This is a genomic window from Thermophilibacter provencensis, assembly GCF_030372065.1.
GTDB classification, from domain to species: domain Bacteria; phylum Actinomycetota; class Coriobacteriia; order Coriobacteriales; family Atopobiaceae; genus Thermophilibacter; species Thermophilibacter provencensis_A.
This window is the reverse complement of record NZ_JAUDEA010000002.1, coordinates 57,672-115,342: the sequence shown is the minus strand read 5'-3', so window position 1 is coordinate 115,342 and position 57,671 is coordinate 57,672. Positions and strand designations below refer to the sequence as shown.

The 57,671-nt window shown below is 64.1% G+C and carries 44 protein-coding genes and 1 riboswitch (2 of these 45 cut by a window edge); of the genes, 36 read left to right on the top strand and 8 right to left on the bottom strand.

From position 1 onward, the window contains the following. The 4 genes from QUW25_RS02025 to QUW25_RS02010 all read right to left on the bottom strand — a co-directional run. Window positions 1-1,865, bottom strand: the 5' portion of a protein-coding gene (locus QUW25_RS02025) for a DUF6541 family protein (protein ID WP_354003617.1). 184 nt of this gene lie to the left of the window's left edge; 1,865 of the gene's 2,049 nt are visible here — the first part of the coding sequence; it begins with the start codon at window positions 1,863-1,865; the stop codon falls past the left edge of the window. A 169-nt stretch (window positions 1,866-2,034) separates the two neighbouring features. After that, window positions 2,035-3,510 carry a glycoside hydrolase family 25 protein gene (locus tag QUW25_RS02020; RefSeq protein WP_289510567.1) on the bottom strand — a complete coding sequence of 492 codons (1,476 nt, stop codon included), beginning with the start codon at window positions 3,508-3,510 and terminating at the stop codon, window positions 2,035-2,037. Between the two features lie 133 nt (window positions 3,511-3,643). After that, the gene (locus QUW25_RS02015) at window positions 3,644-4,939 is read right to left on the bottom strand and encodes a serine hydrolase (protein WP_289510566.1); all 1,296 of its coding nucleotides are present in this window, start codon (window positions 4,937-4,939) and stop codon (window positions 3,644-3,646) included. Window positions 4,940-5,507: 568 nt separating this feature from the next. Then, the gene (locus QUW25_RS02010) at window positions 5,508-6,743 is read right to left on the bottom strand and encodes a serine hydrolase (RefSeq protein WP_289510565.1); all 1,236 of its coding nucleotides are present in this window, start codon (window positions 6,741-6,743) and stop codon (window positions 5,508-5,510) included. A 226-nt stretch (window positions 6,744-6,969) separates the two neighbouring features. On the opposite strand from QUW25_RS02010, the gene QUW25_RS02005 reads away from it, so the two are divergent. The 4 genes from QUW25_RS02005 (at window position 6,970) to QUW25_RS01990 (ending at window position 12,620) form a co-directional block, all read left to right on the top strand. Beyond that, a complete protein-coding gene (locus QUW25_RS02005) occupies window positions 6,970-8,154 on the top strand; it encodes a glycosyltransferase family 2 protein (protein WP_289510564.1) in 1,185 nt (394 codons plus the stop codon). 60 nt (window positions 8,155-8,214) lie between these two features. Further along, window positions 8,215-11,295 carry a DUF4422 domain-containing protein gene (locus QUW25_RS02000; protein ID WP_289510563.1) on the top strand — a complete coding sequence of 1,027 codons (3,081 nt, stop codon included), beginning with the start codon at window positions 8,215-8,217 and terminating at the stop codon, window positions 11,293-11,295. A gap of 72 nt (window positions 11,296-11,367) precedes the next feature. After that, entirely contained in the window at window positions 11,368-11,886 is a 519-nt protein-coding gene (locus tag QUW25_RS01995; RefSeq protein WP_289510562.1) for a hypothetical protein, read from the top strand. Window positions 11,887-11,999: 113 nt separating this feature from the next. Next, window positions 12,000-12,620, top strand: a complete 621-nt coding sequence (locus QUW25_RS01990) for a hypothetical protein (protein WP_289510561.1) — start codon at window positions 12,000-12,002, stop codon at window positions 12,618-12,620. 84 nt (window positions 12,621-12,704) lie between these two features. Here QUW25_RS01990 and QUW25_RS01985 read toward each other — a convergent pair whose 3' ends face one another. Continuing rightward, entirely contained in the window at window positions 12,705-15,137 is a 2,433-nt protein-coding gene (locus tag QUW25_RS01985; protein WP_289510737.1) for a glycosyltransferase family 2 protein, read from the bottom strand. 200 nt (window positions 15,138-15,337) lie between these two features. Here QUW25_RS01985 and QUW25_RS01980 point away from each other — a divergent pair, with 200 nt between their 5' ends. The 9 genes from QUW25_RS01980 to QUW25_RS01940 all read left to right on the top strand — a co-directional run bounded on the left by QUW25_RS01980 (window position 15,338) and on the right by QUW25_RS01940 (window position 29,813). Further along, the gene (locus QUW25_RS01980; RefSeq protein ID WP_289510560.1) at window positions 15,338-17,893 is read left to right on the top strand and encodes an N-acetylmuramoyl-L-alanine amidase; all 2,556 of its coding nucleotides are present in this window, start codon (window positions 15,338-15,340) and stop codon (window positions 17,891-17,893) included. Between the two features lie 105 nt (window positions 17,894-17,998). After that, window positions 17,999-19,876: a DUF4012 domain-containing protein gene (locus tag QUW25_RS01975; RefSeq protein WP_289510559.1), complete on the top strand. Its 1,878-nt coding sequence runs from the start codon at window positions 17,999-18,001 to the stop codon at window positions 19,874-19,876. 169 nt (window positions 19,877-20,045) lie between these two features. Next, window positions 20,046-20,249, top strand: a complete 204-nt coding sequence (locus QUW25_RS01970; RefSeq protein ID WP_072371401.1) for a cold-shock protein — start codon at window positions 20,046-20,048, stop codon at window positions 20,247-20,249. A gap of 117 nt (window positions 20,250-20,366) precedes the next feature. Beyond that, window positions 20,367-21,479, top strand: a complete 1,113-nt coding sequence (locus QUW25_RS01965) for a glycosyltransferase (RefSeq protein ID WP_289510558.1) — start codon at window positions 20,367-20,369, stop codon at window positions 21,477-21,479. Between the two features lie 69 nt (window positions 21,480-21,548). Beyond that, window positions 21,549-22,016 (top strand): MarR family winged helix-turn-helix transcriptional regulator, encoded by a 468-nt coding sequence (locus QUW25_RS01960; protein ID WP_289510557.1) that lies wholly within the window; start codon window positions 21,549-21,551, stop codon window positions 22,014-22,016. Then, entirely contained in the window at window positions 22,017-23,798 is a 1,782-nt protein-coding gene (locus QUW25_RS01955; RefSeq protein ID WP_289510556.1) for an ABC transporter ATP-binding protein, read from the top strand. After that, window positions 23,791-25,668, top strand: coding sequence for an ABC transporter ATP-binding protein (locus tag QUW25_RS01950; protein WP_289510555.1), 1,878 nt, complete (start codon window positions 23,791-23,793; stop codon window positions 25,666-25,668). The genes QUW25_RS01955 and QUW25_RS01950 overlap by 8 nt, the downstream gene beginning before the upstream one ends. A 167-nt stretch (window positions 25,669-25,835) precedes the next feature. Beyond that, a complete protein-coding gene (locus QUW25_RS01945) occupies window positions 25,836-27,356 on the top strand; it encodes a L,D-transpeptidase family protein (RefSeq protein WP_289510554.1) in 1,521 nt (506 codons plus the stop codon). A gap of 105 nt (window positions 27,357-27,461) precedes the next feature. Further along, window positions 27,462-29,813, top strand: a complete 2,352-nt coding sequence (locus QUW25_RS01940; RefSeq protein WP_289510553.1) for an NlpC/P60 family protein — start codon at window positions 27,462-27,464, stop codon at window positions 29,811-29,813. A 59-nt stretch (window positions 29,814-29,872) separates the two neighbouring features. Here the strand turns inward: QUW25_RS01940 and QUW25_RS01935 are convergent, their stop codons facing one another. Next, the gene (locus QUW25_RS01935; protein WP_289510552.1) at window positions 29,873-30,100 is read right to left on the bottom strand and encodes an FmdB family zinc ribbon protein; all 228 of its coding nucleotides are present in this window, start codon (window positions 30,098-30,100) and stop codon (window positions 29,873-29,875) included. A 185-nt stretch (window positions 30,101-30,285) separates the two neighbouring features. Between QUW25_RS01935 and QUW25_RS01930 the strand changes: the two genes are divergently transcribed. The 3 genes from QUW25_RS01930 (at window position 30,286) to QUW25_RS01920 (ending at window position 33,988) form a co-directional block, all read left to right on the top strand. Further along, the gene (locus tag QUW25_RS01930) at window positions 30,286-31,644 is read left to right on the top strand and encodes a thiamine diphosphokinase (protein ID WP_289510551.1); all 1,359 of its coding nucleotides are present in this window, start codon (window positions 30,286-30,288) and stop codon (window positions 31,642-31,644) included. Between the two features lie 99 nt (window positions 31,645-31,743). Then, window positions 31,744-31,932, top strand: a complete 189-nt coding sequence (rpmB, locus tag QUW25_RS01925) for a 50S ribosomal protein L28 (RefSeq protein ID WP_289510550.1) — start codon at window positions 31,744-31,746, stop codon at window positions 31,930-31,932. 274 nt (window positions 31,933-32,206) lie between these two features. Further along, window positions 32,207-33,988: a hypothetical protein gene (locus QUW25_RS01920; RefSeq protein ID WP_289510549.1), complete on the top strand. Its 1,782-nt coding sequence runs from the start codon at window positions 32,207-32,209 to the stop codon at window positions 33,986-33,988. 35 nt (window positions 33,989-34,023) lie between these two features. On the opposite strand, the gene QUW25_RS01915 is transcribed toward QUW25_RS01920, so the two are convergent. After that, a complete protein-coding gene (locus QUW25_RS01915) occupies window positions 34,024-35,175 on the bottom strand; it encodes an amidohydrolase (protein WP_289510548.1) in 1,152 nt (383 codons plus the stop codon). A 68-nt stretch (window positions 35,176-35,243) separates the two neighbouring features. Continuing rightward, a riboswitch (Lysine riboswitch) is annotated at window positions 35,244-35,414 on the top strand. A gap of 7 nt (window positions 35,415-35,421) precedes the next feature. On the opposite strand from QUW25_RS01915, the gene QUW25_RS01910 reads away from it, so the two are divergent. The 20 genes from QUW25_RS01910 to ffh all read left to right on the top strand — a co-directional run bounded on the left by QUW25_RS01910 (window position 35,422) and on the right by ffh (window position 56,880). Next, window positions 35,422-36,711 carry a diaminopimelate decarboxylase family protein gene (locus tag QUW25_RS01910; protein WP_289510547.1) on the top strand — a complete coding sequence of 430 codons (1,290 nt, stop codon included), beginning with the start codon at window positions 35,422-35,424 and terminating at the stop codon, window positions 36,709-36,711. 50 nt (window positions 36,712-36,761) lie between these two features. Next, window positions 36,762-37,652 (top strand): 4-hydroxy-tetrahydrodipicolinate synthase, encoded by an 891-nt coding sequence (dapA, locus tag QUW25_RS01905; RefSeq protein WP_289510546.1) that lies wholly within the window; start codon window positions 36,762-36,764, stop codon window positions 37,650-37,652. After that, window positions 37,645-38,382 (top strand): 4-hydroxy-tetrahydrodipicolinate reductase, encoded by a 738-nt coding sequence (gene dapB, locus QUW25_RS01900; RefSeq protein ID WP_289510545.1) that lies wholly within the window; start codon window positions 37,645-37,647, stop codon window positions 38,380-38,382. The genes dapA and dapB overlap by 8 nt, the downstream gene beginning before the upstream one ends. Before the next feature lie 242 nt (window positions 38,383-38,624). Next, window positions 38,625-39,326 (top strand): 2,3,4,5-tetrahydropyridine-2,6-dicarboxylate N-acetyltransferase, encoded by a 702-nt coding sequence (gene dapD / locus QUW25_RS01895; RefSeq protein WP_289510544.1) that lies wholly within the window; start codon window positions 38,625-38,627, stop codon window positions 39,324-39,326. A gap of 469 nt (window positions 39,327-39,795) precedes the next feature. Beyond that, window positions 39,796-40,143 (top strand): Asp23/Gls24 family envelope stress response protein, encoded by a 348-nt coding sequence (locus QUW25_RS01890; protein WP_289510543.1) that lies wholly within the window; start codon window positions 39,796-39,798, stop codon window positions 40,141-40,143. Between the two features lie 32 nt (window positions 40,144-40,175). Then, window positions 40,176-41,843: a DAK2 domain-containing protein gene (locus QUW25_RS01885; RefSeq protein ID WP_289510542.1), complete on the top strand. Its 1,668-nt coding sequence runs from the start codon at window positions 40,176-40,178 to the stop codon at window positions 41,841-41,843. A 42-nt stretch (window positions 41,844-41,885) separates the two neighbouring features. Further along, on the top strand, window positions 41,886-44,009 hold the full coding sequence (gene recG, locus QUW25_RS01880; protein ID WP_289510541.1) for an ATP-dependent DNA helicase RecG: 2,124 nt from the start codon (window positions 41,886-41,888) through the stop codon (window positions 44,007-44,009). After that, window positions 44,006-44,596 (top strand): RsmD family RNA methyltransferase, encoded by a 591-nt coding sequence (locus tag QUW25_RS01875; RefSeq protein ID WP_289510540.1) that lies wholly within the window; start codon window positions 44,006-44,008, stop codon window positions 44,594-44,596. Before recG ends, QUW25_RS01875 begins: the two co-directional genes overlap by 4 nt. Continuing rightward, window positions 44,593-45,108, top strand: coding sequence for a pantetheine-phosphate adenylyltransferase (gene coaD / locus QUW25_RS01870; RefSeq protein ID WP_289510539.1), 516 nt, complete (start codon window positions 44,593-44,595; stop codon window positions 45,106-45,108). The genes QUW25_RS01875 and coaD overlap by 4 nt, the downstream gene beginning before the upstream one ends. A gap of 126 nt (window positions 45,109-45,234) precedes the next feature. Continuing rightward, complete coding sequence (locus QUW25_RS01865) at window positions 45,235-45,732, top strand: ATPase (protein ID WP_289510538.1); 498 nt, start codon at window positions 45,235-45,237, stop codon at window positions 45,730-45,732. 2 nt (window positions 45,733-45,734) lie between these two features. After that, entirely contained in the window at window positions 45,735-46,310 is a 576-nt protein-coding gene (locus QUW25_RS01860; RefSeq protein WP_289510537.1) for a YceD family protein, read from the top strand. A gap of 123 nt (window positions 46,311-46,433) precedes the next feature. After that, window positions 46,434-46,613 (top strand): 50S ribosomal protein L32, encoded by a 180-nt coding sequence (gene rpmF, locus QUW25_RS01855; RefSeq protein ID WP_289510536.1) that lies wholly within the window; start codon window positions 46,434-46,436, stop codon window positions 46,611-46,613. A gap of 262 nt (window positions 46,614-46,875) precedes the next feature. Next, window positions 46,876-48,198 (top strand): zinc ribbon domain-containing protein, encoded by a 1,323-nt coding sequence (locus QUW25_RS01850; protein WP_289510535.1) that lies wholly within the window; start codon window positions 46,876-46,878, stop codon window positions 48,196-48,198. Between the two features lie 51 nt (window positions 48,199-48,249). Continuing rightward, window positions 48,250-48,759 (top strand): hypothetical protein, encoded by a 510-nt coding sequence (locus QUW25_RS01845; protein ID WP_289510534.1) that lies wholly within the window; start codon window positions 48,250-48,252, stop codon window positions 48,757-48,759. 221 nt (window positions 48,760-48,980) lie between these two features. Continuing rightward, the gene (gene plsX, locus QUW25_RS01840; protein WP_289510533.1) at window positions 48,981-49,967 is read left to right on the top strand and encodes a phosphate acyltransferase PlsX; all 987 of its coding nucleotides are present in this window, start codon (window positions 48,981-48,983) and stop codon (window positions 49,965-49,967) included. 76 nt (window positions 49,968-50,043) lie between these two features. Beyond that, window positions 50,044-50,283 carry an acyl carrier protein gene (locus QUW25_RS01835; RefSeq protein ID WP_289510532.1) on the top strand — a complete coding sequence of 80 codons (240 nt, stop codon included), beginning with the start codon at window positions 50,044-50,046 and terminating at the stop codon, window positions 50,281-50,283. Between the two features lie 17 nt (window positions 50,284-50,300). Next, window positions 50,301-51,029 carry a ribonuclease III gene (rnc, locus tag QUW25_RS01830; protein WP_289510531.1) on the top strand — a complete coding sequence of 243 codons (729 nt, stop codon included), beginning with the start codon at window positions 50,301-50,303 and terminating at the stop codon, window positions 51,027-51,029. Window positions 51,030-51,045: 16 nt separating this feature from the next. Continuing rightward, complete coding sequence (gene smc / locus QUW25_RS01825; RefSeq protein WP_289510530.1) at window positions 51,046-54,582, top strand: chromosome segregation protein SMC; 3,537 nt, start codon at window positions 51,046-51,048, stop codon at window positions 54,580-54,582. Between the two features lies 1 nt (window position 54,583). Then, entirely contained in the window at window positions 54,584-55,483 is a 900-nt protein-coding gene (ftsY, locus tag QUW25_RS01820) for a signal recognition particle-docking protein FtsY (protein ID WP_289510736.1), read from the top strand. A gap of 2 nt (window positions 55,484-55,485) precedes the next feature. Then, on the top strand, window positions 55,486-56,880 hold the full coding sequence (gene ffh, locus QUW25_RS01815; protein ID WP_289510529.1) for a signal recognition particle protein: 1,395 nt from the start codon (window positions 55,486-55,488) through the stop codon (window positions 56,878-56,880). Window positions 56,881-56,945: 65 nt separating this feature from the next. Here the strand turns inward: ffh and QUW25_RS01810 are convergent, their stop codons facing one another. Then, window positions 56,946-57,671 carry the final stretch of a L,D-transpeptidase gene (locus QUW25_RS01810; protein WP_289510528.1) on the bottom strand. The gene runs 768 nt beyond the window's last position, so 726 of the gene's 1,494 nt are visible here — the last part of the coding sequence; its start codon lies beyond the right edge, outside the window; it ends in the stop codon at window positions 56,946-56,948.

Sequence of the window (57,671 nt, the reverse complement as noted above, 5' to 3'; positions counted from 1 at the left end):
TTCTTGACTGCGTCCTGAACGCTCCGGGAAGAGGAGATCTCGTTAAGCGACATGCGTATGGACGCGCTCTCCTGCGTCTCATTGGAGGGACGGCAGGACTTGTAGTACACGTTAATGCCGTCGGCGGCATAGGCAAAGGCGCTTCCATCAAAGGGGTTGTTGAGCACGAGCGCATCTTCTCCCACGAGCTCCTTGACGTGCTGGACAAACGAGCGCTCTCGGGCCGTGTAGACCTGATCGTCCGAGAATCGATACGTCCTACGCACCTGATCGCTTGCAAACCCAAAAGGACTGGGTTCGTTGCCCATTGGTCTGCTGTCAAAGTTGACGCACGTGAGCGCAGCCGCTGCAACAAGAAGGGCCGCGGCGGCCACGCGACGTGCGTGTAGCGGGCGATGCCCCAGACGTTTCTGCAGGGTGAGCCACGTCCCTGTGAGCACCTGCGCGACGGACCAGAGACCGAGCGAGGAGAGCGGCACTGCGGCGATTGCCAGCATGGCGGCGGTACGCTCCGGGTCGTTGTACCAGAATCCGCTGATGAGGCGTCGCGTCTCGTAGTCAAGAGTCAGGCCGAGAACAAAGACAAGCGCAATGAGGATATAGGATATGCCAACCCACCTGAGGCTGCCGCTGCGGAGGGCTCGGACAAGCCCAACGATGATGAGCGCACCGAGAAGGTACTGCGGGAACCGAGCATAGTAGCCCGCCGTAAGCACGTTCCAAAGCGCCTCCGGGAGCGTTCGCGAGAATTGCCACACAAAGTCGACGATGTCGGAAAAAAGCGGGCTGTTGAAGAGGATGAGCCACATGCCAACATAGGCAAGGCAAAGAAGGCCTCGTGTCAACAGGAGGAAGTGCGAGCGAGAGATGCGGCGCCATCCTTGGCCCGGAATCAACCTGGGAAGGTAATTGAGCAGAAGATAGGGAAGAAGCAGCAGGGAGGCGGTGAAAATCGAGTTGGGGTGCGTGAGCGCGCATCCTGCTGAGGCGATGAGAAAGCCGGCTGCCAGGCGAGGGTCAAACAGACGCTCTCCGCGGGTCGGAAGAAGGGAGACAAAGAGCGCGGCAAGGGCGGGGAGGCAGCAAAAGGCGGCGAGGTTGGGGAAGGCCCCGTGCACGGTGAGCATGCGAAGCGGGAAGGCTATCGAGGCAAGGCAGGTGAACGCCCCCGCAGAAATTGCCGCTCGGTTTCTCTCGCCGATCAAGCAGCCGAGAAGGGCGCATGTTCCGAGCGGGTAGACCAGTGCGACGAGCGCAATGTTTGTTGCGTTCTCCGCGATGGGCGCCGTGCAGCCGAGCGCCTCGCACACGATCGCGGCAGCGATGTGCCATGCGTTTGGGTAGAAGGATGAGAGCGAAAAGGGCGTCTGATCTGCGGGAAGCGAGGGGTAGACGGTCGTCTTGAGCGCTGAGTAGCTGGCTCCCTCGCTCATGGCGGAGATCATGCCAAGGTGTGTTGCGTTGTCGTCAAACTGGACAAAGGAGTCCGCTCCTTCCATTTGCGCGACAAACGTGACGTAGATTGTTGCACAGCCTACGAGTGCGTAAAGCGCTGGCATCGCCCAGTCATGAGCGTACGATCTCTTTTTCTGTGGTGCGCGTACCGTCTCGGGGGGATGGAGCCGTTTGGCGAGGCAGTAAACCGCGATGGAGCTCATGAGGGAAAAGGCGGTTACGCCTGTGGCATTACTCGCCCCAAGGGGGTCAAGGACAATTCCTCCCAAAGCGAGAAGCCCCAGGGAGACGGGCGCGGAACAGCAAAGAGCGCGCTGCAGGCCCATCCCGCTACCCGCGAGAGCGATTGTCCCCGGTATCAAAAGGGTTGCCAGACAGACGAGTATTGCAAAGGCAACGGATAAGAACATGAAATCTCCGTGCGTGTTGGGGGTAGTGTTAAGCAGGGCACAGTATAGCAGTGTCCGTTTTTGCTCCGTGGCGCACCCCAGAACTGCGTGAGCTCATCACGATAGTTGTGAATAATGGCGGGGGCGGCCCCAATGGAGCCGCCCTCGTCACAGTGCTTGTTAGCCTCGCTTAGTTCGGGTCTACGCCGTACCAAGCCACTTCCTCATGCACCCAGCCAATCTCCACGAGCTTCTCGACCTCCTCGGGGCTTGCGGTGTAGTGGTGGGTTGCCGTCTCTGCGTAGGGGTTGAAGAGGCGCTGCAGCGCGACCGCGTTCTCGGCGCTGGGGTCGGCGGAATACCAGCCCTCGCCCTCCTGCTGCCAGCCGATCTTGGCGAGGGACTCGTACTCCTCCTTGCTGGTGGTGTAGTGGTGGTCGTCGGAGTAGGGGTTGAAGAGGCGGTAGACCGGGATTCCCTCGGTGGGGGCAATCCAACCCGTGCCCTCGTAGGTCCAGCCGAGACCGATGAGGGTGTCGCGCTCAACCGTGCTCGCCGTGTAGAAGTGCTCGCCTGTGTACTGGTTGTACATGCGATACATCGTCTCCACGCTGTCGTCCACCTCGGCGGGGGCGTCGAGGTCCACGTAGTCGAAGTTGATGTCCACGTTGGCGGGGATGCCGTCTATGCGCCCGTTGCACATGCACTGCCAGATGTCGTACTCGCCCTGGTAGCTGCAGGTGAGGTTGTACTGGGCAACCCACTTGTGCCATGCGTCAAACCCGGGGCCCGTGAGGTAGTTGGTCCACCAGTTGAGGTTGGAGTAGATGCCGGGCGTGTAGCCGGCCTCGCGGATGGCTGAGCAGAAGGTAGCCGCGACCTGCTCGACCTGATCGTTGCTCAGGACGTGGTAGTTGCCCTCGCCGTCCTGGCCTGCGGGACGACCCGTCTTGGGGTCCTGCGTCTCAAGGTCGTAGTAGATGGGGTAGGCAACCTGATCGGGCGTGAGGCCGGCGGTCTCAAGCAGGCGCAGCACGTGCTCGGCCTCGTCGAGCGCCGTAGAGGTGTCATAGGCGTAGGAGTAGAGGTAGATGCCAAAGGGGATGTCGTTCTCAATGCAGCCCTTCACGTTGTCAAGGAACTCGGCGTCATCCTGAGAGGTGAGGTTGTAGCCCCAGCCTGCGCGGATGATGACAAAGTCCACCAGGCCCGTCTGCTTGACCTTGGCCCAGTCGATGTCGTGCTGCCACACGGAGACGTCGATGCCCAGGCCGCCCTTGGCGTCGGTCTGTTCCATGCCGGTTGCGCCGTTTACGTTAGTGGCGACGTAGGTGCCGTCCTCGGTCTTGGTCCAGACGTTCCAGGAATCTGGGTCGTAGCAGTCGATCGTGGGCTCCTCTTCCTCCGGGTTCTTCTCGGGGTCTTCCTCGGGGTTCTCGGTGGGCGTGGTGTTGTCCTCGGGCTGGGCCTCCTCATCGTTCTGAGTGGCGGCCTGGTCGTCGGTCAGTGCCGTGCCGGCCGCGAGCTCAGAGAGAGCGCTTGCGCTTGGGGCGTCCGGGTCGGGCTGAAGGCCATCTGCTGCCAGTGCGGTGCAGGGCCAGGCCAGTGTGGCCGAGAAGACCAGCGCGCACACAGAGACGAGCAGGGCTCGAAGGTTTTGCCTCATAGATCCTCCAAACGAGTTGGTGCGGGCATCTACCAGCATCATAGCGTTCAGGAATGTGCCCGGTACCGCCTCAAGCCACGTTTAACAAAGTCGACGGCCGCTCGGTTATGGTCGCTCGTTCTTCTCGCCGTATCTAAGAGCGCGTCTCATAACCTGTAAGCAGGGACTCCGTTGACCCACCGCAGAGCGCGCCATGACAGGCGTTGAGCGAGTCGATGATCGGGAAGAGCGGCTGGAAGTTGTTGCCGTAGTTTGTCATGACCACCAGCACGTACGGTTCGCAGTCCGAGAAGACGATGCCGACGTCGTTGGTCGCGTTTATGCCGACGGGGCTGTCTGGATACCAACCCGGCTTGCACCAGGCCTCGTAGCGCTTGCGGAGAAGCCCTCCCATGGCCGAGTGGTGCGTGCGCCTCATGTATCCGGCAAACTCCGAGGACCCGGCGCCGCCAGAGAGCCACCAGTTCCAGATGTGCTCCCAGGCGTTGGCGGTCTCGCCTGCGGAGATGTAGAGGTAGTCGAGCGCAGCCGAGGGGTGATATGCGCTTGGCGCGCCGTTTGCGGCAAGCCACCGGTCAAACTGCGGGCGACCGTATATGTCCACGAGCCTGCCGTAGGAGGCGTTGTCGGAATCGACGAGCGAGGCTTCCACAAGGCGCGTGTTGGCGCCTGCGCTGCCGTAGTTCTCGAGGATCATGGCGCAGTAGAGCGCCTTGGCGGTGCTCGCCGAGTAGAAGCTCTTGTTGGCGTTGTAGGAGAGGCTGCGGCCGCTGTGAAGGTCGTACATCACCACTCCGATGTCGCGGCCGGCGGCCCTCACAGATGAGATGGCCTGCTCAACACGCTGAAACTCCGCGCTGCCCGTGAAGCCCTCGGGGCCGCCCACGGTAATTCCGCTGGACGTGGTCACGGTGACGTCTCCGCGGGCAACTGCGTACCAGGCCGCTCCCTCGTCATGCCAGCCCCGGCTCACGAGCGCGTTTGCCTCGTCCTGGCTGTAGGTGTAGTTGTGCGTCCCGCGTTGCTCGTAGGGGTTGAACTGTCGCTTGACCTCAACGGTCTTGGCGTCGTCCGAGTACCAGCAGATGCCCTCATCGCGCCAGCCGGCGTCCACGAGCGCCACGCACTCGTCCACGCTTGTCGTGTAGTGGTGGTCATCAACGTAGGGGTTAAAGAGCCTGTACACCGGCGTCTGAGACGACGTGGGGGCGATCCAGCCCACTCCCTCGGGCTGCCAGCCAATCTCCGCCAGCGCGTTTCTCTCGCTGGTGCTTGCGGTGTAGAGGTGCTCGCCGGTGTAGGGGTTGTAGAGGCGCCACATGGACTGCGCGTCTGCCGCGCGGGCGGTCACGGGTGCAAGGAACGTGAGCACGAGGGCAAGGGCCGCCGTGGCAAGAAGCGCTTGGCTCTGATGGCGGTTGGCTCTCATCCGCGGCTCCTTTTCCCGTGCTTGTTGCTGGGGATATTGTCTGCCCGAGTGGCGGTCATATTAGTTTTCTTTAGGCGAGCGGTTGGCGTGCATCGGGGGATATGGTGGGGGTGCATTTCCGGGTGCGCATGGCTGCTTGGAAATCTCGCCGAGTGTGCGGGGCGTGCCGCTTACGCGCTTCGAAAAATCGCCGAGTAAGCGCAGGGTTTTCGGTGCGCTTTGGAAATGCGCCCACTGCGCGCTTGTGGGGGAGGGAGCGCTTTGGAATTGGCCCGAGTGCGCGCCATGGGTATCGCCCACGCATTGGAATCCTGCCGAGTGCGCGGTGCCAGGTTCTTCTCGCTTGGCCATTGTGTCACTCGACGTATTTTTAAAGCGAGAAGTGCCTCATCAGCGTGCTCTCGGTCGCTTTTCTCAGCGTCTCATAGCGCGCCAGCGCACTCGACACGTTTTCTAAGCGCGTTGCCAGGACAGCCGCCTCACTCGAAGCATTTTTGAAGCGTCCCTCGGGACTGTAGCGCGCACTCGGCCTCTTATTTAAGCGCGCCCCTGGACCGGAGCGACTCGGCTACGAGCGCTCCTCGTATCCCGTGAGCAGCGATTCCGTTGACCCGCCGCAGAGCGCGCCGTGGCACGCGTTGAGCGCATCGATGATGGGGAAGAGCGGCTCGAAGTCGCTCCCGTAGTCCGTCATCACCACGAGGACGTAAGGCCCGCAGTCAGAGAAGACCACGCCTACGTCGTTGGTTGCGGCAATGTTAAGCCAGTCCTCCTCGTACCAGCCCGGCTTGCACCACGCGTCGTAGCGCTGCCTAAGCAGTCCGCCCATGGCCGAGTGACGCGTGCGGCCGAGAAGACCGGCAAGCTCGTCAGCCCCCTCGGCCCCCGTGAGCCACCAGCGCCATATGTGCTCCCAGCACTCCGCGGTCTCGGCGGCAGAGATCCAGAGATAGTGCTCCGCCTGAGCGGGTTCCGTGGCGTTGGGCGCGCCGCTCGTGGCGAGCCAGTCGAAGAATTCCTCCTCGCTGTAGTGGTGGAAGAGCGCAAAGTAATCCTCATTGGAGGAGTCCACGACGGCCCCCTCAACCAACCTGGCGTTGCCTCCCGCGGTGCCGTGACGCTCGTAGATCATCGCGCAGAAGAGCGCCTTAGCGGTGCTCGCGGAGTAGCGCTGCTCGCTCGCCCCATAGGAGATTCCGCGCCCCGTGTGCAGGTCGAGAAGGACAATGCCCAGGTCATGGCCATCCTGGTGGACTTTCTCGATCTCATCCTCTACGCGCTGGAACTCCTCGGTCTCGCTAAAACCGGCGGGGCCCGTCACCGTGATGCCGTCCGCCGTCTCAAGGGTAACGTCTCCCCCCGAAAGCGCGTACCAGGCAATCTCGGTGGAGTCTCCTGGGATTGTCGAGCTTATTTCGTAGCCCCTGTCCGTCCGTATGACGGGGAGCGCCTTCCCCTCGTCCGAGTACCAGCAGATGCCCTCGCCCGTCCAGCCGCCAATCATGAGCTGGAGACACTCAATGGGGTCGGCGGTGTAGAGGTGAGTTCCCTCATCCGAGAAGAGCCGGTAGACGGGCTCGTCCGAATCCGCGGGGGCGGCCCACGCGACGCCCCGTGCCTCCCAGCCGGACTCAACGAGCGCGTCGCGCTCCGCCTCGTCGGCCGTGTAAAGCAACTCGCCTGATGTGGGATGAGCAAGCCCCCACACGTCCTGCGTGTCCTGCGCCCATGCCGCGCCAGGGAAGAGCAGGCCCGTCAGCGCGACGGCAGCCACGGTCATGACTATGTTCGAGCGAACGCGCATGCCCCCTCGTTTCCCCAGTTCCCAGGCAGTATCGTACGCGCTGAGAGCGCTTGGCGAGAAGTGCTTGCGCAGGTGATAACAACCTTCTTACATGAGAGCGCCCGGAACCATGACCCTCTGGCGCTTTGGATGGGTCCCGCGCGGCCACGCGTCCTTCTCCTTTGTCTGGCGGGGCTCTTGTGCCATCATCGTGGGTGAGGAATTACACGTTGGCCGGGAGATTGTCATGCCGCGCTTTTCTGTCGTTGTTCCGGCGTTCAATGGCGCCGCGCATATTGCGGAGTGTCTTGAGAGCGTGCTCTCTCAGGGCGTGGACGACCTTGAGGTCATCGTTGCTGATGACAGGAGCTCCGACGAGACGCCCACGCTCGTAAGGGCGCTTGCAGAGAGAGACTCGCGCGTGAGGCTCGTCGAGCGGGCGGAGAACGGCGGCACGCTGCGGGCGCGCCGTGACGGCGTTCTTGCGAGCACCGGGGACTACGTGCTTCTCGTTGATCAGGACGACGCGCTTGCGCCCGGGGCCCTCGAGGAAATCGAAGCCGCCCTCACGGATCACGACCCCGACATCCTCCACTTTGGCGTGAGCGTCATTGCGGAGAACGCTGCGGCGGAGGGCGCCGCTGCCGGCATGACCGGTTTTCTCACGCCACCTCCGCGCCGCTTGGAGGGCGAGAAGATCCTCCAGACGCAGTTCTCCGGTGACCGCGGGTTTGACTGGCACGTTCACCACAAGGTGTATCGCGGCGAGATCGCGCGCAGTGCTTGGGCGGCCACTCATGACGTGCGGCTCACGCTCTCGGATGACCTCTACGCGAGCTTTCTGCTCTGCTCCATGGCGACAACGTACGTGGCGGTCCCCGACGCGCCGTGGTACGAGTACCACCTCGGTCGAGGGGAAACCTTTGGCGCGCGCCAGACGGTTGAGGACGTGCTTGCCACCAGCGAGCGCGATCACGCCGCGCTCACGCTGATCGAGGACTTTGCGTGTTCGGGCGCTGTGGTGCGCGACGACTGGCCCGCACGCGTGGCCGACGTGCGCGACCGCCTCATTGAGCACGTCATGAACGAGCTCCACGACGGCCTTTCCGCCGAGGGGCAGCGGGCTGCCATTGACGGCGTCCTCTCCCTCTGGCCCGCGGACGCCGTGGCGGGGGAGCTCTACCGCTTTGTGCGGGACCGCGCCTACGCGCTCTTTGACGCCCGGACCTGCCCAAAGTCATCCGACGAGCTTCACCGGCTCCTCGCGGACGCGCGTCGCGCGGACGAGCTCGTCTCTGGCCCCGTCTCCCCTCGCTACGCCATCATGAAAGAAGCGGCCGAGCGTCACCTCGGAGACCTTGAGAACCTGAAGGACGAGAGAAGTGTGCGCGGCGTCGTGCGTCACCTTCTTGCGCGTTTGCGGACAAGGTAGACCTGGGACGCACAGTTTGGAGATAATGGGGAGCACCAGACCCGTTGAGAGGGAGCCATTTTGTCACCCACGTTCTCGATAGTCGTCACGGCGTATAACAACGTTGCGTACCTGCCGGGATGTCTCGATAGCATTGCTCGCCAGTCCTACCCCTCGTGGGAGTGCGTCATCGTGAACGACGCCAGCCCGGATGACACGCTGGCGGTTGCCCAGCGCTACGCAAGGGGTGACGAGAGGTTCCGCGTGCTCTCCCTTCCCAAGAACCGGGGGCTCCACCTTGCCCGGCGCGCGGGTATCGAGGTGTGCGAGAAGGACTATACGATCTTTCTCGACGCCGATGACGAGCTCTCCCCGGATGCCCTCGAGGGGCTCGTCTGCGCCATTGGGGACGGGTGCCCTGACATGGTCCACTTTGGCATCGAGGTTGTTCCCTCGGGCGTGTCCGACGAGGACTGCCGCGCCTTTGAGGAGAACGTCAACGCTCCGCTCGAGCGCATGTCTGGAGCGGAGGCCTGCCACGCGATCTTTGACGCTGACGGTGGCTATGCCCAGGACTGGCGCGTCACGCAGCGCGCCTATCGCACGGAGTTCTGCCGCGAGGCGTTTCTTGCCATGGCCGAGGAGCGCCTCGAGCGCGCGGAGGACTGCTACGAGCTGCTTGTTCTCGCGCACCGCGCCAGCGAGCAAATCACCGTGAACGACGTGCGGGCCCTGCGCTACTTCTACGGCCGCGGCGTTACGGGGACCAGCGCCATTGAAGCCGCCACCTTCTCCAGCTTCTGTAGGCAGTTCCGCGCATGTGTGGACGCGATGAAGCGCTACGCGGAGAAGTGCGCTGATGAGGCCGTGAGCCAGCACGTTGCGGGTGCCACGTCCAAGCTCCTCGACCTGCTCATGAACGACTGGCTGCGCCGCGTGGACGACTCCGACAAGGCCGAGGCCGCCCGCGCCGCCGTGGACGCCTTTGGGGCCGGCGAGATTGCCGCACAGGTTATGCGCCTCGTGCGCGACCGCGCCTACGCCGCTCTCACGACGGGGGAGCCCTTCGAGAGCGTGTCCGTTGCCGCGCAGTGGTTCCGCCTTGCAGACGAGCTCGCCGACGGCGCACCCGAGCTACCGGAGCGCTTTGCGAGGTATCGTCACGAGGCACGCTCGCATCTCTATGACATCGAGGAGAACGCCCCCGCGCGCGAGGCTGCGGCCGACGACATCCACCCCGTGAGCGAGCATGACTACAACGACCAGCGCATCCGCATCTTTGTGACCACCCACAAGGAGGTCAACCGCTTCCACAGCGACATCCTCCAGCCCGTTCAGGTTGGGCTCGCGCGCCCGCGCATGCGCTTCCCCTGGGCGCTCCAGGATGACACCGGGGACAACATCGCCGAGAAGAACGCCATGTACTGCGAGCTCACCACGCAGTACTGGGCCTGGAAGAACGTTGACGCCGAGTACTACGGCTTCTGCCACTACCGCCGCTACTTCGACTTTGTGGATCGCCGCCACGATGAGAACGTCTACGGCGAGGTGATGGATGCGCGCATAGACTGGGACTCCCAGAAGCGCTATGGCCTTGACGACGCGACCATGGCCTCCGTCATCGAGGGGTGGGACGTCATCACCACGGGCGTCAACGACATGAGCGCCTTCCCCGAGCGCTACGCCAACCCGCTCGACCACTACGCGCGCGCCCCGCACCTCAACCTTGCGGACCTCACGCGCACCATGGATATCGTCTGCAAGATGTACCCGGAGTACGCCGAGGACGTCCGCGCGTTTCTCGGCGGGCACCGCGCCTGCTTCTGCAACATGTTCATCATGCGGCGCGACCTCTTCCATCGCTACTGCGCATGGATGTTCCCGGTTTTGGAGCGCTTCATGGAGGATTGGGACTGCTCCACCTACAGCCACGAGGGGCTGCGCACGCCCGGGCACCTCTCCGAGCGTCTCCTCAACGTCTTCCTTATCCACGAGCGTCGCGTGAACGTTGAGCTGCGCTGGAAGGAGCTCCAGTGCGTTCACTTTGAGAACCCCGAGCCTCTTCGCCGTCCGGCGCTCGAGCCCCTTGCAGCCGCCGGCCGCCCGGTTATTCCCGTGGTCTTTGCCGCGGACAACAACTACGTCCCCATGCTCACGACGACGATCTTCTCCATGCTGGAGAACGCCTCTCCCGAGCGGCTCTATGACGTGGTAGTCCTCGAGAAGGACATCTCAGCGCACAACCAGCGGCTCATGGGCTCGTTCTTCTCGCGCTTTGAGAACGCTGCGCTGCGCTTTGTCAACGTGCGGGACATCCTGCGCTCCTATGACCTGCGTACGAGTAACGCCCACATTAGCGTTGAGACCTACTACCGCTTTCTTATCCAGGAGGTTCTGCCGGGATACGACAAGGTCCTCTACCTTGACTCGGACCTCATCGTGCGCGGGGACGTGGCGGAGCTCTTTGACACCGAGCTGGGTGACAACTACCTCGCGGCTGCCATTGACATTGACTACCTGGGCAACCTCAACATGGCAGGCGGGGAGCGCCTGCGCTACTCCGACGAGGTTCTGGGGCTTGGGGACCCGTACACGTACTTTCAGGCAGGCGTGCTCGTGCTCAACACGCGCGAGCTGCGCGGGCTGCACAGCGTTGCGGAGTGGCTCGAGCTTGCGGCGGAGACCAAGTACATCTACGACGACCAGGACATCCTGAACGCTCAGTGCCAGGGCCACGTGGTGTTTCTCGACAATGCCTGGAACGTCATGAACGACTGCGGCGGGCGCATCGCGCGCGTCTTCAGCTTTGCCCCGGCGGACGTGTACGACCGCTATCTCACGGCGTATTCCGACCCCAAGATTGTCCACTACGCGGGCTTTGAGAAGCCCTGGAAGTACGGCATGTGCGACCTGAGCGAGCTCTACTGGGAGTATGCGCGCAAGACGCCGCTCTACGAGAAGCTCATGGCGCTTGCGAGCACGCAGCCGCTGCCCGAGCCTGCTCCGGCACCAGAGCCTGCCCCCGAGCCCGTGGTGCTGCTGCCCGAGCGCGCCGTGGGGGAGAGGAGCCTGCTTCGCGTGCTCGACCCGGTGCTGCCGCTTGGCTCGCGCCGCCGCGAGGTGCTCAAGTCCGTCGGGCGCGCCCTGCGTGGTCGCTCGTAGCGCAATTCTTACGGGAGGGCGCTCAAAGGCTATAGTGTCTCTCAGTTGACATTCAGTACGTGAGAAGGACGCATGAGAAAGCACCTGTTTGTTGCTGCGGCGGGCCTGGCCCTGGCCCTCGCGCTCGTCCCGGGCGTTGCCGGCGCCCGCGAGATCAAGACCACGCTTGCGGAGGACTGGCCCAACCGCGTGGTGGAGATTCCCGACAGCTGGACCATAACCGACGAGCAGGTCGCGGAGTGGGAGGCGTCCGTCAGCGACTCTTTCAACCCCGAGGCGTCCGCCTGCTATGCCGCTGAGGGAAAGAGCTGGATCCTCTACCGCCTCTACAACCCCTACACGGACGACCACCACTACACTTCCGACAAGGACGAGTACGCCGAGCTCAAGAAGGTCGGCTGGGTCGGTGAGGGCATCGTCTTCTACTCCGGAAACCTCTACGGCATCCCCGTCTACCGCCTCTACAACCCCTACGTCTCGCACGCGTACCACCACTTCACGCAGGACAAGGACGAGGTCGAGGCACTCGTTGAGGCAGGTTGGGTCAACGAGGGGGTTGCCTGGTTCTATACCAATCAGAAGGGCGCATAGCGCTTGCGCTCACATAAACGCTGCTCGGGCCGTCCCTGGGGGGCGGCCCGGCGCCTTTCTTGGCGAGTTGTTATATCCTTCTTTGTGGAAGCTTTCATCGTCGAGGGGTTGTCATGAAGAAGAGAACGCTCGTCATCTCTGCGCTCGCCCTTGCGCTCGCTGCCGTCCCCGTTGCCGCACTTGCCGCGGGCGGCTCGCTCATGGGCTGGCAGACGCCGGGTTGGTCGGCAGATGACCCCGCCAACGCCGCCTACGAGAGCGACGAGAACCACGTTTCCTTCTATCGTCTCTACAACCCGTATTCTGGCGAGCACCTCTTTACCACGGACGCCGCGGAGCGCGATGCCCTGGCCAAGATCGGCTGGTCAGTCGAGTCTGGCGGGGAGGACGACCCGGCGAGCGCGGGGCTCGTCGGCATGTTTGAGGACCTCCCGGAAAATGACGACTACTGGCCCATCTATCGTCTCTACAACCCGTACTCCCCGCAGGGGGAGCATCACTACACCACGAGCAGGGACGAGTACGATCAGCTCCAGACCATCGGCTGGGTGGGCGAGGGCGTCTTCTGCTGGTCGGCGAGCTCTCAGCGCACCCCCAACTACCGCCTCTTTAACCCCTATGCCACGATGGGCACCCACCACTACACGATGAGCGTCGAGGAGCGCGACGCGCTCCTCGAGCTTGGCTGGCAATGGGAGGGCGTCGGCTGGTACTCCTGGGGGTTCACCGCGTAGCCGCGCCCCTCTCGGGGCTGCGCGTCACGTCTCGCTTTCTCGGCGCGCGGTCGGGATGGGCGCCGTGCTGTCCAGACCCCCTCGTTAGAAGTGGTACCAAGAGCTGAGCGGCCACTCCTGACGCACGTTCGGCGAGAAGTACGGGTCCCCCTTGGCGTAGTGCATGGGCCAGCGCTCCCTCAGAAGCGCCATCTCGCCGATGTGGCGCGCCTGCTCCTCGAGCTTCTCGTCGTGCCCGCGCGAGAGTGACTCATGGTGGTACATCCGCACCTCGGGCGTGTAGACCACCACGTAGCCCGCGTCACGGAGCTTGAGGCAGAAGTCAACGTCGTTGTAGGAGACGGCGAGCGCCTCCTCGAAGCCCCCCACGCGCTCGAAGGCGTCGCGGCGCACCATCATGCACGCTGCGGTGACGGCGGAGAGCTGCCGCTGGCAGGTGACGAGGTTGAAGTAGCCGTCGTTGCCGCGCGGCATGTCGGCAAAGAGGTGGTTGGCCGCACCCGTCACCACTACGCCCGCGTGCTGGATCACGTCGTCGGGGTAGTAGAGCAGCGCCCCGGCGGCACCTACCTCCTCGCGCGCGCAGATGCCCACGAAGCGCTCCATCCACTCGGGCGTGATGAGCACGGTGTCGTTGTTGAGCAGCAGAAGGTACTCGCCGCGTGCGTGGCGGACGCCAAAGTTGATGAGCTTGGAGTAGTTGAAGCCACCCTCGCCGTCCCAGCGCACCACGCGGGCACGTCCTCCGGTCGCCTCCGGCAGGCTCTCGTAGTAGTCAAACGTCGCCTGCTCGCGGCTGTTGTTCTCAACGACGACGATCTCGTAGTTCTGGTACGTGGTCTTATCGACGAGCGAGTCGATGCACGCCCTGAGCACGTCCGCATGGTCACAGGAGGGAATGACCACCGAGACGAGCGGCTCGGGCTGCGGCACGTCGTAGAGCACGCGATAGGTGAAGGGGTAGTCGCCCTCCTCAACGCGCGCCGAGATCCCGCAGCGCGTGAGGTGCTCGGAGACGGCGAGGATGCCGGCCTTGACGGCATAGAGCTTGCTCTCGGGGTTGCCGCAGGAGGAGCCCTCGCACACGCGCCAGTGGTAGAGGACACGCGGCACGTGCGTCACGCGACGCGCGCGCTCGACGGCCTGAAGCGTCATGTGGTGGTCCTGGGCGCCGTCAAACTCGGGCGTGGAGGGCTCGAGCTCGGCAAGGAGGCTGCGGCGGATGGTGAGGAGGTGCGTGATGTAGTTCTTGGTCCTCAGCAGGTCAACGTCAAGGTCAGGCTTGAAGAAGGGCGCCTTGAGAACCCCGTCGAGGTCGAGAATGTCCTCGTCGCAGTAGAGGAGGTCGGTGTCGGGGTGCTCGCTGACGGCCTGAGCGTACTCGAAGAGCGTGTCGGGCTCGATGAAGTCATCGTGGTCAAGAAACGCGACAAAGTCGCCGGTGGCGCGCTCGATGCCGGCGTTGGTGTTACCGGAGATGCCGAGGTTCTTCTCGAGCGTGACGCAGCGTATCCGCTCGTCATCGGAGCATGCCCTCTCAACGAGGGAGCAGAGATCGGCGTTTTCCGGGGACGCGTTTACGAGCACGAGCTCCCAGCGGGCGTAGGTCTGCGCGCGAACGGAGTCCACCATCTCGGTGAAAAGGTTGGCAGGCGTCTGGAAGAGAGGCACCACGAGCGAGAAGCTCGGCGCGCCGGGGAGCTCGCAGCGTCGCTGGAGCTCCTGCTCGAGGAGGTTGGGCCGCTTGAGGCGCAGCCACTCGGCGTAGTAGGGATCAAGCCCGGCGCTCATGTAGCGGTGGCGCATCTCGTTCAGGAGCTCCTCCTTGCGCTCGGGCCAGAGCTCGTGGCAGACGTAGGAGCCCGGGTGGCGCTCGTCCCAGCCAAAGAAGAAGAGCCTGCCGGAGGAGATGGGCAGACGCACCGAGAAGTCATGGACAAGGAGCCCCGCGTGGCGAGACGCACGCGAGCTGTCATCGTGCTCGCCCATGTTGAGAAATGCGGCGCCTGCGGGCATGAGGTGCTCGTCGAGGCAGGCGAGGCGCACGTCGTGCTCGCCTGCGGAGGGAAGGCGGAGGGAGCCGCGAACGATCATCATGTCTTGGTCGGGGATGATCTGCCTGATGACAATCTCCGAGAGCGTGGAGAGCCTGCCCTCGTCAAAGAGGCGAATCTCGGCGCACTTCTCAGGGCGGAGCTTGTAGTTGAGGCGCGAGGTCCACTTTGCGGCCTCGTAGTCTATGGTACGGCGGACGCTCTGGACGAGGCGTCCATGCTCGTCGTACTCGGCTATGGCGTAGGAGGCCTTGGGAACGTCAACGATGGGGGAGACCGCCACGAGGGTGCGCTCGTCTGCCCTGGGCTCCCCAAGGGGGAAGAGGGCACAGGGCACCGTGCGCTCCGGCGAGGCCTCGTCAAAGATCGCGCACACGTCATGTGACGCAGGAACGCCCCTCACAACAAGCTTCTCGTAAATCTTCTCGCTCGCTCGGCAGAGCAGCGCGGAGGCGATCTTCATCTGCACCCTAACTCTCGAGGTTCCAACACGTCTTAGTTTAGGGAATCGGGAGCCTTCCCAAGCGGGGCTTTGGGGCAATTCTCAGCAAACACTCAACGAGCAGCTCAAGGGTAATGGAGAAATCCAGGTGCCGGGAGGTGGGTAGGGGGAGGGACAGTAGAATGAAGCGCTGTGTAACCGCGTCTTTCACAGGGGGTTCTATGTCCCGCACCGCAAACGTAACCAGACGAGACGCCCTGCTCTCCCTTCCCGTTGCAGCCGGCCTTACCCTGGCCGCCTCCGGGACGGCCTATGCCGCGGAGGCGTCCAGCCCAACGCTGCCCTCCTCGCAGGCCATCCGTTACCTTTACCTTGACCGTTCGCGCCTCTCTCTGGGCGGCGAGCAAAATGTTGTGGTTTCGCCCCTTGAGGACGTGGCTTCTGCTGCTCAGGTGCTCTCCGCGAGCCTTTGCATCGAGTGTGGGGAGAGCGGCGATTCCATGATCGTTGAGCTTTCGTGCTCCTCTGCGCGTGCGCTGCTCTTCTCGTTTGTCGCGGAGGAGGCGGGCTCGTATGTTGTCTCCTCCCTTGCGCTGTCCCTTGAGGACGGGTCCTCCGTGCTCGTTGACTTCTCGGACTGCGATGACGCCGTGCGCTCGTTTGCCGTTGAGGAGGGTGCGCAGGCGCTCTCCGAGGGGGATGAGATTGCCACGACGGTGACCGCCTCCTCCGCGGCGGGGGAGCCCGAGGAGGTTGCCTCCGTTGCCGCGGGCGTGGCCGCGTCTGAGGAGGGCGTTAAATCTCCCTCAGGTGCCGGTGCCAGTGCGCGCTCCCTTTCTGGAAAGAGCTCCGAGAGCTCCACGGACTACGTTGTGGTGGTGGCCCTTGACCCCGGCCACTCCGAGGGCGAGAACGGCCGGCCCACCGAGGCCGGTGCGACGGGCGTTGACGGCGCGCGCGAGGAGGAGCTCAACTGGAAGATAACCGAGGCGTGCCGCAGGGAGCTCGAGACCTATGGCAACGTCCAGGTGGTCATGACACGCGAGCGCTTTGAGTACAAGACGCTCTCCGACCGCGTGATCGACGCCATCCGGCAAAACGCCGACATCGTGGTGAGCCTGCACCTCAATGCCATCGGCGGAGGGGACAGCAACACGTCGGCCTACGGCGCCGAGGTGTGGGCGCCCTATGACGGCGAGTACAACAACGAGACCCACGCCGTGGGCGAGAAGGTCGGCAAGGAGATCCTGGACGAGCTCGAGGAGCTTGGTCTGTTCTGGCGCGGCGTCAAGACGAGGACCGTCACCGGCGAGAGCTACCAGTACTCCGACGGCTCCATCGGCGACTACTACGGCATCATCCGCCACGCTCGCAAGGCCGGCATCCCCGGCATCATCGTGGAGCACGCCTTCATCGACAACCGCAGCGACTACGAGGCGTTTCTCAATAGTGACGAGAAGCTCGCCAACCTTGGCATCGCTGACGCCGAGGGCATCGCGCAGGCCTATGGTCTGAAGAAGGTCGGCGCCGAGGACCTCTCTCCCGTCTATGACGAGAGCTACTACGAGCGCGCGTACGCCGCCGAGGTGGCCGAGGACGAGCTGGGCGCGCTCCACCACTTCCTCACGGTGGGCATGGCGTCCGGCTACCGTGCGAGCTCCTCGTTTGACCCCATCTTCTACAAGAACGACGTTGGAAACGTGGACGCCCGTGCGCTCTTTGGCGCCACGATGGCGGGCTACTACTACCACTACCTCAAGACCGGCGCCGCGGAGGGTCGCGCCGCCACCGGGACGGCGCGAGAGATCACCACGCTCTGGCGGCTTTACAACCCCTACACCGGCCAGCACCTCTACACGGCAGATGACGCCGAGAGAAACGTCCTCGTCTACCAGGGCTGGGCGAGCGAGGGCGTGGCGTGGGAGGCCCCGAGGGCGGGCTCCGAGAGCGACTGCGTCTTCCGTCTCTATAACCAGTGGTCGGGCGATCACCACTACACGATGGGCTCCGACGAGCGCTCGCAGATGATCGAGAACGGCTGGTCCGACGAGGGCATTGCCTGGTACTCCGAGGGCTCCACCGGAGCGCCGCTCTACCGACTCTTCAATCCCTACGAGACGGTGGGCACCCACCACTACACGCTTTCCGGCAAGGAACGCTCCCAGATGATCAAGAACGGATGGGTGGATGAGAACATCGCCTGGTATGCCGTCCTGACTCCGGGCCTCGGCGAGTCTGATGACAGCGAGGGCACGCCGATCATGGGCGAGTCCCAGGCGAGCGCCGCGCTTCTCGCCAGCTACTATTGCTCCTCGGTGGGGGAGGAGACGTATCCCTCCTCGGTCTACGCCGAGAAGGGCGCGGCTACGATCGACGACTTCTGCCGTATTCTCGTGGAGGAGGCAAAGACCGAGGGCGTGCGTGCCGAGGTTGTGTTTGCGCAGTCGATGCTCGAGACGGGATGGCTGCGCTTTGGCGGCGCCGTCAAGGTTGAGTGGTGCAACTTCGCCGGGCTGGGTGCCGTCAACTCCAACCCCGTTGACGGTGCCAACCGCTTTGCGGACGTCAGGACGGGCCTTCGCGCGCAGGTGCAGCACCTCAAGGCCTACGCCTCAACTGAAGATCTCGTGAACGAGTGCGTGGACGTTCGCTTTGGGTACGTCACGCGCGGCTGCGCCCCCACGCTCGAGGAGCTCAACGGCAGGTGGGCGGTCCCCGGGGACGGCTATGGCGAGAACATCGCGTCTATGATCGAGCTGATCCTCAAGACGGCATAGCGTCCCTCTTCTTTGGTTTGTGTGCAGGCTTCCCGCATCGTTGAAGCTGCGGGGAGCCTATGCTAAGTTCTGGGAGTTGCAATCACTACGAATAGAGGTTTTATCGTGGCTTCGCACTTTGCCCCCAACACGTCGCAGCCCAAGGAGCAACCCGAGAAGGTCTCCGGCATGGCCTCCGCCCACTCTCGCTCCGATGCCGCCTACTACGCCCAGGCTCGCAAGGGAGGTGGAAACGGCGGTCATCGCGGCCGCATCGTTGCCATTGTGATCGCCGCCGTTGTTGCCGTGGTACTCGTTGTGGGCGGAACGGTGGGCTTCATGCTCTACCAGTCCGCCATGACGGTGAAGGACGACGCCTCCCAAATCATGGCACAGGCCTCCACGCTCTCCGAGAGCCTTCAGAACGGCGACGCCGACGCGCTCTCCGCCTCGATGGGCACCATCGTGGAGAAGACCAACGCCATCAACTCCGAGGTTCACACGCCGCTCTGGGACGTTGCCACGCTCATCCCTGTGGTGGGTGAGGACATCCGCTCCGTGCAGACGCTCGGCTCCGCAGCGCACAGTCTCGTGAATGACGCGCTCGTTCCGGTGACGAGCAGCATCTCCGGCATCAAGCTCTCGGACATCTTCCAGAATGGCGCCATCAACGTCGGCCTCATCCAGACGCTCGCGGACTCGCTCCGCTCGGCGACCCCCGTCATCCAGGAGGCGGTGTCGCAGATCGCCTCGCTTCCCGAGGCGCACATCCCGCAGCTGCGCGACGTCCTCTCTCGCGTTCAGGAGCCCGTCGGGCAGGTTCAGGGGCTCGTTGACCAGCTCCAGCCCGTGCTCGACGTGCTTCCCCAGATGCTGGGCGCCAACGGCCAGACCCGCACCTACCTCGTCATTGCCCAGAACAATGCCGAGCTGCGCACCACCGGCGGCCTCCCCGGCGCATGGGGAACCGTCACCATCACCGACGGCGTCATCCAGATGGGCGAGTTCACCTCCATCCTGCATGACCCTGGCCTTAAGGTTGAGATCACCGAGGAGGAGGTTGCGGCCATCGCCACGAACATGGACACGGACCCCGCCCAGGTGAACTGCACGCCCGACTTCACCCGCGTGGGTGAGATGGCGCGCGAGTACTGGCTCCAGGAGGGCTTTGGTGACGTCAACGGCGTGATTGCCCTTGACCCAGTTTTCCTGCAGCGGCTTCTCTCGCTCACCGGCAGCTTCACCGCCCCTGACGGCACGCTCGTCGACGGTACCAACGCCGCCAAGGTTCTTCTCAGCGACACCTATTGGAAGTATGGGAACGACGGAGACGTCCAGGACGCGTATTTCTCCTCCGTTGCGGGCCTTGCCTTCGAACAGATCATGGGCAACCTCGGCAATGCGGACATGAACCAGCTCTTTGACGTCATCGAGCAGTGCGGCAAGGAGGGTCGCGTCCTCATGTGGATGGTCGACGAGACCGAGCAGAACCTCATGGTCACCTTTGGTTTTGACGGAGGCATCGACACTGACCCCATAAAGCCCGTCCTCGGCGTCTACTTCAATGACGACACGTACAGCAAGATCAACTGGTACACCTCGAGCAACACCACCTGGGACGAGGGCACTAAGAACGCCGACGGCACCACCACCTACAACGTGACCACCACTCTCACGAACAACATCACCCAGGAGGAGGCCGATTCCTCCCCGCTCTACATTCACGGTTCAAACGGCGACAAGCGCGATAACTCCGACATGATCGTCTTCTGCTTCTTCCTCGCTCCCGCCGGCGGCAACATCACCGACTTTGCCTGGAGCGAGGACGGCATCATCGAGGACTACGGCATCGCCCACGAGACGCTGAGCGGTCTGCCTCTCATCCGCGTGAGGGCGCACGCCCGCGCCGGCGAGACGGTCACCTTCACCTACAAGATCACCGTCTCCGCTGAGGCTGCCGAGCCGCTCACCCTGCGCACCACGCCGCTTGCGCAGGAGTACTAGGGGCGGTAGCAGCGAGTCCGAGCGTCACCGGCCCGGTTTTGCCCCTCAGTGGATTGTCGTGTTCGTCTCGGCGATTTCGGGGTAAGATATCACCCGTGGCCTAACGGCTACGGGTATCGCGCGCAAGCGCAGCTTTTGCCCCGCGGGGCGTATGAAAGAAAGGCACGACATGGCACAGGGTACTGTCAAGTGGTTCAACCCGGACAAGGGCTACGGCTTCATCTCTCGTGAGGATGGCGACGACCTGTTCGTCCACTACTCCGAGATTCAGATGGACGGCTTCAAGACTCTGGACGAGGGCCAGGCTGTCGAGTTCGACATCACCACCGGCCAGAACGGCAAGCTCCAGGCTTCCAACGTCCGCAAGCTCTAGTCCTTATCTACATAGGGCGACTTGGAGGGGCTCGCTTCTGCGGGCCCCTTTCCTGTGCCAGGACACATAAGCTGGTATCATGAACGTATTTGTGACCGACCCAAGGAGGATCCTCGCATGCACGGCGACTCCCAGACGCTCGTCTCGATCATCGTTCCCATCTACAACGCCGAGACCTATCTCGACCAGTGCCTTGACAGCCTCACCTCTCAGACGCACCGCGACCTTGAGATCATCTGCGTGAACGACGGGTCCACGGACGGGTCTCCTGCCATCATCGAGGAGCATGCCGCCCGCGACTCTCGCATCGTGGTCATCAACAAGAAGAACGGCGGGTACGGGCAGGGCTGCAACCGCGGCCTCGACGTCGCGCGCGGAACGTGGGTCTCCATCATCGAGCCTGACGACTGGGTAGAGCCCACCATGTACGAGGAGATGCTCGCCTTTGCCGACAGCTTTGAGGAGCAGCTCGACATCGTCAAGTGCCCCTGGACCGATATTCATAACTGGGATGACCCCGAGAAGCAGGCCCCTTACCCGAGCCTCATGGTCGACCGTCTCAAGACCTCCACCAAGCCCTTCACCATTGCCGAGCACACCGTGCTCATGGAGCTCCATCCCTCCATTTGGTCGGCCATCTATCGCAGGGACTTCCTTCGCGAGAACAACATCCGCTTCATCGAGTATCCCGGCGCCGGTTGGGCGGACAACCCCTTCCTCGTGGAGACGCTCTGCCAAGCCAAGACCATCGTCTACCTCAACAAGCCCTTCTATAACTATCGCTGCGACCTCCCGGGCTCCACGCTCAACCACGCAACGGACGAGGCCGTGGCGAGGCCCTTTGACCGCTGGCTCGACATGCTGCAGATCATCGAGCGCCTGGGAATCACTGACAAGCGCATCATCGGCGCGCACTACCTCCGTGGCTTCAACTATACGTTTGGTGCCATCTTTGACGACGGCTGGGACAACGAGGTGGTCCAGAAGAAGACGCGCGAGATCTTCTCGAAGATGGACCCCGACATTGTGGCGCACATTCCCAACCTCGCCCCGCATCGCAAGCGCTTCTTCTTTAGCGTGTTAGGCGAGGCTCCCAAGAAGTACTCCACGCTTCCCTGGGCCAAGCACCTCGCACGCGAGGCGCTCCACACCGTGCGGACCGAGGGCCCGCTCTCCGTGGTGAGAAAGGTCGGGCGCGTGATCACCCCCGAGGAGCGCTCCGAGGCGTAGCCGCTCCCATCGCTTGACTTTAATCCGAAATCGGACTAACCTTGCTCCTCGCACCTGAGGGGAAGGGAAATGATGGACGATAGGGACGAGCTGGTGAGCGCTCGCGCGCTCGACGCTCTCTATCAAAAGACCGATAAGGTCTACTACGAGTTTGCGCGTGGATGCGGGCTCTCTGAGACCGCCTATTGGATTCTCTATGCCGTGGAGGTCTCGGGCGGCAGCGTGGCGCAGCGCGTCATCTCCGAGGAGTTCTCGTACTCCAAGCAGACGGTGAACTCAGCCCTCAAGGCCCTCGAGGCAAAGGGGCTCATTAGCCTCGACTTTGCCGAGGGGAGCCGCAAGGCCAAGGTCGTCACGCTCACGCCGGAGGGCCGCGCCTTCAGCGACGAGCGCATCGTTCCCGCCATCGAGGCGGAGGACCGTGCGTTCTCGAGTCTCTCCGTTGAGGAGCGCTCCGAGTTTTTGCGCCTGGCACGCGCCTATACCGCAGCGATCGACCGCGAGCTCGCGGCCCTGGGCGCGAGGGAGGGGGAATAGATGGCACAGAAGAATCGCGACTACAGCAAGCGCACCTCCATGCGCCTGCTCCTCTCGCTCGTCTCACCGTACAAGGCACTTCTCGCCGCCATCTTTGTTGCGGCGATCTGCGACATGATGGGAATGCTATTCATTCCCACGCAGCTCTCGGCCATGGTCAACGTGGCGGTCAACTCACGTGACATGAGCGCCCTCATGGGTCATGGCGTGGCCATGCTCGCGGCTGCGCTCGTTGGTTCTGGCGGCTACATCACCACGGTGTTCCTTGCCTCCAAGCTCTGTGCCAAGGTTGGTCGCGACCTCCGCATGAAGGTCTACGATGCGTCCCTTGCGTTCTCTGGCTCGGACTTCAACTCGTTTGGCACGGGCTCCATGATCACGCGCACGCTCTCCGACGCCAACGTGGTTCAGCAGACGCTGCTCATGTCTATCCTCATGATCTTCCCCGTGCCGCTCGCCTGTGCGATTGCCGTTGCGCTCGCCTTTTCTACCGACGCTGTCATGGGTTGGGTGCTCCTTGCGGTGACGCTCGCGGTCATTGTCATCTGCGCCCTTGCCGTTGCCAAGTCCGCGCCCATCTTCACGCGCCTTCAGGGCTTCATCGATAACATGAACACCCGCCTGCGCGAGTCCATCACCGGTGTGCGCGTGATCCGTGCCTTTGGCAAGGAGGGTCACGAGCGCGCCCGGCTTGGCGAGACGTTCAACGACTTTGCGACAAACGCCATCAGGGTAAACATTGTGTTTGCGCTCACGGACTCGATCACGTTCTTCCTCATGAACGTCGTTGAGGCCGCAATCATGTGGGTGGGTGCCGACCGCGTGGGCGCCCATGCCATGCAGATTGGCTCCATCTCGGCGCTCGTTGAGTACGCGATGCTCATCATGATGTTCCTCATGATGGCGCAGTTCGCCATCCTCCAGGTTCCGCGCGCCCTCGCGTGCCTCACGCGCGCCGCTGCGGTGCTCTCCACCGAGCCGGAGATCGAGAACGCCGAGACGCCCGTCCAGCTCTGCGCGCATCGCGGCGAGCCGGGTGACGAGGTCGCTCGCTTTGACCACGCGAGCCTGCGCTTCTCGGATGCCGACGAGGACACCCTGCACGACATCTCGTTTGCCCTGAGGCGTGGCCAGACCACGGCCATCATCGGCAACACGGGCTCCGGAAAGTCCACGGTGGCCAAGCTCCTGCTGCGCTTCAACGATGTCACGGCGGGCAGCCTCACCTTTGAGGGGGCTGACGTGCGCAAGGTTTCCCAGGAGGAGCTGCGCTCGCGCATTTCCTACGTTCCGCAGAAGGCCTGGCTCTTCTCTGGCACCATCGCGGAGAACCTTCGTCACGGTGATGCTGATGCCTCAACCGGGCATCTCTGGCACGCCCTGGAGGTCGCTCAGGCGAGCTTTGTGCGCGAGCTCCCCGACGGCCTGGGGACGCGCGTTGCCCAGGGCGGCACGAACTTCTCGGGTGGCCAACGTCAGCGCCTGGCCATCGCCCGCGCGCTCGTGCGCGACGCCGACCTCTACGTCTTTGATGACTCGTTCTCCGCGCTCGACTACAAGACAGACGCCACGCTCCGTCATGCCCTGGCGGGAGAGCTCTCACATGCGGCCACGCTCATCATCGCTCAGCGCGTGAGCACCATCCATGATGCCGACCAGATCGTCGTCCTCAAGGACGGCGAGGTCGTGGGCCTGGGGACCCACGACGAGCTCATGGCCGGGTGCCCCACGTACCGTGCCATCGCCGATTCCCAGTCCAGGGGGGAGGATGCCCATGTCTAGCAAGACCGAGAAGGACCTCGAGCTCGACGAGCTCGCTGAGCTCGAGCGCGGGGAAGCGCCCGTCGAGGGGAAGCAGCCTAGTGAGGACGAGCTGGAGGTGCCCGACGACGCGCTCGGAACGGCCCGTCGTCTCTGGGAGGCGGCGAGCGGGCAGCGCTGGCGCCTCGTGGTTGCCGCGGTGTGCTCGGTGCTCTACGTTGCCGGAAGCCTGGGTGCCACGGCGTACAGCGCCGGCCTCATCGACCTTCTCTGGGGCAACATCCAGGCAACCTTTGAGACGGGCGCGCCCTTTGTGGTGACGCTCGAGAACGGCGGCCTTCAGATCCTCACGTTTTTCGGCATCTGGACCGCCGCCTGGGCCGCGTACACGGTTCAGGTGCTCGTCATGGCGAGCTTTGCCGAGCGTCTCAACCTCGGCCTTCGCAAGCAGATTGGCGAGAAGCTCGCGCGTCTGCCCCTCTCGTACTATGACGCGCACCAGCCCGGCGACACCATCAGCCGCGCCACCAACGACCTCGACAAGGTCTCCGAGGTCCTGCAGCGCGGCCTTCTCCAGCTGCTCATCGCGGTGTGCATGGTCGGCGGCGCCATCATCCTCATGGCAACCTACGACCTTATGCTCACGGCCGTGTTCGTGGTCTTTGGCGTGGTGGCGAGCGTTGCCACCAAGCTCGTGACCGCCCGTACGCTCAAGGTTGCCGCCGCGCGCCAGGCCGCCCTCGGCGAGCTTACCGGTCGGGTGGAGGAGGCCTACAGTGGCCGTGCCGTCATCAAGGCCTTTGGACGCGAGGACGCGAGCCTCGCCGAGGTTGGGGAGGCTTCGGACCGCCTGATGGAGACCTCCGCCACCGCCGACTTTGTGACCAACGCCATCGCTCCCGCCATTCGCTTCCTCATGCGGCTCTGCCAGGTGACGGTTGGTCTTCTCGCCGGAGGCATGCTGGTCATGGGCCAGATCTCCGTTGGCGTCTTCCAGGCGTTCTTCCAGTACGTGATGCAGGCGTCCGAGCCCTTTACGCAGCTCGCGCTCACGGTGAACATGCTCCAGGGCGCGCTTGCCGCCGCAGAGCGCGTCTTCCTCTTCCTTGACGAGGGGGAGGTCGTGCCTGACCCCGAGCGCCCCGCGGAGCTTCCCGATCCCGTGACGGGTCGCGTGGCCTTTGAGCACGTGCGCTTTGGCTATGCCGCCGACCGGCCGCTCATGCGCGACGTCTCTCTTGTGGCGGAACCCGGGCAGAAGGTGGCCATCGTCGGTGCCACGGGGGCCGGAAAGACCACCCTCATCAACCTGCTCATGCGCTTCTACGAGGTCGATGGAGGGCGCATCACGCTCGACGGCGTGGACACGCGCGAGCTCACCCGAGCCGAGCTGCGCCGCCAGTTTGGCATGGTGCTCCAGGACGCCTGGCTCTTTGAGGGAACCATCGCGGAGAACATCGCCTACGGCAAGCCCGGGGCCACGCGCGAGGAGATTGAGGCGGCCGCGCGTGCCGCGCACGTGGACTTCTTCGTGCGCACGCTGCCGCACGGCTATGACACGATGCTCTCCAATGATGCGGAGAACATCTCGCAGGGCCAGCGACAGCTCCTCACCATCGCCCGCGCCATGCTCACGGACCCGGCGATCCTCATCCTCGACGAGGCAACCTCAAGCGTGGACACCCGCACCGAGCAGGCCATCGTGCGCGCAATGGAGGCAATCATGGAGAACCGCACGAGCTTTGTCATTGCGCACCGCCTCTCCACGATCGTCGACGCCGACCTCATCCTTGTGATGGAGAAGGGCACAATCATCGAGCAGGGCACGCACGCCGAGCTTCTCGCTGCGGGCGGGGCCTATGCGGAGCTCTATCGCAGCCAGTTTGCGTAGTGCGGCGCGCGGCTGGGGCCACGGCGGCCTTGGCCGCGCACCGGCCTTCTGGCCCCGGTGGGCGCTGCGCGCCGGCCGTCTCCCGCGAAATGGTATCTTCATAGGAGGACCTGTGCCCAACGCTTAAGGCGGTGTGACCCATGAGGACTCAAGAAGGACTTCTCCCTGTGCTGCTCGCCCTTTCGCTTACCCTCTGCCCCGTGCTTGCGGGTGCCGAGCCTGCGCAGGACGCCTCCGACGAGGCGGCAGACGCTCCCTACGCCATCACCACCTACCGTCTCTATAACCCCTATACGGGGGAGCACTTCTATACCCAGAGCGCCGACGAGCACGATGCGCTCAAGGGTCTGGGCTGGAGCTCAGAGGGCGTGGGCTGGACCGCCCCCTCGGATGGTGACCCAGTCTACCGGCTCTTTAACCCGTACTCCGATGATCACCACTACACCATGAGCGAGGAGGAGCGCGACGCGCTCGCGGGTCTGGGCTGGCGCTACGAGGGCGTGGGCTGGTACTCCGACAAGGACCAAGGGGCTCCGCTCTGGCGCCAGTACAACCCCTACGCCAAGACCGGGGCGCACAACTACACCCTGAGCGCCGAGGAGAACATGGCGCTCGTCTCCCTGGGCTGGCGGCATGAGGGCGTTGCCTGGTACGCGCTCGACGTTGGCCCCCAGGCGCCCGAGGAGCCCTTCTCTGGCTGGTCCGAGGCGGATGGGGAGAGGTTCTACGGCTACGGCGACGGCACCTACGCGACCGGATGGCAAACGGTGGAGGGCAAGCGCCTGCACTTTGATGAGAAGGGCCGGCTTGACACCGGGCTCTCCTTCATCGACGGAAAGTACTATCTGCTTGATGACAGCGGCTCGCCCAAGGGTGGCTGGGCACAGTTCTCCGGCTTTAGCTACTACTTTGACTCCAGCACCGGCGAGATGTATCGCGGTGGCTGGCTCAACGAGGGCGGTAAGACCTATTACCTGGACAAGACGTCAGGCGCCATGGCAACGGGCATGCGCAGCATCGATGGGGCAACCTACCTCTTTGACGAGGCTGGCGCTCCCGTCAAGGGCTGGGCCAACCATGGCGGTCAGAGGTACTACTTCGACCCGAGCAACGGCCAGATGCATCATGGCTGGCTCGACGATGGCGGTAAGACGTATTACCTCGACGCGTCCTCCGGTGTCGTGGTGACGGGCCTTGTCACCATCGACGGAAAGGCCTACATCTTCAAGGAAGACGGGTCGCTCGACAACACGCCCGGCCTGAGCAACATGGTCTCCAAGGCTCAGGGGTACAGCAGCGCCACGAACTGGCTCATCATGGTTGACACCACCAACAACTACCTTGGCATCTTCACGGGCGGAAAGGGCAGGTGGACCCTCCAGAGCTATTGGTTGTGCACAACCGGCAAGGCCTCCACGCCCACCGTTCTTGGCGAGTACACCATCACGGGCAAGGGCTACTCGTTCAACGGCGCGCTGTCCCTTCCTGCATACACCTGCTACTACTACACGCAGTTCTACGGAAACTACCTCATCCACTCCGTCGAGTACTACCAGAACACGTTCAACGTTCTCGATAGTCGGCTCGGGCAGAACCTCTCGCACGGGTGCGTGCGCCTTCCCATCGAGCAGGCTAAGTGGATCTACGACAACATTCCCTACGGAACGAAGTTCGTGTCCTACCGATAGGATTCAGAAAGGCCTCTGCCTACCTTCTGTTTTCTTTCACATGCCCCCGCGGACGTGATAAAGTTCGTTGGTTGACTTTTTTCGAACGAGAGCGGGGAGTACATGTTGGATAGGGTAAAGGGTCCCTCCCTTGCGGCGTCGGTCCTGGTTGCCGGCACCCTTGCGCTGTGCCCGGTAGCGGCGGGCGCAACCGAGACAAACGCTCAGAGTGACGTTGCCGACGGCGTTGTCCTCGAGGTGGGGGAGACGGAGGCCGAGGCTGACTGTGACGAGCCTGGTGTTGTTCTTCCGAGTGAGCCTGCTGTCTCTGATGCCGTCTCTGCGGTACCTGACCCCCTGGCGCCGACTGACTACGACGTTGAGGTGACCCCCGAGGGCGAGAAGACCCCCGAGGGCGAGAAGACCCCCGAGGGCGAGAAGACCCCCGAGGGCGAGAAGACCCCCGAGGGCGACGTTGACATTACTCCAGAGGTTGAGGGTTCGCTCGTTGACGAGTCCGTGGTTCCTGAGGGCGATGGCTTGGCCACCGACGAGGCGGAGCCTGAGGCTGAGGCTAGCGACGGTGATGCGCTGATCGACGAGGACTCCGAGGCAGACCAGGAGACCGTTGAGGAGGATGAGACCCCCAAGGCCTCTGATGGTGACGAGTCTTCCGTTGTGGTCGAGACCCCTGAGGTCTCAATCTCTGAGCCCTCCCTGGATACCGATCAGACCGTTGTCTCTGATCCTTCTGAGGCTGATGGGTCTCAGCCGCTTCAGGTTGACCCGCTTGCTCAGGGCACCCGTGGCGGAGCCGGTTCGTCTGCCGACAAGAACGTTCCCGCCGATGACGAGGACGTTGATTCTGAGTCCCAGGTGAAGGCTGAGGCTGATGTTGAGCCTCAGGCCGAGGTTGAGACTTCTGAGGAGACGAAGGCAGAGCGGGGCTCTAATGAGGAGGACGCAGAGACCGAGGGGGCTGAGGAGAAGGTCGAGACCATCGAGCTCTACCGACTCTACAACCCCTACACCGGCGAGCATCTCTTCTCGACCTCTGCATCCGAGCGCGACACCCTGGTTCCTCTTGGCTGGAAGTACGAGGGCGTTGCGTGGGTCTCGCCGAAGACCTCCGATAGGGCGGTCTATCGTCTCTTCAACCCGTATGCTCCTGGTGGCGACCACCACTACACCACCGACAAGAAGGAGTACGACGCCCTCTGCGCCCTTGGGTGGAGGGGCGAGGAGCTTGCCTGGTACAGCGCTGATGACGACGGCACGCAGCTCTTCCGCTTCTATAACCCGTACGTCTTCTCCAGCACTCACCACTACACGTCCGATGCCGCCGAGCGTCTCTCGCTCGTTGCCCTAGGCTGGCTCTACGAGGGCGTGGCGTGGTTTGGCGTTGATACCGGTCCCGTTGCGCCGAGCACCTCCGAGTCCGGATGGGTCGAGAGCGAGGGCGCTCGCTTCTACGGAAACGGCGACGGCACCTATGCCACCGGTTGGAAGACCATCGACGGCACGAAGTACCACTTTGACAAGAAGGGCCGTCTCTCAACCGGCGTGACCGACGTTGACGGTACCCTGCACTACTTTGGCGAAGACGGCAAGATCAAGACAGGGTGGCAGAAGCTCTCCGACTTCACCTACTACTTTGAGAACGATGGAACGACCAAGCGCTGCGGCTGGTGGGACACCGAGGGCAAGCGCCTCTACCTTGACACCGTCTCCGGTGCCATGGCGATTGGCTGGAAGGACATTGACGGCGGTCGCTACTACTTTGAGAGCTCGGGCAACCTCTATCGAGGCGGCTGGCTCACGCTCGGTGGGGCAACCTATTACCTCGACCCCTCTAGCGGTCTCATGGCCACCGGCAAGCGCACCATCGATGGCGTGATCCGCAACTTCCGCTCGGACGGCGTGTGCACAAAGACCGGCTACCAGGTCAAGTGGAAGGGCCTCTCGCTCTCCAGCGAGAACGTGACGCTGCCCTCGTATGCCAACGGCTCCTACTGGAGCTACGTGCATCCCACGATCATCTCCGCGGACGCCACGCGCGAGGAGTGCATCGAGGCGTTCATCTCCGTTGCGTACGAGTACATGCGTGCCGGCACGCGATGGGTGGACAACAACTGCGGTCGTCCCGGCACTACGGTCGACTGCTCCGGTCTTGTGATGGAGGCGCTCTACGCCTGCGGCATGGACCTCACGGGAGCCTCTGGCGGGGACTACAACCCCTACAGCAAGTACTACTGGAACCACAGCTTTGCCAACACCTGGCGCAACAACCAGACCTTCCAGCCCGTCTCGCTCTCTCAGATCGAGCGCGGCGACATCATCTACTACAACGGCCATGTTGCCATCTATCTGGGCAATGGTCAGATTATCGAGTCGACCATCCTCGCCTCGAACGTTCGCGTGGGAAGCATGTACGCGCCCGGCTCCGTCTTGGGCGCCGCGCGTCCGTTCACGAAGTAAAGGGAACGGGGCTGAGAGCAACGCTCTCAGCCCCGTTTTTCGTAGCGATTCCGCAGGTGCTAGTCGCAGGCCTTGCAGCCCTCGCACTTCTCGGGCTTGGGTGCGCCCTTGCCGCGCTGGTCGGTGTTGTAGAAGCCGGATCCCTTGAAGACGATGCCCGAGGGATCAAAGACGCGCTCGGCCTCGTGCCCGCAGCTCGGGCAGCTCACCTTGGGGTGAGCGCTCATCGGGTGCTCAACCTCAAACTTGGCGCCGCACTCTGGGCAGTGGTAGTCATAACGTGCCATGGTTTCCCTCCGTAACGCAAATCATCCAAACGCAAGATACTTTACCCAACGCGGACCTTGCTAAGCGCGAGGTTTTTCTCGCCCCGCGCGTATATCATCAAAACGTGACACTGGCGTCAGAGCTCATTGTCATGCTGACACTGGTGACAGGGTAAATTGTCAGGTTTTCCTGCGAAGGGGGAGAGATGGACATCGCGGGAGCGATCTTTGACTGTGACGGCACGCTAGTCGACTCGATGAGCATGTGGGTGCATGCTTACGACTGGCTTTACGATCATTACGGCGTTGCGCCCGTCCCCATGGAGATTGTGGAGCCGCTCGCGCTTTCGGAGGCATGCACGCTCTTTCATGATGAATACGGCATGGGCTCCTCGGCCGAGGAGGTCTACGAGGTGCTGTGTGCCCACGTGCGCGACGGCTACGAGCACGAGGTGACGCTCATGCCCGGCGCCCGTGACTTCTTGGAGGAGCTTCGCGCCGCCGGGGTCCCCATGATCGTTGCCTCCTCGACGCCCAAGCGCGAGCTTCGTCACGCGCTGGTGACGCATGGGCTTGACGGGTTCTTCTCCGACATCGTGAGCACCGAGGACGTGGGCGGGCGTGACAAGGAGTTCCCGGACGTCTACCTCGAGGCATGCCGCCGTCTGGGCTCGCCGCGAGAGACCACGTGGGTCTTTGAGGATGCTCCCTTTGGCGTGAGGTCTTCTCGCCGTGCGGGTTTTGCCGTCGTTGGTCTTTTCAACGATCATGACGGGCGCCGCGAGGAGGACGTGCGTCCTTGGTGCGACATCTTCTGCCACGGATATCCTGAGCTATCCCTTGCGCTTCTGCGCGACTACGAGCGTCCCGTTGCCGCGGAGGGCTCACCGCTCCGGGCGCTTGTGATTGACGGCTCGCCCGAGCCGAGCAGCCCGGGGCTCGTGGCACGTCTTGCCGACTCCTCCGATTACGTGATCTGCGCCGACGGCGGGGCGGATGTCTGCCGCCGCGCGGGCATCGTGCCCGACGTCTTCTGCGGGGACTCCGACTCTGCCTCAGATGAGGCGGCTGCGTGGGCCGCTGCCGCGGCGCGCACCTGCGTGAGCTTTCCCTCCGAGAAGTACGCGACCGACCTTGCACTTGCGATCGACTGCGCCCGTCACGAGGCCGCGCGCCGCACCGCGCCGCTTTCGCTGAAGGTGACCTGCGCCTCTGGCGGACGTGCCGATCACGCGCTAGCGGTTGTGGGCCTGCTCGCCGGTGCGGGGTGCGCCTCCGCGCGCATTGTGGAGGACGCCTACGAGATGAGGATCGTCTCCGCGGAGGGGGAGAGCCGTTGGGAGCTGGGGCCCGATGCCGTGGGAAGGACCTTCTCCGCCGTTGCCGTAGCCCCTGGGACTCGTGTCGACGAGCGCGGCATGCGGTGGGAGCTGGAGGACAAGCCGATGGGCCTTCTCGATGACCTGGGAATCTCTAACGTGGTGAGCTCGCCCGACGCGCGGATAGTGTGTCGCGAGGGCGCCGTTGCGGCGTACCTGATCGGGACAACAAAAACGCCACAATAAGTTGGGGTTTGGCCTTGCAGCGCCCACCGCATGTGCTATAGTGGGCGAGCTGTGTAAATGCGGGCGCGAGGAGCGCCGCGCCCCCGAGGAGGTACGAGCATGTCCAAGGTTTGTGAGTTCTGCGGCAAGCACGCCGTTGCCGGTCATTCCATCAGCCACTCCAACCGTGTGGTTAACCGCACGTTCAAGCCGAACATCCAGCGCGTCACCGTCGTTGTTGACGGTCACCGCCGCAAGGCCAACGTCTGCTCTCGTTGCCTTAAGTCCGGCAAGATTGCCCGCAGCTAGTTCTGCGTGACATAGAGTGAGCTGGAGGTCGCCCTCGGGTGGCCTCCTTTTTTATCGGACGGAGCTCGTTCGGATTCCCGACAGTGACGACGCGCGGGTGGCTCTTCTCCCCAAGACCGTCAGAAGTCTGCCCGTAGCTTGGCGGTAACGATGACCTTTCGCTGACCGCACGATGCCATTTGCTGGCTAGATGATTGTCCAGCCTCGTCTCACCTTGTTAATTTGTGAATGACATGGGTCGCTGAAATTGCTCTGAAGAATGGAGGATGACAGAATGGCGAGAAGGGCTTTGACCGCCGCGCTCCTTACGGCGGCAGTTGTGGTAGGGTCGCTCGTTGCTCCGAACGTCACGTCTGCTACCGAGGCTGCGTGCGTACGTGAGGTTTCTCAAAACGTCCCCGATGTTGCCAGTGGGCTGCCTGACAACGTTGAGCTCTTTGACGGGTACGTCAACGGTCTCTTCTACGGGAATGAGCGGGTCGCATTTTTTGCCACGAGTGGGCGCGACCAGCTGACCGACGAGCAGAAGCAGACGTACGACGTGCTGGAAGACGTGATTGTTCAGATTGCGGCCGGATCGCGCGAGCGAACCGACAACATTGCCCTGCCGGGAAAGACCTGGACGTTTACGGAGCTGGGCGTTACCTCGTCGAGCGATGCCCGTGACGCTGCGTTCGACCTCTATATGAGCCGCTTTCTGGGCAATGGCCGCGTCTTCGAGGCGCTCTTCAGCGACCATCCCTACGAGCTGTACTGGTTCGATAAGACCAGTGGATATTCCACCAACTTAAGCACTTCGTCCAGTGGGCAGAGCGTCACGGTGAGCGCTCAGGTAAAGATGTCCGTTGCCGTTGAGTATCAGAAGTCTTCTGATTTGCACTGCGTTGACTCCACTGACGTGAGCAGGGCTCAGAGTGCCGCTGCAACCGCCAAGAGCATTGTCGCCAAGCATGCCGACGAGCCCGACTATGAAAAGCTTGTCTCATACAAGAATGAGATTTGCGAGCTTGTAAGCTATGACACCGCTGCGGCGCTCGATGAATCGACGCCCTACGGCGATCCTTGGCAGCTCGTGAGCGTCTTTGACGCAAACCCGAGCACCAATGTTGTCTGCGAGGGTTACGCCAAGGCTTTTCAATACCTTTTTGATGAGTCGGACTTTACGAGCACCCTGCTTCGCTGCATCACGGTCTCGGGCTCCATGGCGGGTGGCACAGGAGCCGGACCGCACATGTGGAACGTGGTGAGGCTCGATGACGGGCAGAGCTATCTCGTGGACGTCACTAACAGCGACAAGGGCTCTGTGGGACAGGACGGCGGTCTCTTTCTGGCAAGCTATGACGCCGCTTTGGGTAACGCGCATCCGTATTCCTACAGTTTCCACATTGGCTTTGATACGGTTTCCTACCTGTATGATTCGCAAACCGCTGAGCTCTACCCTAAGGACTATCTGCTCATTGCGGGGAAGCCCTACGATGGGGCGGAAGAGCCGCCGGCTCCGGATGGCGACCAGGGCTCTGAGGACACCCCCAAGCCCGACGACACCCCCAAGCCCGACGATGGGTCTGATCCCGATGACGCTCTCAAGCCCGACGACGGGTCTGAGCCCGAAAAGCCCGTCGATGACGCTCCCGCGGCAAAGACCCAGACTATGTGGCGCCTCTACAATCGGTACACGGGCGAGCACTTCTATACCGCGTCCGCAGAGGAGCGCGACCTGCTCGTTGGCATAGGATGGACGGGCGAGGGCGTTGGCTGGGTGGCCCCCACAAGTGGCACGGCGGTCTATCGCCTGTTCAACCCGTATGCCGACGACCACCACTACACCATGAGCGAGGAGGAGTACGACGCGCTTGCGGCGCTCGGCTGGTCCCAGGAGGGCATTGGCTGGTACTCAGCCGACGCCAAGAACGGCGTGCCTCTCTATAGGCAGTTCAACCCCTTCGCGACCATCGGCACACATAACTACACGACGAGCAAAGAAGAAAACGACGCTCTGGTCAAGCTTGGCTGGAGGGGCGAGGGCGTGGCCTGGTACGGGGTGAGCGCCTCGTAGGGGGGCGCTGTCTCCTGGCCCTTCTCGCTGGATTGTCAGCTCGTCATGAGCAGCCGACGGTAGGCGTCAACGCCGGCGAGAAGGACCTGCTCGTCAAAGTCAAAGCGGTCAGAGTGAAGCGGCGTGCCCGTCCCGGTTCCCAGAAGAAGGAAGACCCCGGGCAACGCGCGCTGGTAGAAGGAGAAGTCCTCGGCTATGAGCAGGGGCTCCTCAATGCGCGCCAGTCCCGGAAGCGCCCGCTCAACGGCCGAGAAGAGCTGCGGGTCATTCACGACGGGCGGATAGCCCTCCGAGAAGGTGAGCTCGACCGAGCAGCCCTCGGTACGTGCGGCGTTCTCGGCAAGGGAGGCTATCGCCTCCCGAGAGCGGTCGAACATGGCGTCCGAGAAGACGCGCAGGCTTCCCTCGGCGCGGGCGTGGGCTGCGATGGCGTTTCTCACGGTGCCGGCCTCGAGCTTGCCAAAGCGCAGCAGACACGGCTCACCCGTCTTCATGGCAAAGCGTCCGCAGGCCGCCTCCGCAGAAGGGACAAAGCGCGTTGCGGCAGCAAGGGCGTCGCGCCCTTCTCGCCAGCGCGCGATGTGGCTTGCCACGCCCGTGAACGTTGCAGTGACCTCGCTTGAGCGGGCGAGCAGTGCCCCGGGTCGCGATGCCACGGTGCCGGCGGGGAGGTACGGCCAGAGATGGAACCCAAAGATGCGGTCGGCGGCGTAGCGCTCAAAGGCGCCGCTCTCGCACACGAGCCTCGCGCCACCCGTGGTCTCCTCAGCAGGCTGGAACACAAGGAGCACGTTTCTTGGCAGCTCGTCGGCGCACGTCGTTGGCTCCTGCCCTAAAACGACGCGGTCGAGCCACGTGGCAACCGCGAGCAGCATTGCCATGTGCCCGTCATGGCCGCAGGCGTGCATGCGGCCCGCCCGCTCGCTTGCGTAGGGGGCACCGGTCATCTCGTTGACCGGGAGGGCGTCCATGTCCGTGCGCAGGGCAATCGCGCTCGTGCGCCCGAGGTCAAACCACGCGCATACGGCGCTCTTGCAGGGGGAGAAGACCTCGCACGAGAGCCCCTCGAGCACGCCGCGGACGTACGCCACCGTCTCCGGCAGGTCAAAGTCGAGCTCCGGAATGCGGTGCAGGTCGCGGCGCCAGCGGGTGAGAGCGGCAAGCTCGGGGTTCTTCTCGGTGGGCATGACTTCCTCCAATCGTTACGAGAGTATATCAGCCGCTCATTTCCAAACGCGCACATGCTACAGTGGGCACACTCGATAGAGGCGCGGACGAGAAGAGCCTCGGGGCAGCCGGCAGGCGTCATGACCCCGAGGGGAGGCGAGTCCGCCGAACTTGGCGTCCGGGCGCGGTCGCCGGGTGGGCCTGCGGGAAAGACCCGCAGGACTGTCTGCATGAAACCTGCAGGAGCGCTATCAAGGGGAGCTTGCATGAAGCAGCCTTTTGTGACCAAGGACCAGCTCGTAGACATTGCCGAGCGCTATCCCACGCCCTTTCACCTGTATGACGAGGCCGGCATCCGCGCCAACGCGCGCGCGGTGCGCGAGGCGTTCTCCTGGAACCCGGGCTTTCGCGAGTACTTTGCCGTCAAGGCAAACCCCAACCCCACGCTCGTGGGCATCCTCGCGGAGGAGGGGTGCGGGTGCGACTGCTCCAGCCTCACGGAGCTGATGATCGCCCGCTTGTTGGGAATTACCGGCGAGAAGATCATGTTCTCGTCAAACGACACGCCTGCCGAGGACTTTCGCCTGGCGCGCGAGCTCGGTGCCATCGTCAACTTCGACGACATCTCGCACATCCCGTTCTTTGAGGAGGTTGCGGGCCCGGTGGGGCCGGTCGCGAGTTGCCGGTTCAACCCTGGCGGGCTCTTCCGGCTGGCCAACGGCATCATGGACAGCCCCGGCGACTCCAAGTACGGCATGACGGAGGAGCAGCTCTTTGAGGCGTATCGCATGCTGGTTGCGCGCGGGTGCGCCACGCTGGGGCTGCACGCGTTTCTCGCCAGCAACACGCACGGCAACGAGTACTATCCTGCGCTTGCGCGCATCCTCTTTGAGCTGGCGGTGCGTCTGCACGAGGAGACGGGTGCGCACGTGGGGTTTGTGAACCTCTCCGGCGGCGTGGGCATCCCGTACCGCCCGGACGACGAGCCCTGCGACATACGCGCCATCGGGGAGGGCGTGCGGCGCGCGTATGAGGAGGTGCTCGTTCCCGCCGGGATGGACGACGTTGCCATCTACACGGAGATGGGGCGCTTCATGATGGGGCCGTACGGCTGTCTCGTCACGCTTGCGTTGCACGAGAAGCGCATCTACAAGGACTACCTTGGCGTTGACGCGAGCGCCGTTGACCTTATTCGCCCGGCGATGTACGGGGCATACCACCACATCACCGTCATGGGGCAGGCCGGCGGGCCGGACAAGTCTTCCTGGCCGGCGTCGCGCACCTACGACGTGACGGGCAACCTCTGCGAGAACAACGACAAGTTCGCGGTTGACCGCGCGCTGCCCGAGGTGGAGCGCGGCGACCTGCTCGTCATTCACGACACCGGGGCGCACGGCTATTCGATGGGCTACAACTACAACGGCCGGCTGCGCTCCGCCGAGGTGCTGCTGCGCGAGGACGGCTCCACCGAGCTCATCCGCCGCGCCGAAACCCCCTCCGACTACTTTGCCACCCTGGATGTTACGAAGGGACAGTCCCTTCGTAACATCAAATAGGAAATGTAACAAAGGGACTGTCCCTTCGTAACATCGAGAAAGGTGCCGCTATGGACATGACTAACCTGACTGGCTCGATCGTCGCTCTCGTGACGCCGTTTTGCGAGGACGGCTCCGTTGACTACCCCGCGCTCGAGCGCCTCGTGGACTTTCACCTGGCAAACGGCACCGACGGCATCCTGGTGCTCGGGACCACCGGCGAGTCGTCCACGATGACCGACGATGAGGATTACGAGGTCGCCCGCTGCGTGGTGGAGCGCGTGGCCGGGCGCGTGCCCGTGATCGGCGGAGCCGGCTCCAACGCCACCTTTGAGTCCGAGCGCAAGGCCGCCGGCCTCGTGCGCCTTGGGGTGGACGGGCTTCTCCTCATCACGCCCTACTACAACAAGTCCAACGAGGAGGGCATCTACCGCCACTTCACCGCCGTCCTGGACAAGGTGGACGTGCCCTGCATCCTCTACAACATCCCCGGTCGCACGGGCTGCTCCATCAGCGAGAAGAACCTTGCTCGTCTGGCCGTCCACCCTAACGCGTGGGGCCTCAAGGAGGCCTCCGGCTCCATCAGCTACGCAACGATGGCCGCGCGCTACCTCTCCGACGACTTCCGCATGTTCTCCGGTAACGACGACATCGTCGTGCCGCTCATGAGCCTCGGCGCCAAGGGCGTCATCTCTGTCTGGGCCGATGTTGCGCCGGCCACGGTGCACCAGATGTGCGCGGACTTCCTCGCCGGCAACGTCGAGGCGGCGCGCCGCGCCCAGCTGGACAACCTCGAGCTCATCCACGCCCTCTTCTGTGAGGTGAACCCGATCCCGGTCAAGTGCGCCCTCGCCGAGATGGGCATGATCGGCGAGCACTATCGCCAGCCGCTCTGGCAGATCTCCGATGCCGGCCGCGAGCGCGTCGTCTCCGCGCTTAAGGGGGCTGGTCTCCTTGGCTAGCGCAAACGCCGCGAGAAGCGCGATCGTCGTTGGCGGCAGCGGCCGCATGGGTCGTCTCGTGCGCGAGGCCCTTCTCGATGCGGGGTTTGACGTGACCGGCTCCTACGACGTGGACAACATCGACAGCCTGGACGAGGTCGCGCCAGCGGCCGACCTCATCGTGGACTTCTCGGCCCCCGCGGCGCTCCCGCACGTCGCCGCCTACGTGCGGCGCACCGGCGCGGCCCTCGTGAGCGGCGCGACGGGCTACACGCCCGAGCAGCTGGACGAGCTCAGGGCGCTTGGCGAGAAGAACCGCGTGGTCTGGTCGTCTAACTACTCGCTTGGCGTCGCGGCTCTGCGCCATGCCACTCGCCTCGTCGCCGACGCCCTGCCCGGCTGGGACGTGGAGATCGTGGAGACGCACCACAATCAGAAGGCCGACGCCCCGAGCGGCACCGCCAAGGCGCTTCTCGCCGCGGTTGACCCGGCGGGGGAGCGGCCCGTGGTGAGCGGTCGTGAGGGCATCGTTGGTGCGCGCGTTCTCGGCGAGATAGGCATGCACGCCGTCCGCGGAGGCACCGTTGCCGGAACGCACGAGGTGCACTTCTTTGGCACCGACGAGGAGGTCTGCCTCACGCATCGCGCCGCGAGTCGGCAGATCTTCGTGTCAGGTGCCGTTGCCGCGGCGACGCGTCTGCTCGGGCGCCCCGCAGGCTACTATGACTTTGACACGCTGATGTTTGCGTGATTGCGTAACGCCCGCTTTGCCGTACCCAGAACCGGTTCTGGGTACGGCAAGGGCCCTGCTGGGCACCCAGATCCGGTTCTGGGTGCAACAAGGGCCCCTTAGGCCACCCAAATCCAGATTTGGGCGCGGCAGCGGGGGTTCCCGGAGCCCAGAACTGGTTCTGGGTACGGCAGAGGGAACGCCCGGCACCCAGATATGGTTCTGGGTGCAAGCGTAGGTAACCACTAACGAAAGGACCACCTTTGAACGCCCACGAGATCATCGACTTCATTGCCAGCGCGCCCAAGAAGACGCCCGTCAAGCTGTATGTTCGCGAGAAGAGCGGCATGCGCTGGGACTGGGGCGGTGCGCACGTCTATGGCGGGCGCGACGGAAAGATCGTCTTTGGCGAGTGGTCCGAGCTCGAGCCCATCGTCAAGGAGCACGTCGATGAGATCGAGTACCTAGATATCGAGGCGGATCGCCGCAACTCCGCGGTTCCCCTGCTCGACGTGCGCGGCGTGAACGCGCGCATTGAGCCCGGCGCCATCATTCGAGAGCACGTTGAGATTGGCGACAACGCCGTCATCATGATGGGTGCCGTCATCAACATCGGTGCCGTCATCGGCGAGGGCACGATGATCGACATGGGGGCCGTGCTCGGCGGGCGCGCCACGGTGGGCGCGCGCTGCCATATTGGCGCAGGAACGGTGCTCGCCGGCGTGGTCGAGCCTGCGAGCGCGACGCCCGTTGTCGTTGAGGACGACGTCATGATCGGTGCCAACGCCGTGGTGCTTGAGGGCGTTCGCGTGGGCGCGCGGGCCGTTGTGGCGGCGGGTGCCGTTTGCGTTGAGGACGTTCCCGCGGGCGCCGTGGTGGCGGGCGTGCCGGCGCGCGTCATCAAGATGCGCGACGAGCGGACGGACTCCAAGACGGGCCTCATTGACGCCCTGCGTCAGCTGTAGGAGGCGCCTTGTTGGATTGGGGAAGTGTCCGAAATCGCCTGGTTTTGTGATTTGGTAGGGCGCGCGTCGAGCGGTTGGGTGGAATCCTTGCGAAAGTGCCGGTTTTGGGCAACATGTTTTATGTTGCGGGTCGTTTGATCGTTCTTCTCGCCAGCTAGACTTAAAGTTTTAACATGTATTGCTTGGTTTTGGGCAAAAGGTTTGATGTAAGCCGCTTCGGCTCATCAAACCTTTTGCCCAAAACCTCCCGTTTGGTCCCGGAACGCGGCGGGGATGGGGCGGGGAAGACCTTGGGACGCGCCGGGGACAGGGTCGAGAAGGACCTGCGGTCGAGAGGGGCGCCGCGCGAGTTCTCCCTCGTTTGGAAAGGTGCTGCTCGCGCGCTCCCAACCGTCCCGTCCGACCTTCCTGCGGTATACTGTCATAGATACTGACGATACGCACTTCCTGCCAGCGAGAGGAGAACCACATGTCTGGTGTCGTTCCAGGTACGCTGAGGGTGTCCAATGACTGCATTGCCGACCTCGCCGGCTACGCCGCGCTCGAGTGCTACGGCGTCGTCGGCATGGCCGAGATCGACGAGCAGGCCGGCGTTGCCCGCTTGCTTCCGTCCCAGCGCCTTCGCAAGGGCATCGACGTTGCCGCCGAGGGCGGTCGCGTCTCCGTTGACCTCCACGTGATCGTGGAGCAGGGCGTCAACATGGCCTCCGTCGTGGGCAATCTCTCCAGCTCGGTCAAGTTCCTGCTCAAGCAGATCGCCGAGCTCGACAACGTTGACGTCAAGGTTCACATCGAGGGCCTGCGCAACGCGCGCTAGGCACCCCACGACCACAGAAGAGGTTCTCGAAGATGATTTCCACCGTCATCCGCACATGCTTCCCCGCCGCCGCCAAGGTCGTGGCGGACAGGGCCGAGGAGATCAACAAGCTCAACGTCTTCCCCGTCCCCGACGGTGACACCGGCACGAACATGTCCCTCACCCTCAACACGGTCGTGGGGGAGGTGCAGGCTCTTCCCGCTGACGCCACCATCGAGGACATCGCCAAGGCCATCACGCACGGCTCGCTCATGGGCGCCCGCGGCAACTCCGGCGTCATCACCAGCCAGATCCTCCGCGGCATCGCCGAGGGCCTTGTTGACGCCAAGAACCAGGAGCACCCCACCCCCGCCGACATCGCCCACGCGTGGCGTCGCGGCGTGAAGGTCGCCTTCAAGGCGGTCCGCAAGCCGGTCGAGGGCACCATCCTCACCGTCCTGCGCGATGTCTCCGCGCGTGCGGACCAGCTCGAGAAGACCAAGCTCTCCACCTCCGAGATGCTCGACGCCCTCGTGGTGGAGGCGTACGAGTCCGTTGCCCGCACGCCTGAGCTCCTGCCCGTCCTCAAGGAGAACGGCGTCGTGGACTCCGGCGCCTTTGGTTTTGCCACCTTCCTCGAGGCCTTCGTCAACGCCGCCACCGGCAAGGCGGGCGAGCTCACCGAGTTCAAGACCACCGTTGACGCCAAGGCCGACGTCTCCGCCAAGGTTCAGATCGAGCTCAACGACGACTGGGAGGGCTCGGAGTTCCGCTACTGCAACGAGTTTCTCTTCAAGGCCGAGAAGGACTTCGACGTCGACGAGTCCCTGGCCTACCTCGCCACGCTCGGCGACTGCGAGCTTATCGTGGGCGCCTACCCGGACTTCAAGGTGCACGTGCACTCCAACGAGCCCAACCGCGTCCTCGAGTACATGCTCCAGTTTGGCCAGGTCTACGAGGTCTTCATTCACAACATGGACATGGAGTCCCACGACCGCACCGCCAAGATCGCGGCCGACCAGGCCGATTCCGCCGAGAAGAGCGACGGGCCCAAGAAGGCCCTCGGCTTTGTGGCCGTTGCTGCCGGCTCGGGCGAGGAGGAGATTCTGCGCTCCCTGGGCGTTGACGTTGTTGTCTCCGGTGGGCAGACCATGAACCCCTCCACGGCAGACATTCTCACCGCCATTGAGCAGGTCAACGCCGAGAACGTCATCGTCCTTCCCGGAAACGGGAACATCCGCATGGCCGCCGAGGCCGCAGCCTCCGCCTGCGAGGACGCCAAGGTTGCCGTGGTTCCCACCAAGACCGTGCTCCAGGGCTTCTCGGCAATGTTTGTCGTGGACCCGGAGGGCACGCTCGAGGACAACGTCGAGACCATGACCGAGGCCATCCAGGACGTCCGCGGCGGCGAGGTCACCACGGCCGTGCGCGACTCCCAGGCTGCTGACGGCTCGCCCATTCACGCCGGTGACGTCATGGGCATTCAGGACGACTCCATCGACGTGGTCGGCTCCTCCGTCGAGCAGGTCACGCTTGACCTCATTGCCAAGATGCAGGACGAGGAGGAGGGCGACTCTCTCACCATCCTCGCCGGCCAGGACATGGACGACGAGGCCTTCGAGAAGCTCGTCGCTGCAATCGAGGAGGCCCAGCCCGACCTTGAGATTGACCCGCATCGCGGCGAGCAGCCCCTCTACCCCGTGATCTTCTCGATCGAGTAGCCCTTGGGGTCCCGCCTCGCCATATCAAACGCTTCGGAGAGGGTGCAGAGAACCTGCGCCCTCTCTGACTCTGTGTCGAGGCTGCGCTACGTCAAGGGAAACCGTCAGGCCGCGCTCGAGCGCCTGGGCATCGTGCGCGTTCGCGACCTTCTCCTGCACATTCCTCATCGCTACCTCGACTTCACCCGAGTCACCAAGATCTCCCATGCGGACGTGGGGGAGGACGCAACCATTGTCGTCACGGTTGACAAGGTTACCCTCAAGCGGCCGCGCCCGCGCATGCAGATCGTCGAGCTCTTTGTCATGGACGAGACGGGCGTGCTCGTTGCCACATTCTTCCGTCAGCCCTGGATTGCAGAGCAGGTCAAGCAGGGCGACGTTATTGCCCTCTCGGGCAAGGTTACCTTTGGCTACGGCTTCAAGCAGATGAAGGCCCCCTTCTACGAGGTTGTTGGCTCGTCGTCCGATGCGGGCGGCTATGCGCGCGTGTTGCCCGTCCATCCCGTCGGCGAGGGAGTGAGCGTTCCCTGGATGCGCCGCATCATGGCGGCAGCCCTTGCCGACGAGGGTGACGTCTGCGACTGGCTGCCCGCTGAGCTCGCCGCCCGGCGCTCCCTCATGACGCTCGGGCGCGCCGTGCGCGAGGTACACTTTCCGCGCACAGTTGCCACCGCGGAGACGGCCCGTAGGCGCCTTGCCTATGACGAGCTTCTCTGCCTTCAGCTCGCGCTTCTCACGCGTCGGAACCTTGAGCTCGAGGGCGTTGAGCCCACGCGTCACGTTACGTCTGGCCCGCACATGCGCGCACTTCTCGCCAACCTGCCGTTCACGCTCACCGACGAGCAGCGCCTGGCTGCCGACGAGATTCTCGCCGACATGGCGTCCCCGCACGTGATGAACCGCCTGCTGCTCGGTGACGTGGGCACGGGAAAGACCGCTGTGGCCGCCGTGGCGCTTGCCGCCGTGGCGGACACGGGGACGCAGGCCGCCGTGATGGCCCCCACCTCCGTCCTTGCCCGTCAGTATGCCGAGAAGCTCGGTCCGGTTCTGGACGCGTCCCACGTGAGCTGGGCGCTCATAACGGGCTCCACGCCCTCGGACGAGCGTGCTCTCGCCGAGTGCTCGCTCGCACGCGGCGAGACCTGCGTTGCCTTTGGCACCACCGCGCTCCTCTCGGAAGGCGTGGAGTTCTCCTCGCTCACCCTTGTGGTCATAGACGAGCAGCATCGCTTTGGCGTCGACCAGCGCGCCGCCCTGCGCAGAAAGGGCGCCGGCGCGGACCTGCTTGCCATGACGGCGACCCCCATCCCGCGCACGCTTGCGCTCTCGCTCTACGGGGACGTTGACCTTTCGCGCATCACGCGGCGCCCTCGCGCGGGAGCCGGCATCTCGACCAAGGTCATCTCGCCTGACAGCCTCGACCTTGCGTGGGGCGCGATTCGCGATGCCGTCTCGCGGGGTCAGCAGGCCTATGTCATCTGCCCGCTCGTCGATGACTCCGACGACGGCGCTGCTCTTGACGACGTACCCGAGGCCCTTCGCTCGACGTCAGCGCGCCCACGCTCTGCCGTATCCACGCTTGAGGAGCTCCGCCGGGAGATTCTCCCCGGCATCTCCTGCGACCTTCTCACCGGACGCATGCCCGCTGCCGAGAAGGACGCTGCCATGGAGCGCTTTCGCGCGGGAAAAACCAAGGTGCTCGTGGCCACGACCGTGGTCGAGGTGGGCGTTGACGTTCCCAACGCCACGGCGATGGTGGTGCTCGACGCCGACCGCTTTGGCCTTGCCACGCTGCACCAGCTTAGGGGTCGCGTGGGGCGCGGCGACGTCTCCGGAACCGTTTACCTGTGCTGCGCCGCAAAGCGCGACAGCAAGGCGCGCGAGCGGCTTGGTGCCCTCGAGGCCACCTCGGACGGCTTTGAGCTCGCCGAGCTCGACCTTCGCCTCCGTCACGAGGGTGAGGTGCTCGGGTACCGCCAGAGCGGTGGCGTCTCACTTGAGATCTCTGACCTCGATGCGGACAGGGACCTCGTGGAGGCGGCCCATGATGATGCGCGCGAGCTCGCAAGCGCGGACCCGCGCCTCGTTGCCCCCGTGCATCGCGCGCTCGCCCTCGAGGTGCGCGACAGGTTTGGGGCCTACTTTGATGAACTGGAGCGAGCATGAGAATAGTCGGCGGAAAGTGGCGCGGGCGCACCATCGAGGCTCCGGAGGGCCGCGGCGTCACGCGACCCACAACGGACAGGACGCGTGAGCAGATCGCTTCGATGATCCTCTCTGCGTGCGGCCTTGACCTCTCGGACCGCTCGGTGCTCGACGCGTTTGCGGGGTCGGGCGCAATGGGCCTCGAGCTGCTCTCGCGCGGTGCCGCACGGGCAACCTTTATTGACAGGGACCGACGGGCAGCTGCGCGCGTCAGGAGGTCTGCCGAGGCGCTCGGCGCAAAGCCGGGCGAGTTCTCGGCTCTGGCAGGCGATGTCTTTTCTCTTGTCGATCGCGGCCTTGTGGGAGCCCCCTTTGGAGTTGTGTTTCTCGACCCGCCCTATGCCCTCTCCGCCGAGCGCGTGAGCGACCTTGTTGATCGGCTTACAGTGACGGGCCAGCTTAGCGATGATGCCGTCATTGTGTACGAGCACGCCTCCGATGCGGAGGGGCTCGCGTGCGCCACGGTGCTGAACCTCGTAAAATCTAAGCGACACGGCATCACCGCCGTTGACCTTCTTGTTGTTTCGCGTGAGGAGGACCCCTCATGAGCTCTGATATCATCACGCACGTTGTTGTTCCCGGCACCTTTGATCCGGTGACCCTGGGGCATATCGACGTCATCCGCCGCACGCGTCGTCTCTTCCCGCGCGTGACCGTGGCTGTGGCTGCCTCAGTGAACAAGCACGGGCGCGGAACGGCCTTCACGCTCGAGGAGCGGGTGGAGATGATTCGCGAGGCCATCGTGCTCGAAGGGCTTCCCGATGACATCGAGGTGATGCCGTTCACCGGGCTTCTAGTTGAGTTTTGCGCGGAGCTGGGAGCAGGTGGCGTGGTAAAGGGCCTGCGCGCGATGACGGACTTTGAGTACGAGCTCCAGCAGGCGGACCTCAACAGCCATCTCTCTCCGGACCTTGAGTCGGTCTTCGTTATGTCCAGCCCTGAGTATGGCTATGTCTCTTCGTCCATTGTGCGCGAGATTGCGTCCATGGGCTCCGACGTCAGCATCCTCGTGCCCCCTAACGTCGACCGCCGCCTGCGCGAGCACTACGCAGCGATGTGACGCGGCCTGCGTGACCTTCTCGTTAAGTTCTTATCGTGTTTTATACGAGTGAGAACAATCTGCTAACATGCTGTTCGAATGCCGGGGAAACCAGGCACCCGATGAGTCACGCGAAAGGATCCATAGATGCAGCCAGGTGAGGAAATCGAGAGCTTGGTCGACGAGCTCGAGCAGATTGTGAACGAGGCCAAGTCCCCCCTCATGGACAACGGCACCAAGAAGATCGTCGACGCACAGGACGTTTACGAGATTCTCGATGAGATTCGCCGCGTCTTCCCGCAGGAGTTCCAGGATGCTCGCCGCATCATTAAGGAGGAGCAGGAGACGCTCGACCGTGCCCAGCAGCAGGCCAACTCCATCATTGCCGACGCCCAGCAGCAGGCGATGATTCTTGCCGGCGACCAGGAGATCGTCCGCCTTGCCCAGCAGCAGGCCGACGGCATCCGCGATCAGGCGGCCCAGTATGAGCGCGACACGCGCTACAACGCCGAGGAGTACGCCGACACGGTCCTCGCGCACCTCGAGGAGAACCTCAAGAGCCTCACGAGCTCCGTCTCCCGCGTGCGCCAGACCCTCGACGAGAACTCCGGTCCGCGCAACACCACCAACAACGTGCCCTGGTAGCCATGGAGCCTATCGTCGTTTCGGTTGACGATCGTCTCGCCAACCCCGGTGACACATGGTCCATCGCGGCGCATCTCGATGAGGCAGGCTACACGCTTGGCGACCACGACTTCTCTCTCCCGCGGGGGATCGACTACGACGTCGTGCTCACCAACGCGGGGGAGGGCATCCTCGTCACGGGGCTCCTCCGCGCCCACGTTGTGGGGACGTGCGACCGCTGCCTGGGCGACGCTGACTTCGACGTTACCTCAGAGGTTGACGAATACTACCTCTTCGAGGAGCCCGAGGAGCTTGGCGAGGACGAGGATGAGGCGGACTACGAGCTCGTCTCGTCGGATCGCACGATCGACCTCTCCGGCGCCCTGCTCACGGCCCTTGTGATGGAGACTCCCTTTGTGGTGCTCTGTCGGGAGGACTGCAAGGGGCTCTGCCCCGTCTGCGGCGCCAACCTCAACGAGGGGGACTGCGGTCACGCGGAGCAGATCGAGGCCGAGCGCGAGGAGGAGAGGCTCAGCTCGTCGCCCTTTGCGGCCTTGGCCGGCCTCGACCTTTCGGGCGAGCCCGAGCGCGGGGAGTGAAGAATTGCTGTTCTCGTGCGCTTTATTCGAGGACGTGCTATAGTATCGCCTTGCATGAATCTGGTGATTATGGCCGCCGTGCGCGCTCGGCGGACGTAGGTACGGAACAAGAGAGGTTTTGACATGGCAGTACCCAAGCAAAAGAAGGGCCGCGGCGCCACCCACACCCGTCGTTCGGCTAACAGCAAGCTCGCGGCTCCGGCCCGCTCCGTGTGCCCGCAGTGCGGCGCTCCCAAGCTTCCGCACCACGTTTGCCCCAACTGCGGTCACTACAAGGACCGCGAGGTCATCGTCACCGAGTAGCGCTCGGCGATTATCGACGTGCCAGGCCGGCTCCCTTGCGGGGCCGGCCTTTTTCGTGTCTAAGGGGCCGCACCGGGAAGCCTGTGCCTCCCCGCTTCGTCGATTTCAGCTTGACACGGGCTGTGAGGGCCGACTATGTTCTCACCGAGTTCTTCGTTTACGAGGTGGCGCGCCGCGCGTTCTCTGGGTCGCATGTGCCCCACGATGGTCGGGGCACGACACGTGTCTTCTCGTTTTGGCCTACTTGGAAGGTGAGAGAAACATGTTCTGTAAGACGTGCGGGAGTGAGGTTCCCGAGGACGCGGATCGCTGCCCCAAGTGCGGTGTCGAGCAGGGCGAAGATAGGCCCGCGGGGTCGGCGGCGTTTGACGAGGGGGCATCGTCCCAGCCCAACAGCGTTGACGTCGTCCGGACGGCGTCGCAGGTTGCGCGCAACGTTGCCGATGCCGCCACGCACGCCGTGGGCCAGGCGGCCGACAAGCTGAACGAGATCGCCGGTGGAACCGGCCATGTGGACCTGCGCTTTGCTGACTTCTTTGATCGGGTGCTCAAGCACCACGGCCGAGAGGAGGCGGAGGAGCTCTTCGCCTGTGGCGGGCCAACGACTACGCCGTCGATCTCGGAGATTTCGCGCGAGTGGCCGCACCCGTGGCTCTACTCTCGTGTGTTCCTGGTCCTTCTTGTCTCGCTGGCGTGCTTCTGGGGCATCTCGTACCTCGTTGTCAACGGATCCGGGGCGCACGCGAGCTACTACGCCGGCTTTGCCGGGTTCATGCTGATGTCGGTCCTCATCGTCAACGTGACGGTGCTGACCTTCTTTTTCGAGACTAACGCCCCAAGAAACCTGAGCCTCGCGGCGGTCCTGGGCATCCTCTTCGTGGGCGGGGCGTTCTCCCAGCTCGTGGTCACGCTGGTCGAGTCCCTCTCCAGCAGCTTCGGCGCCTTCGGTGCGATCCTGAGCTCAGTCATCTCAACGCTTGCCCAGGCTGCCCTCATCTACGTCTTCATGAGCCGTCTGCCGCACAGGAACTACGTCTTCTCCGGCATGCTCGTGGGAGCCGCGGTGGGCGCGGGCTTCTCGCTGTTTGACGGGCTCGGCAAGATTATGTCGCTCGTGGCGTTTCATGAAATCTCGATCAGCGAGCTCTTTTCCGCAATGGGCATGCAGGGTCTCGTGCTTGCGATGCAGGCGCTTGGCGGGCATGTGGTAACGTGTGCCATCCTTGGCGGCGCGCTCGCCCTGTGCGACAGAGGAGAGGGGCTTCAGCCCTCATGCCTCACCTCACAGTCGTTCCTGCGGTTTTTGGGTCTCATCCTTGCCGTGCGCGTTCTCTGGGTGATTGACTTTGATGGCGTCCCGATGCTGGACGCCTCGTTCTTTGCGGTTCTTGGCCTCAAGGGACTTCTCGCCGGAGCCGCCGAGTACGCGTCCGGTCTGGACTCGTTCACCGTCCTTCAGGCGCTGCTCACCGTGTTCACGTGGGTGATGGTCGCCGTTTTGCTCAACCGTGCGCTTGCGCAGGTAAACGACCTTACGAGCGGGCCTGCGAATGCCGCGACTGCCGATGACTCCGAGAGTAATTAGGCATTCGGGGGACGTTGCCGTCCCTGCGGCAACATCTTGAAAGAATTTCTCATGAGAAAGCTTGGAAAAGTGTTCATGGGCGGCGTGCTCGCCGCTGCGGTGGCGCTCGGCGCGCTGGTGTCGGCACCGACGAGCGCCCTGGCCGCCGCGGGCGCCAACACAAGCGGAGGCGAGGGCGTGCACCTCTACCGCCTCTACAACCCCTACGCCACCTCCAGCACGCACCACTACACGACTGACGCCGCCGAGCGCGACGTCCTCAAGGCCGCCGGCTGGCGCGACGAGGGAACCGGCTGGGTTGCCATCGCCGGGCGCGAGTTCCTTCTCGATGGGTCCGTGCCCGCGCATGTGCGCGCGGCCGCCGATGCGCTCAAGGTCCCCGATGACGAGTACGTTACCTACTCCATTCAAGACGCCCCGTCCAGCTTGGGCCTTCCGGAGGGAATGAAGAGCATCGGCTTCATCTCGGACGATCGCGAGATGGCCGCCGGGACGTACCTGAACCCGGACAATTCCGTTGACACCGAGCTCTTCTTCATGACGTGGCGTCCTACGTGGTAGGCACCTTCCCCTGCGCACCTGCTCACCACTTGTGCTGAGGCCGGCCCTTCGGGGTCGGCCTCTTTTGCGCTCTCCGTCTGACATCCGTATGCGAGAGGGTGTTCGGCGCCCGCCCGGAAACGCCGGGCGAGAAGAGCGTGGTCCCCTGGCTTGCGGCATAATAGACGCGTATGTTACGGGGCGGCCCGGAGCTCGCCGTGTGCCCCCACGAAGGAGGAAGCATGACCACCATCTGCGTAGACGTCATGGGCGCCGACAAGGAGCCCGAGGTTCTTCTCGACGGCGTTGCCCAGGCCCTTGCCGACGACGCCGACCTCTCGGTGCTCGTTGCCGGCGCGGCGGACGTTGTCGAGCCGTTCTGCGCGAGCCACGATAGGGCCCGCGCACTCGTGACCACCGAGGTCATTACCATGTCCGAGCACCCCGCGCAGGCGGTGCGCGCCAAGAAGGACGCCTCCATCGTGCGCGCCGCGGCGGCGGTTCACGCCGGCGAGGCGGACGGCCTCTTCTCCGCCGGCTCCACGGGAGCCGTGCTCACCGCTGCGACCTTTGGCGTGGGTCGCATCAAGGGCATCAAGCGCCCCGCGCTCTCGCTGCCGTTCCCGGGCATCTCTGGAAAGCCCACGGTCTTTCTTGACATGGGAGCCAACGCGGACGTGAAGCCGGACGTCATGGTTCAGTTTGCGCACATGGGGCGCGCCTACAGCCGCGCGATCCTGGGCGTGGAGGACCCGCGTGTGGGCCTTCTCTGCAACGGCTCCGAGGACACCAAGGGCTCCGAGATGGCGCTTGCCTATCACGCGGCTCTCGAGAAGGGCAACTGCGGCTTTGCGGGCAACGCCGAGGGCACCGATCTTCTCGCCGGAACCTTCGACGTTATCGTGGCCGACGGCTTTACCGGCAACGTGGCCCTCAAGTCCATCGAGGGCACCGGCAAGTTTGTCATCAAGCGCCTCAAGGCTGCGATGGGGGAGTCGCTTACTAACAAGATCGGCATGGCGCTTCTCGCCAAGTCGCTCAAGTCCCTTGCAGCCGAGATGTCCGGCGACGAGTACGGCGGCGCCATCCTGCTTGGCCTGAGGGCCCCGGTGGTCAAGGGTCACGGTGCCACGAGCGCCCAGGCCGTGCGCATGGGCACGCTTGCCGCCGCCCGCGCCGCCCGTGCCGGCCTCTCTGAGAAGATCGCCGCTGCCTGCGACCTCTCGTGAGGATGACGAAAAGGGACTGTCCCTTTTTCGCGCAGCGGGTAGAATTGTATGAAATGTGCAAACCTGAGGAGGAACCATGGATCGTGACGCCATTCTCGCAAAGGTCATCGAGGTCGTTGAGGACACGCTCTCTCTTGGAAGCGACGTGCAGCTGAGCGAGGCCACCAACCTCAAGGAGCTTGGTGCGGACTCGTTTGACCTGCTCGAGCTCGTGACCGCCCTCGAGGACGAGTTCTCCATGACGTTTGCCGATGACGCGGTGGGCTCCATTGCCACGGTCGGCGAGGTCGTCGACGCCATTTCCGGCGCGCAGTAAAGCAGGGGGCTCGTTCGTTGAAGATGCACCACAGAGTGGCCGAGGCCGAGAGGATCTGCGGCCACCACTTTGAGAGACAGGAGCTCATCGAGTCTGCGCTCACGCACCCCTCCGCCGCGGAGGGCAAGGGCGTCTCCGCGTCCTACGAGCGCCTTGAGTTTCTCGGTGACTCCATCCTCGGCGCCATCGTTGCCACGGACCTCTTTGAGCGCTTCCCGGACATGGACGAGGGCGCCCTCACGCAGGCAAAGATCAGCCTCGTCTCCGGCAAGATGCTCTCGAGCGTTGCCGAGCGGCTCGGCGTGGCACCGCTCATCGTGATGGGGGAGTCCGAGAAGGGCACGGGCGCCCGGGGCATGCACTCGGCCCTGGAGAACGTCTACGAGGCCCTTGTTGGTGCCCTCTACCTTGACGCGGGGTATCGCGTGACCCACGAGTTTGTCTTGGAGACGCTTGGCCCCGAGGTCTCCCCGGCTCTGGCGAGAAAGCCCATCAGCCCCAAGTCTCGCCTGCAGGAGGTCGCGCAGCGCGACATGCACTGCGGCCCCGAGTACAAGCTCGTCTCGGAGGAGGGCCCCGCTCACGACCCAACCTTCACCTCCGTCGTGATGGTCGGTGGCAGAAGGATCGGTCGCGGCTCCGGCCCCTCGAAGAAGTCCTCCGAGAGCGCGGCCGCCGTTGACGCCCTCGTCAGTCTTGGCTATGCCGAGACGGGCGACTTCGAGGGCGCCGGCACCACCAACTAGCAAGGAGTAGCACCGCGTGTACCTGAAGTCGCTCACACTCAAGGGATTCAAGTCGTTTGCGGACAAGACGCAGATGAGCTTTGACCCGGGACTCACCGTCGTGGTGGGGCCGAACGGCTCCGGCAAGTCCAACGTCTCGGACGCCATCCTCTGGGTTCTTGGCGAGCAGAGCGCAAAGCAGCTCCGCGGCCAGGCCATGGAGGATGTCATCTTCTCCGGCTCCTCCGCGCGCGGCGCGGTGGGCGTGGCCGAGGTCACGCTCGTGCTCGACAACTCCGATCACACGTTGCCCATTGACTTCAACGAGGTGGGCATCACGAGGCGGATGTACCGTTCCGGCGAGTCCGAGTACCTCATCAACGGCTCCCCGAGCCGCCTTATGGACGTGCAGGACATCCTGCACGACTCTGGCCTCGGCAAGGACACGCACTCGATCATCTCCCAGGGCAAGCTCGACTCCATCCTCTCGAGCCGCCCCGAGGAGCGCCGTGCCCTCATCGAGGAGGCGGCCGACATCTCAAAGCATCGCCGCCGCAAGGAGCGCAGCGAGCGCAAGCTCGCCTCGATGGACGAGAACCTCGCCCGCGCCAAGGTCGTCTCGCGCGAGCTTGCCCGTCAGCTCAAGCCCCTGGAGCGCCAGGTCGACAAGGCTCAGCGCGCACGTGCCCTCGAGGACGAGCTCAAGGAGCTCGAGGTGCAGCTCTACGTTGACGACCTTCGTCGTCTCCAGACGAGCTACAACCTTCTCGCGGCGCGCGACAAGGAGGCCGACGCCGCCATCGAGCTCGCACAGTATCGCTATGACGAGAAAAGCCGCGAGCTCGAGAAGCTCCAATCGCTGCTTGAGCAGAAGGGCCTCTTTGTGGGCGACCTCGGCGAGCAGCGCCGCAGGATGCAGGACATTCTTGGTCGGATGGACTCCGACATGCGCCTTCTCGAGGAGAAGGGCAAGAACATGATCTCGCGCCTCTCCGACATGCGCATGCAGCTCTCTGCCATGGAGAAGCAGCGCGGAGACGCCGCGCGCGAGCACGACCGCCTTGCGGACGAGCTCTCTGACCTGCTCGTGCGCGAGGAGGACCTCAGAGGCTCGGTCGACGAGCTCTCGGCTGCCTCCCACGAGGCGGTTGAGCGTCGCCGTGCCCTGGACGCCGAGATGGCGCGCATCACCTCCGATGAGCGCGCCGCCCGCTCAGAGGCGGACCGCGAGACGCTTGCCTACGCAAAGCTCGAGGACCAGATTTCTAACGCTGAGGTTGAGGATGAGATGTTCTCCTCGCGCCTTGAGCAGCTCGACGAGACCGTGCGCACCGCCGAGGAGGCGCTCTCGGAGCGCGCCCGTCACGCGGAGCGCGTTGAGGCCGAGCTCTCCGAGGCGCGCGAGCGTTCCGCCGCCCTGGCGCGCTCCATCACCCAGCGCAGCCAGGAGCTCGTCTCCGCGCGCAGCGCAGAGTCGGAGGCGCGTACCGCGCTCTCATCGGCGCAGGCCACCCTTGACGCCCTGCGCTCCGTTGACGCCGAGGTGGAGAAGGCAAGCCCGCTTGTGGCGGCGCTTGCGGCGGAGGCCGGTGACAGCGCCACATGCCGTCTCGCTGACCTCATAGACGCCGACAAGGACCTCGAGTCGCTCGTCGAGCAGCTGCTGGGAGACGACCTCGCCGCCCTCGTGGTCCCTGACGCCTCTTCTGCGGGCAGGCTCGTCTCGAGCGCGCTTGCCCTTGAGGACGCAGCCGGTCGCGCGACCATCGTCTCCCTCTCCGCGTTCACGCGGGAGCCCGTGCAGGATGCCCCCGGCGTTCCGCTCGCCGAGCGCCTGCGCGTCTCAGACGCCTCGCGCGACCTGCTCTTCTCGCTTCTCGGCGATGTGCGGCTCGTTGATGACCCCGCGGCCGCCCTTGCGGCGCACGGGAAGTTCCCCGGCCTCACCTTTGTCACGCGCGAGGGTGTTGCGGTGCTTCCGGACGGCCGCATCCACGTTGGCTCCGCGCCGTCCAACGAGACGGGCGCCCTCGAGCGCAAACGCAGGATTCGCGCGCTCGAGAAGAGCCTGGGAGGCCTTGCGGAGGCGCTCGAGGATGCCATCCAGGGCGTCTCTGACGCGGAGTCCGCGCTCGCGGCGGCTCGCGAGGAGGAGGCGGCCACCAAGGGCGAGGTCGCCCGACTCTCCGCCGAGCTCTCCTCGGCAACCTCCGAGCGCGGTAGGCTCGAGGCGCAGATCTCCGCTGCCTCCTCCGAGCGCTCGCAGGTGACTAAGAGGCGCGAGGCCGCCGCAACGAGGGCCGCCGAGGCGCGCGAGCAGATCGAGGGCCATCGCCGTGCCGCTCGCTCCGCTCGTGCGCGCGCCGAGGAGCTCGCGGACGCCCTCTCGCAGAAGAACGACGAGCACCAGGACGCCATCGCAGCCCAGGGCAAGGCGAGCCGCGCCCTCTCTGACGCTCGTCTCGAGCTTGCCATGACGAGCGAGCGACGCGCCAACGCCCAGAGGCGAGAGAGGGAGCTCGCCCGCAGCGTCACCGACCTTGAGCTCCGCATTGCATCCACGGAGCGCTCCTCTCGTGCCCTTGAGGTCGTCCGCCTGCGCGTTGACCCGCTCTACGACCGCTATGAGGCCATCCGCGAGCGCGCGCTCGACTGGGCCGCTCGCCTCAAGGACCGCGCCTCCCTCGCGGAGGCCGACTCCGAGTCGCTCAAGCGCACCATCGGGGAGGCGCGCGAGGCCGTGAGCTCCGCCTCTGCCGAGCTGGAGCGCGCCCGCTCCGCCTCCTCCGAGGTCAAGGTCGACCTCGGCAAGCTCGAGGTCCAGGTTGAGGCCGCCATCAACGCCATCGTTGCCACGGGCGCCGTCCTTGACGAGGCGCTTCAGATTCCCGCTCCGGACGACCGCGAGGCTGCGGAGCGCCGCGTGGCCACGCTCAAGCGCCAGATCGAGTCCATCGGCCCCGTCAACGCGGTTGCCATGGACGAATACCTGCGCCTCAAGCAGCGCGCCGACTACATCGACGAGCAGGTCGCGGACCTCGAGAGCGCCCGTGCGTCCCTCAAGAAGATCACCGCCGCCATCGATCGCAAGATGAGAAACCGCTTCCTTGTGGTCTTTGAGAAGGTCAACAGGAACTTCTCGGAGATCTTCTCGCTGCTCTTCCCGGGCGGCCAGGCGCACATTGAGATGACCGACCCAGACAACCCCTCCGAGACCGGCATCGAGATCGTGGCGCAGCCGCGCGGCAAGCGCATCGCCAAGATGATGCTCATGAGCGGCGGCGAGAAGTCCCTCACGGCGCTTGCGCTGCTCTTTGCGGTCTACAAGGTCAGAACCGTCCCGTTCTACGTCTTTGACGAGGTCGAGGCGGCGCTTGACGACTCCAACCTCTCCAAGCTGCTCGACGCCATTGAGCGGCTCAAGGAGAGCACTCAGCTCATCGTGATCTCTCACCAGAGGCGCACGATGGAGCAGGCCGACGTACTCTACGGTGTGTCCATGCAGGCGGACGGCGTGAGCCGCGTTGTCTCGCAGAGGCTCGACAAAGCCACGGGAAAGGTGGTTGATGCGTAAGATGGGATTCTTTGACAGCCTGAAGCAGGGCCTCAAGCGCTCGCGCGAGGCGATCAACGAGATCTTCTACATGGGCGGCGAGGTTGACGAGAGCTTCTGGGAGGACCTCGAGGACACGCTCGTCATGGGCGACATGGGAGCCGGGGTTGCCATGCGCGTGACCGACGACCTCCGCGAGCGCGCCGCCCGCGAGAACCTCACGCGAGCGGAGCAGCTGCGCGACGCCCTGATTCACCGTCTTGCGGCCGAGTTTCCCGCCGCAAGCCGCGACCCCTTCACCGACCTTCCGAGCTGCGTGCTCTTTGTGGGCATCAACGGCGCGGGCAAGACCACCACGGTGGGCAAGCTTGCCGGTCGTGCCAAGGACTCAGGCGTGCCCTGCGTGATTGGCGGTGCGGACACGTTCCGCGCGGCGGCCATTGAGCAGCTTGAGGTTTGGGGGCAGCGCGCGGGAATCGACGTCATCACGCGCGAGCGCGGCGCCGACCCGGCGAGCGTCTGCTATGACGTGGTTGAGGAGGCCGAGAAGCGCGGCGCTCAGCTCGTCCTCATCGACACCGCGGGGCGCCTGCACACTTCCTCCGACCTCATGCGCGAGCTCGCCAAGGTGGTCAACGTCACGCGCAAGCGCTCGTCGATTCCGGTGAGCGTGGTGCTCGTCATCGATGCCACTACGGGCCAGAACGGCCTCAACCAGGCCAAGGAGTTCAACGACGCGCTCGAGCTTGATGGCCTTATCGTCACCAAGCTCGACGGCACCGCAAAGGGCGGCATCGCCCTTGCCATTTCCAGCCAGCTCGGCCTGCCCATCTATCGCATTGGGGTGGGCGAGAAGATCGACGACCTCCAGACCTTTGACGCGCTCGACTTCTGCCGCGCGCTCGTGGGCGAAGGGATGTAGCCATGTTCAACTCCCTCTCCGACCGTCTCCAGGACACCTTTGACAAGCTTCGCGGCAAGGGCCGCCTCACGGAGGATGACATCAACGTCGCCATGCGCGAGATTCGCATGGCCCTTCTCGAGGCCGACGTCAACTTCCGCGTGGTCAAGAACTTCGTGGCGCGCTGCAAGGAGAAGTGCCTCGAGTCCGACGTGCTCGACTCCCTCACGCCGGCCCAAAACGTGGTCCGCATCGTTTTGGACGAGCTCACGGTGCTTCTTGGCTCCACGGACTCCAAGCTCACGCTTGCGCAGAACCGCACGCCCAACGTGATCATGCTCGTGGGCCTGCAGGGCTCCGGCAAGACGACGGCCGCCGCCAAGCTGGCCTACCTCCTCAAGAGCCAGGGCCACAGCCCGCTTCTGGCTGCCTGCGACACGCATCGCCCCGCCGCCGCCGACCAGCTTGCAACGCTTGGCAGCGAGATTGGCGTCTCGGTCTATCGCGGCGACGGCCGCGATGCCGTCGCCGTTGCCACTGGCTCCATCCGGGAGGCCGTGGACCACATGAACGACATCGTGATCGTGGACACCGCCGGACGCCTTCAGATCGACGAGGAGATGATGGAGGAGGCCGTGGCCATCAAGCGCGCCGTGCGCCCCGATCAGATCCTCATGGTCGTGGACGCCATGACGGGCCAGGACATCGTGAACGTGGTCACCGAGTTTGCCAATCGGGTTGACTTTGACGGCGTCATCATGTCCAAGCTCGACGGCGACGCGCGCGGCGGCGGAGCGCTTTCCGTGCGCGAGGTCACCGGCAAGCCCATCAAGTTCGTCTCGATGGGGGAGAAGCCCGACTCCCTCGAGGTCTTCCACCCCGACCGCATGGCCAAGCGCATCCTTGGCATGGGCGACGTGGTGGGCATCATCGAGCAGGCCCAGAAGGTTGCCGACGAGCAGCAGATGGAAGACGCAGAGCGCATGCTGCGCGAGGGCTTCACGATGGACGACCTCCTCAAGCAGATGCAGCAGATTCGCAAGATGGGCGGCCTGCAGAAGATCATGGGCATGATTCCGGGCATGGAGCGCGCCATGAGCCAGATGCCGGCCGGCATGGACGACAGCCAGATGACCCGTATCGAGGCGATCATTCACTCCATGACCAAGGAGGAGCGCGCCCGTCCCAAGATCATCAACGGTCAGCGCCGCAAGCGCATCGCCGTTGGCTCGGGCCGCAGCGTCCAGGAGGTCAACCAGCTCATCAAGCAGTGGGACGAGATGAACAAGATGATGGGCAAGATGCGCGGCATGGCCCAGCAGATGGGTGGCAAGGGCGGCAAGAAGAGCCGTCGCGCGATGCAGCAGATGATGCGCAACATGGGCGGCGGAATGGGCGGCGGCAGGTTCCCGTTCTAGGCAAACGGAGCGCCGCTCGGCAACGGGCGGCGCTCCGGATAGAATCTATCGAATGCCAAGAAGGACTAGGGCTCCTTGTGGATGACCACGGCGTCACCCATCTCGACGATGTCGTAAAGCTTCTCGGCACTTTCGTAGCTCATGCGGATGCAGCCGTTGCTGCCGTAGTAGGTGTAGATGTCCCCGCCAAACTCGTACTGCCACGGGCAGTTGTGGAAGCCCACGAGGTTGCGCACCACGGGGATCCAGAAGTTCACGTGGCTGTCCCACTCGGGGTTGCCGGAGGAGTCCAGCGGTCCACGCAGGTTGACGTCTCCCTCCTGCATGACGCCACCATTGGCGCCGACGACCCACACGCCGGTGGGGGTGTCATTGTGCTTGCTCGGCTGACCGGTGGTGATGTCGGCCTCCCAGATGACCTCGCCGCCGTCAAAGAACGTGGCGTGCTGGGCGTCTATGTCTACGTCAATGTAGCGGTCGGGCCAGTCTTGGCCACCCGGGTTGATCGAGGCGGCGGTCGAGAGGCACGGGATCTCGATGGTGGAGGGCTGGCCACCCTTGAGGCAGGAAATGATCTCCTGGGCGGTCTTCTCGCCGTCGATGCTCCAGCCGTAGACGCTCGATCCATACGGGTCGGAGTTGTAGTTGCTGCGGTCGTCGTAGACCGTGAACTTCTTGCCGTCGGGGCGCGTGTAGGTGCGCTTGGTGCCCACGGTGTCGAGCTTCTCGGAGAGCTCGCCGTGGCACCAGTCGGCGATGGCCTGCTCATCAAGGCCCACCGTGAGGTCCTC

What these genes read in the sequence shown, in the direction of transcription:
- QUW25_RS02020 (WP_289510567.1), bottom strand. Translation starts at nt 3,510, where the DNA reads ATGAGGCAAAACCTTCGAGCCCTGCTCGTCTCTGTGTGCGCGCTGGTC.
- QUW25_RS02015 (WP_289510566.1), bottom strand. Translation starts at nt 4,939, where the DNA reads ATGAGAGCCAACCGCCATCAGAGCCAAGCGCTTCTTGCCACGGCGGCC.
- QUW25_RS02010 (WP_289510565.1), bottom strand. Translation starts at nt 6,743, where the DNA reads ATGCGCGTTCGCTCGAACATAGTCATGACCGTGGCTGCCGTCGCGCTG.
- QUW25_RS02005 (WP_289510564.1), top strand. Translation starts at nt 6,970, where the DNA reads ATGCCGCGCTTTTCTGTCGTTGTTCCGGCGTTCAATGGCGCCGCGCAT.
- QUW25_RS01995 (WP_289510562.1), top strand. Translation starts at nt 11,368, where the DNA reads ATGAGAAAGCACCTGTTTGTTGCTGCGGCGGGCCTGGCCCTGGCCCTC.
- QUW25_RS01990 (WP_289510561.1), top strand. Translation starts at nt 12,000, where the DNA reads ATGAAGAAGAGAACGCTCGTCATCTCTGCGCTCGCCCTTGCGCTCGCT.
- QUW25_RS01985 (WP_289510737.1), bottom strand. Translation starts at nt 15,137, where the DNA reads ATGAAGATCGCCTCCGCGCTGCTCTGCCGAGCGAGCGAGAAGATTTAC.
- QUW25_RS01980 (WP_289510560.1), top strand. Translation starts at nt 15,338, where the DNA reads ATGTCCCGCACCGCAAACGTAACCAGACGAGACGCCCTGCTCTCCCTT.
- QUW25_RS01970 (WP_072371401.1), top strand. Translation starts at nt 20,046, where the DNA reads ATGGCACAGGGTACTGTCAAGTGGTTCAACCCGGACAAGGGCTACGGC.
- QUW25_RS01965 (WP_289510558.1), top strand. Translation starts at nt 20,367, where the DNA reads ATGCACGGCGACTCCCAGACGCTCGTCTCGATCATCGTTCCCATCTAC.
- QUW25_RS01960 (WP_289510557.1), top strand. Translation starts at nt 21,549, where the DNA reads ATGATGGACGATAGGGACGAGCTGGTGAGCGCTCGCGCGCTCGACGCT.
- QUW25_RS01955 (WP_289510556.1), top strand. Translation starts at nt 22,017, where the DNA reads ATGGCACAGAAGAATCGCGACTACAGCAAGCGCACCTCCATGCGCCTG.
- QUW25_RS01950 (WP_289510555.1), top strand. Translation starts at nt 23,791, where the DNA reads ATGTCTAGCAAGACCGAGAAGGACCTCGAGCTCGACGAGCTCGCTGAG.
- QUW25_RS01935 (WP_289510552.1), bottom strand. Translation starts at nt 30,100, where the DNA reads ATGGCACGTTATGACTACCACTGCCCAGAGTGCGGCGCCAAGTTTGAG.
- QUW25_RS01930 (WP_289510551.1), top strand. Translation starts at nt 30,286, where the DNA reads ATGGACATCGCGGGAGCGATCTTTGACTGTGACGGCACGCTAGTCGAC.
- rpmB (WP_289510550.1), top strand. Translation starts at nt 31,744, where the DNA reads ATGTCCAAGGTTTGTGAGTTCTGCGGCAAGCACGCCGTTGCCGGTCAT.
- QUW25_RS01920 (WP_289510549.1), top strand. Translation starts at nt 32,207, where the DNA reads ATGGCGAGAAGGGCTTTGACCGCCGCGCTCCTTACGGCGGCAGTTGTG.
- QUW25_RS01915 (WP_289510548.1), bottom strand. Translation starts at nt 35,175, where the DNA reads ATGCCCACCGAGAAGAACCCCGAGCTTGCCGCTCTCACCCGCTGGCGC.
- QUW25_RS01910 (WP_289510547.1), top strand. Translation starts at nt 35,422, where the DNA reads ATGAAGCAGCCTTTTGTGACCAAGGACCAGCTCGTAGACATTGCCGAG.
- dapA (WP_289510546.1), top strand. Translation starts at nt 36,762, where the DNA reads ATGGACATGACTAACCTGACTGGCTCGATCGTCGCTCTCGTGACGCCG.
- QUW25_RS01890 (WP_289510543.1), top strand. Translation starts at nt 39,796, where the DNA reads ATGTCTGGTGTCGTTCCAGGTACGCTGAGGGTGTCCAATGACTGCATT.
- QUW25_RS01885 (WP_289510542.1), top strand. Translation starts at nt 40,176, where the DNA reads ATGATTTCCACCGTCATCCGCACATGCTTCCCCGCCGCCGCCAAGGTC.
- QUW25_RS01875 (WP_289510540.1), top strand. Translation starts at nt 44,006, where the DNA reads ATGAGAATAGTCGGCGGAAAGTGGCGCGGGCGCACCATCGAGGCTCCG.
- coaD (WP_289510539.1), top strand. Translation starts at nt 44,593, where the DNA reads ATGAGCTCTGATATCATCACGCACGTTGTTGTTCCCGGCACCTTTGAT.
- QUW25_RS01865 (WP_289510538.1), top strand. Translation starts at nt 45,235, where the DNA reads ATGCAGCCAGGTGAGGAAATCGAGAGCTTGGTCGACGAGCTCGAGCAG.
- QUW25_RS01860 (WP_289510537.1), top strand. Translation starts at nt 45,735, where the DNA reads ATGGAGCCTATCGTCGTTTCGGTTGACGATCGTCTCGCCAACCCCGGT.
- rpmF (WP_289510536.1), top strand. Translation starts at nt 46,434, where the DNA reads ATGGCAGTACCCAAGCAAAAGAAGGGCCGCGGCGCCACCCACACCCGT.
- QUW25_RS01850 (WP_289510535.1), top strand. Translation starts at nt 46,876, where the DNA reads ATGTTCTGTAAGACGTGCGGGAGTGAGGTTCCCGAGGACGCGGATCGC.
- QUW25_RS01845 (WP_289510534.1), top strand. Translation starts at nt 48,250, where the DNA reads ATGAGAAAGCTTGGAAAAGTGTTCATGGGCGGCGTGCTCGCCGCTGCG.
- plsX (WP_289510533.1), top strand. Translation starts at nt 48,981, where the DNA reads ATGACCACCATCTGCGTAGACGTCATGGGCGCCGACAAGGAGCCCGAG.
- QUW25_RS01835 (WP_289510532.1), top strand. Translation starts at nt 50,044, where the DNA reads ATGGATCGTGACGCCATTCTCGCAAAGGTCATCGAGGTCGTTGAGGAC.
- ftsY (WP_289510736.1), top strand. Translation starts at nt 54,584, where the DNA reads ATGGGATTCTTTGACAGCCTGAAGCAGGGCCTCAAGCGCTCGCGCGAG.
- ffh (WP_289510529.1), top strand. Translation starts at nt 55,486, where the DNA reads ATGTTCAACTCCCTCTCCGACCGTCTCCAGGACACCTTTGACAAGCTT.